Origin of the sequence: Psychrobacter sp. GP33, assembly GCF_014119005.1 — a bacterium.
Classification (GTDB): Bacteria; Pseudomonadota; Gammaproteobacteria; order Pseudomonadales; family Moraxellaceae; genus Psychrobacter.
The window spans coordinates 1-57,671 of sequence record NZ_JACGYX010000007.1; the positions used below are offsets into that span (position 1 = coordinate 1).

At 38.8% G+C, this 57,671-nt stretch carries 41 protein-coding genes and 3 pseudogenes; 33 read left to right on the forward strand and 11 right to left on the reverse strand.

All coding sequences use genetic code 11. The features are described 5' to 3' along the window. Window positions 1-116 precede the first annotated feature (116 nt). Window positions 117-1,262 carry a glycerate kinase gene (locus tag H2245_RS10040; protein WP_182407265.1) on the reverse strand — a complete coding sequence of 382 codons (1,146 nt, stop codon included), beginning with the start codon at window positions 1,260-1,262 and terminating at the stop codon, window positions 117-119. 105 nt (window positions 1,263-1,367) lie between these two features. Continuing rightward, the gene (locus H2245_RS10045) at window positions 1,368-2,564 is read right to left on the reverse strand and encodes an amino acid aminotransferase (RefSeq protein WP_182407266.1); all 1,197 of its coding nucleotides are present in this window, start codon (window positions 2,562-2,564) and stop codon (window positions 1,368-1,370) included. 658 nt (window positions 2,565-3,222) lie between these two features. On the opposite strand from H2245_RS10045, the gene H2245_RS10050 reads away from it, so the two are divergent. From H2245_RS10050 to H2245_RS10155, 25 genes are all read left to right on the forward strand, one after another. Continuing rightward, window positions 3,223-3,636, forward strand: coding sequence for a DUF1971 domain-containing protein (locus H2245_RS10050; protein ID WP_259365170.1), 414 nt, complete (start codon window positions 3,223-3,225; stop codon window positions 3,634-3,636). 668 nt (window positions 3,637-4,304) lie between these two features. Next, entirely contained in the window at window positions 4,305-4,856 is a 552-nt protein-coding gene (locus H2245_RS10055; protein WP_182407267.1) for a hypothetical protein, read from the forward strand. Beyond that, the gene (locus H2245_RS10060) at window positions 4,849-7,137 is read left to right on the forward strand and encodes a hypothetical protein (RefSeq protein ID WP_182407268.1); all 2,289 of its coding nucleotides are present in this window, start codon (window positions 4,849-4,851) and stop codon (window positions 7,135-7,137) included. Before H2245_RS10055 ends, H2245_RS10060 begins: the two co-directional genes overlap by 8 nt. Before the next feature lie 127 nt (window positions 7,138-7,264). Further along, window positions 7,265-10,483: a tyrosine-type recombinase/integrase gene (locus tag H2245_RS10065; RefSeq protein WP_182407269.1), complete on the forward strand. Its 3,219-nt coding sequence runs from the start codon at window positions 7,265-7,267 to the stop codon at window positions 10,481-10,483. 213 nt (window positions 10,484-10,696) lie between these two features. Continuing rightward, window positions 10,697-12,469, forward strand: coding sequence for a Card1-like endonuclease domain-containing protein (locus H2245_RS10070; protein WP_182407270.1), 1,773 nt, complete (start codon window positions 10,697-10,699; stop codon window positions 12,467-12,469). A gap of 316 nt (window positions 12,470-12,785) precedes the next feature. Continuing rightward, the gene (locus H2245_RS12120; RefSeq protein WP_259365171.1) at window positions 12,786-13,151 is read left to right on the forward strand and encodes a hypothetical protein; all 366 of its coding nucleotides are present in this window, start codon (window positions 12,786-12,788) and stop codon (window positions 13,149-13,151) included. Further along, window positions 13,130-13,432, forward strand: coding sequence for a protein phosphatase 2C domain-containing protein (locus tag H2245_RS10075; RefSeq protein WP_259365172.1), 303 nt, complete (start codon window positions 13,130-13,132; stop codon window positions 13,430-13,432). Before H2245_RS12120 ends, H2245_RS10075 begins: the two co-directional genes overlap by 22 nt. Window positions 13,433-13,726: 294 nt before the next feature. Further along, window positions 13,727-13,855 carry a hypothetical protein gene (locus tag H2245_RS12125; protein ID WP_259365173.1) on the forward strand — a complete coding sequence of 43 codons (129 nt, stop codon included), beginning with the start codon at window positions 13,727-13,729 and terminating at the stop codon, window positions 13,853-13,855. Beyond that, window positions 13,852-15,045, forward strand: coding sequence for a CRISPR-associated ring nuclease Csm6 (gene csm6 / locus H2245_RS10080; RefSeq protein WP_182407271.1), 1,194 nt, complete (start codon window positions 13,852-13,854; stop codon window positions 15,043-15,045). Before H2245_RS12125 ends, csm6 begins: the two co-directional genes overlap by 4 nt. A gap of 51 nt (window positions 15,046-15,096) precedes the next feature. Further along, window positions 15,097-15,261, forward strand: coding sequence for a hypothetical protein (locus tag H2245_RS10085; RefSeq protein ID WP_182407272.1), 165 nt, complete (start codon window positions 15,097-15,099; stop codon window positions 15,259-15,261). Window positions 15,262-15,491: 230 nt separating this feature from the next. Beyond that, window positions 15,492-15,836, forward strand: a complete 345-nt coding sequence (locus tag H2245_RS12000) for a hypothetical protein (protein ID WP_220464422.1) — start codon at window positions 15,492-15,494, stop codon at window positions 15,834-15,836. A 452-nt stretch (window positions 15,837-16,288) separates the two neighbouring features. Then, on the forward strand, window positions 16,289-16,492 hold the full coding sequence (locus tag H2245_RS12005) for a hypothetical protein (RefSeq protein WP_220464423.1): 204 nt from the start codon (window positions 16,289-16,291) through the stop codon (window positions 16,490-16,492). A gap of 184 nt (window positions 16,493-16,676) precedes the next feature. Next, window positions 16,677-17,387 (forward strand): VWA domain-containing protein, encoded by a 711-nt coding sequence (locus tag H2245_RS10095; RefSeq protein WP_182407273.1) that lies wholly within the window; start codon window positions 16,677-16,679, stop codon window positions 17,385-17,387. Window positions 17,388-17,439: 52 nt separating this feature from the next. Continuing rightward, complete coding sequence (locus H2245_RS10100; RefSeq protein WP_259365174.1) at window positions 17,440-17,910, forward strand: hypothetical protein; 471 nt, start codon at window positions 17,440-17,442, stop codon at window positions 17,908-17,910. Then, window positions 17,894-18,640 (forward strand): protein phosphatase 2C domain-containing protein, encoded by a 747-nt coding sequence (locus H2245_RS10105; protein WP_259365175.1) that lies wholly within the window; start codon window positions 17,894-17,896, stop codon window positions 18,638-18,640. The genes H2245_RS10100 and H2245_RS10105 overlap by 17 nt, the downstream gene beginning before the upstream one ends. Before the next feature lie 55 nt (window positions 18,641-18,695). Continuing rightward, complete coding sequence (locus tag H2245_RS10110) at window positions 18,696-20,201, forward strand: protein kinase domain-containing protein (RefSeq protein WP_182407274.1); 1,506 nt, start codon at window positions 18,696-18,698, stop codon at window positions 20,199-20,201. Further along, window positions 20,191-23,733 (forward strand): ATP-binding protein, encoded by a 3,543-nt coding sequence (locus tag H2245_RS10115; RefSeq protein ID WP_182407275.1) that lies wholly within the window; start codon window positions 20,191-20,193, stop codon window positions 23,731-23,733. The genes H2245_RS10110 and H2245_RS10115 overlap by 11 nt, the downstream gene beginning before the upstream one ends. After that, complete coding sequence (locus H2245_RS10120) at window positions 23,730-25,772, forward strand: hypothetical protein (protein ID WP_182407276.1); 2,043 nt, start codon at window positions 23,730-23,732, stop codon at window positions 25,770-25,772. The genes H2245_RS10115 and H2245_RS10120 overlap by 4 nt, the downstream gene beginning before the upstream one ends. Further along, the gene (locus H2245_RS10125; protein ID WP_220464424.1) at window positions 25,765-28,452 is read left to right on the forward strand and encodes a hypothetical protein; all 2,688 of its coding nucleotides are present in this window, start codon (window positions 25,765-25,767) and stop codon (window positions 28,450-28,452) included. Before H2245_RS10120 ends, H2245_RS10125 begins: the two co-directional genes overlap by 8 nt. Window positions 28,453-28,461: 9 nt before the next feature. Further along, a complete protein-coding gene (locus H2245_RS10130; protein ID WP_182407277.1) occupies window positions 28,462-32,199 on the forward strand; it encodes a DUF2357 domain-containing protein in 3,738 nt (1,245 codons plus the stop codon). 31 nt (window positions 32,200-32,230) lie between these two features. Further along, the gene (locus H2245_RS10135; protein WP_182407278.1) at window positions 32,231-35,215 is read left to right on the forward strand and encodes an ATP-binding protein; all 2,985 of its coding nucleotides are present in this window, start codon (window positions 32,231-32,233) and stop codon (window positions 35,213-35,215) included. Continuing rightward, entirely contained in the window at window positions 35,215-35,892 is a 678-nt protein-coding gene (locus H2245_RS10140; protein ID WP_182407279.1) for a hypothetical protein, read from the forward strand. Before H2245_RS10135 ends, H2245_RS10140 begins: the two co-directional genes overlap by 1 nt. Window positions 35,893-36,019: 127 nt before the next feature. After that, window positions 36,020-37,183: a hypothetical protein gene (locus H2245_RS10145; protein WP_182407280.1), complete on the forward strand. Its 1,164-nt coding sequence runs from the start codon at window positions 36,020-36,022 to the stop codon at window positions 37,181-37,183. A 120-nt stretch (window positions 37,184-37,303) separates the two neighbouring features. Beyond that, complete coding sequence (locus H2245_RS10150; RefSeq protein ID WP_182407281.1) at window positions 37,304-38,047, forward strand: SDR family NAD(P)-dependent oxidoreductase; 744 nt, start codon at window positions 37,304-37,306, stop codon at window positions 38,045-38,047. A 2-nt stretch (window positions 38,048-38,049) separates the two neighbouring features. Beyond that, complete coding sequence (locus H2245_RS10155; protein ID WP_182407282.1) at window positions 38,050-39,078, forward strand: Gfo/Idh/MocA family protein; 1,029 nt, start codon at window positions 38,050-38,052, stop codon at window positions 39,076-39,078. A gap of 78 nt (window positions 39,079-39,156) precedes the next feature. Here H2245_RS10155 and csx16 read toward each other — a convergent pair whose 3' ends face one another. Both csx16 and H2245_RS10165 read right to left on the reverse strand, forming a co-directional pair. Continuing rightward, complete coding sequence (csx16, locus tag H2245_RS10160) at window positions 39,157-39,465, reverse strand: CRISPR-associated protein Csx16 (RefSeq protein WP_182407283.1); 309 nt, start codon at window positions 39,463-39,465, stop codon at window positions 39,157-39,159. Between the two features lie 91 nt (window positions 39,466-39,556). After that, a pseudogene (locus H2245_RS10165) lies at window positions 39,557-40,225 on the reverse strand (IS3 family transposase); the annotation flags it as partial. A gap of 64 nt (window positions 40,226-40,289) precedes the next feature. On the opposite strand from H2245_RS10165, the gene H2245_RS10170 reads away from it, so the two are divergent. The 6 genes and pseudogenes from H2245_RS10170 to H2245_RS12130 all read left to right on the forward strand — a co-directional run. Beyond that, window positions 40,290-40,454 carry a transposase gene (locus H2245_RS10170; RefSeq protein WP_182407284.1) on the forward strand — a complete coding sequence of 55 codons (165 nt, stop codon included), beginning with the start codon at window positions 40,290-40,292 and terminating at the stop codon, window positions 40,452-40,454. 104 nt (window positions 40,455-40,558) lie between these two features. Continuing rightward, window positions 40,559-41,479, forward strand: a pseudogene (locus H2245_RS10175) (IS3 family transposase); the annotation flags it as partial. Window positions 41,480-41,887: 408 nt separating this feature from the next. Next, a complete protein-coding gene (locus H2245_RS10180; protein WP_182407285.1) occupies window positions 41,888-42,916 on the forward strand; it encodes a radical SAM protein in 1,029 nt (342 codons plus the stop codon). Then, window positions 42,913-43,722, forward strand: coding sequence for a histidinol-phosphatase (locus H2245_RS10185; protein WP_182407286.1), 810 nt, complete (start codon window positions 42,913-42,915; stop codon window positions 43,720-43,722). The genes H2245_RS10180 and H2245_RS10185 overlap by 4 nt, the downstream gene beginning before the upstream one ends. Before the next feature lie 40 nt (window positions 43,723-43,762). Then, window positions 43,763-44,896 (forward strand): hypothetical protein, encoded by a 1,134-nt coding sequence (locus tag H2245_RS10190; protein WP_182407287.1) that lies wholly within the window; start codon window positions 43,763-43,765, stop codon window positions 44,894-44,896. A gap of 389 nt (window positions 44,897-45,285) precedes the next feature. After that, a pseudogene (locus tag H2245_RS12130) lies at window positions 45,286-45,441 on the forward strand (IS3 family transposase); the annotation flags it as partial. Between the two features lie 263 nt (window positions 45,442-45,704). Here the strand turns inward: H2245_RS12130 and H2245_RS10200 are convergent. The 7 genes from H2245_RS10200 to H2245_RS10230 form a co-directional block, all read right to left on the reverse strand. After that, window positions 45,705-48,065, reverse strand: a complete 2,361-nt coding sequence (locus H2245_RS10200; RefSeq protein WP_182407288.1) for a M48 family metallopeptidase — start codon at window positions 48,063-48,065, stop codon at window positions 45,705-45,707. After that, window positions 48,058-51,096, reverse strand: a complete 3,039-nt coding sequence (locus H2245_RS10205) for an NERD domain-containing protein (RefSeq protein ID WP_182407289.1) — start codon at window positions 51,094-51,096, stop codon at window positions 48,058-48,060. Before H2245_RS10205 ends, H2245_RS10200 begins: the two co-directional genes overlap by 8 nt. Window positions 51,097-52,059: 963 nt before the next feature. Further along, window positions 52,060-52,377: a hypothetical protein gene (locus tag H2245_RS10210; protein ID WP_182407290.1), complete on the reverse strand. Its 318-nt coding sequence runs from the start codon at window positions 52,375-52,377 to the stop codon at window positions 52,060-52,062. A 172-nt stretch (window positions 52,378-52,549) separates the two neighbouring features. Then, entirely contained in the window at window positions 52,550-52,756 is a 207-nt protein-coding gene (locus H2245_RS12230; RefSeq protein ID WP_404944678.1) for a transposase, read from the reverse strand. A gap of 28 nt (window positions 52,757-52,784) precedes the next feature. Beyond that, window positions 52,785-53,201, reverse strand: a complete 417-nt coding sequence (locus H2245_RS10220; protein WP_182407291.1) for a transposase family protein — start codon at window positions 53,199-53,201, stop codon at window positions 52,785-52,787. 46 nt (window positions 53,202-53,247) lie between these two features. Beyond that, complete coding sequence (locus tag H2245_RS10225) at window positions 53,248-53,541, reverse strand: hypothetical protein (protein ID WP_182407292.1); 294 nt, start codon at window positions 53,539-53,541, stop codon at window positions 53,248-53,250. Next, on the reverse strand, window positions 53,538-53,708 hold the full coding sequence (locus tag H2245_RS10230) for a hypothetical protein (protein ID WP_182407293.1): 171 nt from the start codon (window positions 53,706-53,708) through the stop codon (window positions 53,538-53,540). Before H2245_RS10230 ends, H2245_RS10225 begins: the two co-directional genes overlap by 4 nt. A 575-nt stretch (window positions 53,709-54,283) precedes the next feature. On the opposite strand from H2245_RS10230, the gene H2245_RS10235 reads away from it, so the two are divergent. Together H2245_RS10235 and H2245_RS10240 are read left to right on the forward strand one after the other, a co-directional pair. Then, window positions 54,284-56,374, forward strand: coding sequence for a RecQ family ATP-dependent DNA helicase (locus tag H2245_RS10235; RefSeq protein WP_182407294.1), 2,091 nt, complete (start codon window positions 54,284-54,286; stop codon window positions 56,372-56,374). A gap of 2 nt (window positions 56,375-56,376) precedes the next feature. Beyond that, entirely contained in the window at window positions 56,377-57,654 is a 1,278-nt protein-coding gene (locus H2245_RS10240) for a DNA-processing protein DprA (protein WP_182407295.1), read from the forward strand. The last annotated feature ends 17 nt before the right edge of the window (window positions 57,655-57,671 follow it).

Below are 57,671 nucleotides of genomic sequence, written 5' to 3' on the forward strand. Positions count from 1 at the left end.
GAAGATTTTTGATATGGATTAGATAATTAATAAACTTTAAAACAAGAAATAAAAAAACGCCCAGTGTTAATGTTGGGCGTTTTTTTTAATAATTGAGATAGGTTATAACTTTAAGACTAAGAATGTGGTTTTATCGTTTGTCCTAACTTAATAGCAGCTGCAATATTAACGGCTGTTGTTTCAACATTATCATAAGCACCCTTCAACACATTATCGATGGTATCTATCTTTTGGATACTGGGCATAACGACTTCGAATTGAGAAGTTTGAGCAGGTTTTAGCCCATCGACGCTACCGCAAATCGCAATGACAGGTTTATGATGAGCGCGCGCAAGTTGGCTGACACCGCCAGCGACTTTGCCCATGGAGGTTTGCGCATCAAGTTTGCCTTCGCCCGTTATCACGAGGTCAGCATTAGCAATATACTGCGATAAATTCACCGCCTTTGCCACCGTATCAAAACCTGATTGCAATTGTGCATTGCAAAAGGTCATCAATGCAAATCCAAGACCACCAGCCGCACCAGCTCCTGCGACATGCTGATTATAGCTATAGCCGTGTCTCTGGCACATCATCGCAAAGTGATTTAATGCTTTCTCTAGTTGAGTTACTTGTTCAGGATTAGCCCCTTTTTGCGGTGCAAAAATAGCGCTGGCACCCAATACGCCGCATAAAGGGTTGGTCACATCGCAAGCAACTTCAAACGTCGTTGTTACTATATTTGGGTTAAATATTGAGTTGTCTATCTCCTGTAACTTATCAAGTTGACCACCACCTTGGGGGACCCAATTATCTTGGAAATCGTAAAAACGCATTCCTAAAGCCATCAACATACCTGCACCAGCATCATTGGTTGCACTACCACCGAGACCGATGATAATGCGTTTTGCCCCTTTATTTAACGCATCATTGATAAGTTCGCCAACGCCAAAGCTACTGGTCGCTAGCGGATTTCTCTCCTCTATCGTTAATAGATGCAGACCACAAGCTTCCGCAATTTCGATAACGGCAGTGCCATTATCCAATAGCAAATAGCGTGCGGTAATTGGGCGCATGAGAGGATCATTTACCACTACGCTTTGCCAGTCACCACCAAGCGCATAAGACAATACTTCAGACGTACCTTCGCCACCATCTGCCATTGGCAACAATGTATAGTCAGCATTTGGAAAAACCTGACTGAACCCTGATCGGATAGCTTGGCAAACATCGATAGCGGCTAGGCTTTCTTTGAACGAGTCTGGTGCGATTAAGATATTCATTTAAGGCTCTGTGGTAAAAGGCTTTTTTAGTCTCGAATTAAGAACGCCCATTAAAAATAATAGGCGTCATTATAAACAAGCGTTCTTAGGCGAATTAATAAATGCTTAGTCCTTTAATACTTCTACCATCGCATTAGCAACATAGTCAATATTGCTGGCATTTAAGCCCGCTACACACATGCGCGAATTGGATATCATATAAATACTAAATTCACTTTGTAAGCGCGCCACTTGCTCAGGCGTCAGTCCAGTAAAGCTAAACATACCATTTTGACGGGTAATATAATCAAAATTGCGCTCAGGTAACTTGGCTTCTAATACTGATTTAAGCGCTAGACGCATGGCTTTAATACGATCACGCATGCCATAAACCTCACCAACCCATTGTTGATGTAGGGCTTCATCATTCATAACAATATCGACCACATGTCCGCCATGAGAAGGTGGGCTTGAGTAGATAGAGCGTACGATAAAGTTCAACTGACCAAACACCCGTACGGCTTCATCAGGCGTTGGGCAAACGATTGATAGACCACCAACGCGCTCACCATATAAAGACAAGTTTTTAGAAAATGAATTACTGACAAACACGGGTAAGCCCATATCAACCGCTTTACGAATCGCATAAGCGTCGCTATCAATATCTTCACCAAAACCTTGGTAAGCAATATCCATAAACGGTATAAGTTCATGCTTTTGAATAACTTCTAGCACGGTGTTCCATTGGTCTTGAGTCAAATCCATACCAGTTGGATTATGGCAACATGGATGGAGTAATATCACGTCATTTTTATTCAAATCGCTAAGGAAGCTTAGCATCTCATCAAACTTTACACTATTAGTGGCGCTATCATAGTAAGGATAGGTGCCTACTTCAACGTCACTACCAGCAAAGATGGCAATATGATTGCCCCAAGTTGGGTCGCTGACATAGCACTTAGATTGCGGAAACCATTTGTTGATAAATTCTGCACCGACTTTTAAGGCACCAGAGCCACCAATTGTTGCGATGGTTGCAACACGATTTTCTTGTACTGCTTTAGCATCTTTACCAAATAATAAATCCTGACATGCTTGACGATGCCCTGGCAATCCTGCCATCGGTAAATAAGGACGAGGCGCAGTGGATGCAGCGAGGCGCTGTTCAGCCGTTTTTACACAGTCGAGTACCGGCATTTTGCCTGCTGCATTATAATAAATGCCAATACCTAAATTAACTTTAGTAGGACTAGTGTCAGCCAAAAATTCATCCATCAATCCTAAAATTGGATCACCTGCATAATATTCGATACGTTCAAACATATTGTTTTCCAGTTATTTAATTGCTTTATAAGAGATTTAAATCGAGGGTCTAAAGCATAAATCAGATTGCGGATTAACTCAACGTTAAATGAATGAATAACGTATTAAGAAATCAGGGTGCTTTGATATTTCTTTTATAGAATATCATCTTGATATGACTGCTATCACTTTATACGTTATATAAGTATGTGATGTCTCAAAATCCGTGGTTAAAAACAGGAACAATGCCTTCGATAATTGAAAAGAATTAGGATTGAATTATCGTATGCAATTTTTAGTTAACTATGACTGCGTTAACTCTGCGCGTTGCTCCTTAGTATAGAAAAGCATTGGTGCTAAGTGTGATTTCTGCAGAAGTAGTACGGCGCTGATAGTAGTAACCGAGTTGTTGCCGTTACTATATATAGTCCACTTGAATTACCACTTGATAGGGAATAAGGCGTTACCTTATATGGTTGATTGTCGTGCATAGTCGGGAACACAACTGAGTAGCAAAACGCTATAAAAAATGTTAAGTTATAAAGATGATAATTATTATCATTAATGGTTTTTCTTTTTATCTTTAGAGTTATCTCTTTTATAACAGGTTGAGATAAAAAGTACAGTTATAAATAAATCTAGTATCGGTAATTTTGATTAAATAAAATAAGGAGTTGTTATGAGTAATACTAATATGAACTCAACTGATAAAATCGCGGTTATCCCAAGCCACTGGAAAATAAAACGTTCCACCCATTTTTTCACCAAAGATAAAGTTCCTAATGCATTATTGACTCATCACAATACGGCAGAGGGTGTATACGGGCAAATTTGTGTCATGCAGGGTACGGTTATCTTTTATGGTTTTGCTGATGAAGCGGCTACTGAACCTGAAAAAACCATTGTCATTGAAGCAGGACAATTTGCTGTCAGTCCGCCTCAATACTGGCACCGTGTAGAGTTAAGTGATGACGCCCAATTCAATATCAATTTTTGGACAGAAGGTGACACTGGTAATAAATCGATGTTTAATAGCTCAAAAATCCATACCAAACCTATTGAAAAGTTATTTGATAAATCAGATGAGTCCTAATTTATTATGAGGTTCAAGCTAGAGTTTATTTACTGAACGTAGATTCCAGGGTTATTTGGATGATAGAGAGTGCAAGTGTATATATGAAAAATAAATATTAACATTTATATTAAACGAATATTAATATGTTTCCAGTTTAATGCTAAGTGTAAACACTTAATAAATAATTCCGCTAATTCGATTGTTAGTAGGAAATTAAATCTATTAACTTGATATAGATATTATGATCAACAGCGATACCTAAGAATTTCTTAAGCATTTAGCTTACTTAACAGATTGATACTAGTGGGTATAATTATTTTTATTTTGGAAAGTATTATTTTACCTTTAAACATTCATTTTAAATATATCTTTTAAAGATTTTTTAATCTATCTAGCCAATAGGAGCAAGATATGGGCGAGTACAAGAAACCCCAACCTTGGCAATGGTGTCGAACTATTTTACTAAAATGAATATAAACCTTAAGTATATGATATTAATTGATATAATAATAAGGTTATAATAAAAATAATGGAGATTTTAGGGTAATTAAAAGATATTTTTAATATTTTCGTCACGGTATAATTGCATATATTGATACCTAAATATTATTAATATATTATAAAGCTACTCCTACCGTATCGTCAACATCATGACACAGTATTGGTAAAAAGCTCAGAGGTGATAAATGTCAAAGCAACAATCTGCCCGCCTTCATTCTTTTACCCCCAGTCATACTACTTTGACTGTTCACCCTAAGGTTTTATCGGCCTACAAAACTTGGCTCAAGTATCGTCCTAAAACATCGCCTATACACCTCAATGGTATCGATAAATATCATAGACCACTTACAAGAATTATTTATCACAACAAAAATCATTATTTCTATTTTGATAATTTTGAACGTATGTCAAATGTGTTCCAGTATGAAATCAATATAAGCCAACCCTTCGTCATTATTACAGGTAATGATCAGCAGATTACTAAGGCGGCATGGGCTGAGGTATTGAAACTGTGTTTTTATAAAAATGTCGACCACGTTTCCTTATGGGAACAATTACAAGAGCATTGTTCCGCAACAACACTAAAAGAATTGATGGGCTGTGACAGTCTTTACAACGAGGACTATTGCAGCTTTGCAGGCATCAAGATGGATCAGTATTCTTACGCGCAGAAATCTTTAAAGCAAAATAAAGAAACGTTTGATTTGGCTCAGAATACGGATTGGATCGATGGATAGTGTGAAAGAATGGATCCCTAGGGTCTTAGAGGTCGAAGAGGTGCATCGTCTAATCGGGCTAATTGTGCCATACGATTCACCATTGTCAGTCCAAATACATATATTAGTATTTGATCTAATAAGGCTGTCACCAAACTACTTAATCAATACGGATGTTGAGAGTGCAGATTCAAGTTTAACTAAACTGACCGATGAGCAATGCATTGTCATCATAAAAGCAGTCAACTCTAATAAAAACACTAAAGCTTGGTCTGTTCCTTTTATGTTAGCTATCTTTACTAACTATTATAGGAAAAAGCCATTTACTGATAAAACTTGGCTCTTTATGAGCAAGTATCTCCAACTCATACTTCTAATAGCAGAGCGTGAGGATAAGCATTTCAATAAGATTAATGCGCTTGGTGTTCGTATAAGAATGGCGCTCACAAAGAACTCTTCTCAGACTGAAATTATCGATGAGCTTATACGTATACATGACTCATCTGCTAATGTTATTGAGAACTTTGCTGACATAAAAACCTATGAGCAAAATATGGATCATAGGGAGCAGACAGGCATAGTTAAAACCAAAAGCACAGCTACGAAAATAGGCAAAATAAGGCTTGCCTATGAAGTTATTATTAAAGATAAGGATTATATCGATAGAAAACGAAAATCTAATGCTCAGGCTGCCGTTTTAAAAACACCGAGAGATGAGCAGGTTTTGCCTTTTGTTACTGAAAGAACGCGTCGAATTCGCTATCCTAAGTTGTCTTTAGATAATAACGTCGTCAAATCAGAAAACCTAGCGGATGATGATCCGCCAGCGTTATTGGATAATCAATTTAACCCCACTAAGACAACTGCTAAATCCTCACAATTACAACAGTATCAGGTCAAAACCAACTACTTGCATAGTAAGCGTAATCGATTTATGTTTCCTAGTAACACTACGCTATTAACATTATCAGATTATCAGTTAGTTTTTTTTAAACTCTGGGATATGTTGTCTAACGAAGCGCAACTTAATAGGCGGATTGCTACTATTTTTTTGTTATCAATGTTAACCGGTAGATCAACTCAAACCGTAATTCATGAGGTAGCAAGCAATAAAAGCCAAAGACAGTTTCTGGTGGAAGAGGAGAGCGGTATAGCCGTTATTCGAAACCGTATTAACGTGACAGTTAACCAGCGTGATGCAATAAAGCAAGTGGTCAAAAGCGATAGCAATCATTTTAGTTTGGCGCTACCAGAAACATTGCAAGGTATATTACAGTTTAAGTTTGCAGTAGAGCCAAACGAAGTCAACCAAACTCTTAAACTACTTAAAGAAGATTTATCTTTACCTTTATTATCAAGTCAACATATAGAATCAGCGCTAGCCTTTATTATTACTCATCAAATCGGTGAACCACTACACTCAGACATTCTTACAGGTGTGGAAGTGGAGCATTCATCACCACTTTACTATACCAGCATCAAAACCTCCTCTTTATTGCATACTTACCAAATCGCAATCAATATGCTTAGTGCTCGATGCTTTAAAGATTTTAGGAGTAACCTGTACTCTAAAGTCGGTGATTCTCAAAAGTCTTCCATCTATTCAGACCCAAAACATCATCAAATGTGGCAAACGCATAAGTATACATATTTTTCCAATGTATCATCTGTTGCTAGTAATGAAAATAAAATCTTTGTCGGTAGTAATATGGCATTGACTGATAATGTTTGTGGTAATTTTTTCGCTCTGCTTGCCGATAATGTACGAGGTGATAGTCGACAATTAAACCGGGGCAAAAACGATCGAGAGGATGAATATATCAAGCAATTTAATGCTTATAGCCTATGGCTATGGCATGTTATTCAAATCCAGACCGGTATAAGACCCGTTAATGATGTACCTGGATTTTTAAATCAGTTCAACTTTAGCCATGACATGTATTGGATGTCAGATAAATCTATACGCCAAGGTAAAGATTATGGTCGCCTCATTCCTATCAGTCATTTTTTGAAAACGGCATTGAAAAATTATATTAGCTATATCAAGCATTTTGCTAGTGAGCATAATCCTTTGTATCCAGAACACAGGCTTGAAATTGATAAGATGCTGCAATCAGAAATCTCTCTTTTACAAATTTTTAGCTTTAACCCGAAAAAGTTTATGCCTATCACACCAAGACGTATTAGAAGCGCTGTCGGCAATGCGCTTCCTCATCAAGATAATTGGCTGCGACATCAACTACGCTCCATGCTGACCAACGAAGTCGACGAGTTATACATCTGTGCCTTATTCGGTCATTAACATGCGGATCAAGAGATATTTCATCCGATGTCCTCTATATCTATAAATCAATATAGGGAAGAGCTATTGCCCCAGTTAGATCGTGTGGTACAAAAGCTTGATCTTAAGCAAGTGGAGGTCAGACGTTATGGCTGAGCCAACAGAGTTATTTTCACACGAGCGCAGAGCCGCTAATTTACAGCATCAGAAGTTACTCTTAGTCGGGAAAGCTGAAGTTATCGTTACTGATTATTTATACAAACATAAGCCCTTTAATGATTCCGATATGGTAGAACATTACCGTATTATCGATAATGAGTTATCGATAAAGTTTACTACATTCAATCAATACCGCTGTGCAAGGCAAGGGTTTCTACAAGCAGTTAGGAATTACAATAAAATTAACAACTGCTCGTTAGATGAGCCAGTCGTTCCTATTGTGGCTGAACGAGATAAACTCACCATTAGCTATGAGTGGTTTGTTGAAGGTTCAAAGGTTTCGAGTGCTTGGGAGACGATGCAGTTATCTTGGCAAAATAAGAGTAAGTTTAGTGCCAATGATTACGTAGCTTACTTTTTATATAGCAGTGTTATATTCGGCGGCCTAAATGATTTATCTGCATTAAAGGCGTTGTATCAGTGGGTCTTTAGCGATCGACAACTATATCTTGTGAATCTAAAAAAACAGGCTGAAGATAATAAGAAGTTAAATGCTAATAGAATTTTGCTCGTGATCCCTTTAGAGATCAGAGATGACAAATATGGTTGCAGAGTTGATGGCAACGATGATTCATTGACTCGCTATGTTTCTTATGTTCCTGATGACCTAAGTCTTATGTTTCTATACGCTTTAGGTGATACTAGTATAAATAAGCGGGAAATACAGGAGTTTGAGACGATTATCAAAGGATTGAACAATAAGTTTGAACTTACTTGCCGAGATCCAAAAAAAATCCATTTATCACATCTTATCAAATACGCTAATTTTCATTGGCGGCAGTGGCTTGGTAGTGCTATCGATGGCGCTGGCAGTCTAGTCATGCAAGGACAACTTAAAAGTACGTCACTACCTACTGAGCAATTAGTTAGTTATAACCAAGAAGTTATTCAAAGTACCCAACCAGCTATTACTTGGCAACAGCTGTTTATTCAAAGCACATCATCGAACGATACCTCTAAGCCCAGTAAAAGCTATCCCGCTTTTAGCAAGAATATCATTCAGCTCATTCAAGAGGCATTGAAAGGAACTCGATTATCTGCCAAAGATACTATTAACAACATAAAAGATGAATTTCCTCAGCCCAACGCCATACGTCTGCTAGGCTGGGTACTATTTTTACTAGAAGGTAATCAAACCAACCTAAACTCAGTCAGTAAATATGTAGGTTGTATTGGACGTGAATGGCTTATGTTGACCATGGATGAAGAATTAGAGGAATGGGGTACCAATGATTATGAAGAAATATATGAGCAAATTATCTTAAGTAAAGTCAAAGATGCTCGTAAAAAAGATGTTTTGCAGAAAGACCCGATCGATGATAGAGATGATATTGAGCTTGATGATGACGATGTCAAGAATAGTGGAGGTGACGATTTAGAGGAACCAATATCTGATTTAACGCAGGTGCTAGACGAAAATAAAGAGTCAAAGAATGAGAGTCAACAATCCACTAGCTTAGATGAGCTTAAAGACACCCAGTCTTATACTTACGGACGATTACGCGCTTTTCACCGATACCAGATGCAGTATTTCGAAGCTCCTGACGTGATTTTTGCATGGGGAGAAAACAAACAGGTCGTCAAAGCGAGCATGGTCTCACCTCGGGTGTATAAGGCTATGTATGAAACGCTACAAGCATCTGAATTAAACAAGAGTCAAACGCTTTTATGCCAGACGATATTAATTTTAGCGTATCGTACTGGCATGCGCATTAATGAGCTTGAAGGTATAAAACTCAAGAATGTAAAAGCCCTTTTGGATATTAGCATTGTACTGACGCCAAACCCTTATCTACGTCTTAAAAGTAGCAGTGCTAAAAGAAGAGTATTATTGGCGGCGTTTTTAAAGGAAGATGAGTTAAAAATAGTTACGTTGTTTATTGCTCAGCAACAAAGAATGGGTGCGTCCTATTTATTTTCACAAGGGGCTAGTAGGCAGCCACTCCCAACGTATTTTTTTAGCAATTTGATGAGAATACTATGGGATAAAGTACTTGGACAAGATAATCATAATTATACTTTTCATAGCCTTAGGCATACGGCAATCAGTCAATTAGCGCTAGCTATTAACGGTTCGGCATTAGCAGAGGTGATGACCGACTATACCTTGGATAAATGCCAGAACATCGCTGATAGCTTGGCAGGTTATCATCAAAATCAAGGTGCTTGGTTTGGATTAGCAAGTTTCGTAGGTCATCTCACTTGTGACACTACCTTTGAGCATTATATCCATACCGCACATTTATTAGCAGGATGGCAGCTGAGGAAAGCTAAAATCGAAATACCTTTTACTGTGCTGAAAAGTATAACTGGTATAGATTACCAAACCGTCAATTATCACGATAAAACGGCTTATAATAAATCTACTAAGACAGTAGTGTTAAAGAAATTAAGACCTTATTTTGCAAAAAAGCTAAAAGCACATCACACTCCTTTATTTACAGCACCCGATATGAGTTCTCAACTTATCCAGCATAATAATGAAGGTGAGGGGATACAGTACTCTGTTTTTATTGATGCAAGGTACGATGCTGTTATTAGCTTTATAAGAGAAATAGATAGAATCAGACCTGAGGTGCGCGAAAAAGAGTTGGAAAATATAGCGATAAAACACGGTATTCATTTACTCAATGCACGAGAGCTATATAAAAACGCGAGTAGCTTAAATAATAACGATAAGCTCATCACTCAAGTCAAAGGTCAAACTGCTCAAGCCATTATTACTACGGCATTGGATAACGCTTATAACCTGTCCGTACAGAAACCTGATCAATTACGAGAGTTCGTCAGTATTTATAAGCAAAAGCACATTACCTCTAGATCTTACTTAAAATTTGGCATTAAAAAATCTCAACATGAGCTGTTGGCTGAATTTTTGAAGATAGGGTGTGAAATTATTGCTCCTCACCATTGGCAACTGACTTCTAGTAGCGTAAAAGAGGTTAGGGAGTTCAAGAAAAAACATAAACTTGATATCACCATTAGGGTAGAAGCTAACCAAAACTGTGTAGGCTTTGAAGCTAGAGTTGTCAGAAAAATGAAATCCAAATCTGAAAAACAAGCTACTTATGAATCTTCCGGTGTCTTGAAGTTTTTGGGAGAGGTGTTAGTAATACTGATTGACTGTAGCAATAATGAAAAGGGCTAGTGCATACTAGCTTCTACCGTCAGGTTGTGTAACTAAAAACTCCCAAGTTTACTTGTACAGTTTCTTAAGCATAGCTCAAGACGATGCAGGCTTATTTATTAGCAGATCAATTGGAAAGATTAAAAGACTGGAAACAGGCAATCGTGCTATTTTTGCCGAATGCTTGAAAAATCAGGTTTCTTGGTTCCGCCCATACGTAAATGGAGATGGTTTATGAAAAAATATTTAATGACTTGGTATGGAATTACTGATCTTAAAGCTTCACTTGAATTAGAACAGTCAACGGGGCCTGTTTTAGGAGCTTTGCTTACTGAGGATTATGACGAAGTAGTAATTCTTGGTTTTACTCAAGTTGGTAAGTCCAATGAAGATAATCTATCTAACACCCAAGCATCTGAGATAAAAGATGCTGACCTGATTGTCGTAAGACGGTTTATTAATCAATTTTCTAATACAGAAGAGGCACATACTCACTTTTTAGTCTGGCTTAAAAAACAACTAAAAGACATGGGGAAAAATATTAAAGTGAGTTTTAACTCTGTTAAATTGATACATCTGAATGATACTGAAGGAATCTATGAAGCAGCAACACAGTCTTTAGATTTGGTTGCTCATAAAGAAGGTGAGAAGCTCGTCACACTTTATTTAAGTCCAGGAACGCCAGTTATGGCTTTCGTATGGGCATTTGCTGCGCTGACACATCCAAATCTTAAAAAGCGACTTATAGCAGCTTCTCAATATGGTAAACCACCAGAAGAAATTGTATTACCGAATAATTGGATGGAATGGCATGGTAAACAAATTAAAGCTTGTGAGGTAAACTCATCGCGTTACGATGTTATTTTTCATTTATTTGGTGATCAACGCATTCCTAGCTTGCTTGGAATTAATCAATTCCACAGCAAGAAACACATTTTTCTTAATTCAAAGAAGTTTCCTGCTGACATTATGAAACAGTTCATTACTAAGGCTGACTTTGACCAAATTTCAGTCGATCCTTACGATCCTGAAGAGGTTCGTTCTACTATTTTAAATATTACTAGCAAAATGGCAGGTAACTCGAAAGTTGGTTTCAATTTAACAGGAGGAACTAAGTTGATGTATGCAGGAGCGCTTGCTGCTTGTCGTAAGATTAACGCAACTCCATTTTATTTTGACAGCCGAAGCCATCAGGTTGTTAACTTGAATGACTTTACTAGAGAAGACACGAAGTTAATAGAGTCTGTAGAAACCTTTTTCATGCTTAATGGAGATGAGTTATTTATTTCAAAACCTGGTTATTGGGATGATATAGCAGACATAAGGAACCCAGATAGAGAACGTTTGACAAATGAATTATGGAAAATACGCTCTAAATTAACTGGTCTCTATAGGAGTCTAGTTAAATATAACGATAGCTTTCAACCGTTTCAACTAAATCATAAAGATATATTTGTCGAACTTTCACGTGATAGAAGCGTCAAAATTAGTATTGGTGCTAAGTTTTTTGAATTTCAAGAATGGGAGGACTTTGCTAAATATCTCTCAGGAGGATGGTTTGAAGAATACGTCTTTATGAAGTTACAGCCACTGATTGCTTCGAGCTTAATAATGGATATGCGGATGGGCTTAGAAGTTGCGTTTAAAAGTAGCTCACAGCCAGGTAATAAAGCGGTTTCCTTTGAGCAGTTAAAGCTACAAGTGCGCAAACAAACCGAAGGAGAGAAGTATCAGGAGCTTGACATTGTTTTTACTGATGGCCGTCGGCTTTATATTGTAGAGTGTAAATCCGGCAATATAAAAACAGATCAAATAATGCAGCTACAAAATATTGTTAGGTTCTATGGAGGAGTGGAAGGTGAGGGTATTCTAGCTTCATGCTTTTTGTCTTCTAATAAAGTGGTTGATAAGAAAATTAAAGATTCAACAAATATTAAAAAAGCTTCAGGTGAAAATTTAATATATGAGTTAAATCAGATTATAAAGTCTGGAGTTCTCAGTCGATGAAAACATCTATTTATCTGTTTTTTGATGTTTCCAGTAGCATGAATTAGTTAGGGGAAATTCATCTTCAGCGAAACTTGTGATGTTATATTGCTCAACTGCAGCTTATAGATCAGGGAAAATATGCAAATATAGATATTAATTTTATGAATGGGCTCAAAATATTTCCGAGATCGCTGTGCAAAGCGATGGGGCTATAACTAACCTAAACACTCGATGTTCGTCGAGCCTGAATATATCATGTGATTTTCTATTTCAGAATCTAAACAGTACTGAGAGATCGAAGGTTCTCATTCTCTCTGATGGTAACTTTTCTAATTTGAACATATTAAGTTTTCATAGCCAATCGAGTTCAATTTCTGATTTGATTATTTGGACTGTTGCAGCAGGCGCTGATGTTTATCTTATGAAGTTGAAGAAAGTTTCAACAAATAATAGTGTTTATCTTTTGGAGGATATTGCCTCAGCGTTTGATTGTATTTTTTTTGAAAGTGATGATCAGCTAGCTGTTCCAGTATCTACAGATCAGATTCTTAGGTCCGAACTGGCTGAGCCAATAGAATTAGAGGAAGATTGGGATGCATTATCAAAACTGGAGCAGCTGGCGAGTCTCAGTAACTGGGCCTTTGCATGTAAAAAAATATACCTAACCAAGATTCATAGATGGTACGAAAATACAAATTAGGTAATATCATCGTATCAGATGGTTTAGGTAGTAAATCGCATTCCGATCACGGCTCAAAAATAGCTTGTCTTGCTGTTTTTGAAGCTGCCAAAAGTTATCATAATAATCCTGATGCAAACATCATTGGCATTCTTAGGCTCATCAATGCCAACTGGATTGTAAAAATTGCTCCGTTTACTTATTCAGAATGTTCGGCTACACGCCTCTTTGCTATGCAGCATGGAATAGTCGTCACACTGGGTCGTCGCCTTGGAGATGGAATGATTGCTATTTTTGTGTAAGTCGAAGGAAAGCCATTATTCTTGGTGATAATAAGAAATGTAGTGGGTGGCTTAGGTTGTTGTACTGACGTCTTGGGTCAGAGATGTCTTTTGAGTAGGTTATGGGGTTGTCTAAGATAATCTGCTCCCAAATTATGTACTATCGCATCTCTTTGTAGTGTGATTGGTATGATCGATTTATTTATTTATTCTATCAAATAAGCTTCCGTGATATAGTCGGGACGGTTTACCCAACAGGAAGTAATGCTAAGCAACGGCTTGGGCATATTTTGATAAAGGCAGTAAGGAGTAAATATGTCAGATCTAGGTATTCATGCTTGCGGTAATAATAACGTGCTCGTTAATATTATTGATGTAGAAAGCTACAAGTTTCAGTATTCAGATTTGGTCGCTTTAATAGTATTCAGTGGGTTCAAGAAGTGAAAACTATTCTGCTGTCCGTTATGGGAACAAGTCCTCAAGTACTAACTGAAACTCTCTATGCTATTTACAAGCAGGGTAAGCCTTTTCCTGACGAGGTTTACTTAATCACTTCAGAAAATGCCAAGGCAAAAGCAGTTGAATGGTTGTTTGAAAAAGAACAGATAGAGCATTTAAAAGCTCACCATAGACTGCCAGACTTTAAGTTTGAGTTAGATCATATCTTGCTTATGGAGCATGATAATGGTGAGTTAGTATTTGACGGCAGTGAAGAGCAGGATCAGCAAAGTATTGCAGACTCTATTACTCGTATTGTGGCTAAGTTCACCTCTGATGAAAACTGTCGGATTCATGCATCTATAGCAGGCGGTCGTAAGACCATGGCATTTTATATGGGTTATGCTATGTCAATTTTTGGTCGTGAGCAAGATGTCCTTAGCCATGTTTTTGTTAGCAAAGATTTTGAATTTTCTGATCAGTTTTTTTTCCCAACCTTGGACGATAATTATATTGCCAAGAACGATAAGGTTTTGAATACCAAAGCTGCAAAAGTAAACCTTTTGGAGATTCCATTTGTACGTATGCGAAATATGGTGGATCAAAGCTTTATAAATCAGATTGAGAGTAACTCCTTTAGTAAAACCATTGCATTATTAAATACTTATAAAAATAAAAGAGTAAAAGTTAAAATTATATCTAAGAAGAAATATATTTTAGTAAATGGCATTAAGATTAAACTCCCGCCAAAAGAGCTTGCATTTTATTTTTGGTTGAGCCAGTTACCTAGTAGAAAAATTGATATGGATCGTCAGTTTTGTGATGATCTAGTGCATAGCGCGTCTTATTTAAAAACCTATTCAATGATTGCTGGTGATAGTCGAGTATTTGCTTCTTTCAATGTTGATAGAGAAGTAGTTGAGGAGAATACGGTAGAGTCTCTATCAAAGCTGCCAGGCCTAAAACCATTAGAAAAATATTGGCTTCAGCAAGCTCGCTCTAAGATTAACAGTCAATTTAAGCAATGGCTTGAAGCAGCTGTGTGTAGCGAGGTTGAGATTGGTAGTAACGAGTACAACACACAGCTACATGAGGTTTGTTACTTTATTCCTGAAACATTAGTCGTTGAGCATGATTTAAGTGTAAATAAATTTACTCATGAAGCTAATAGTATCGATCTTGTATCAAAACTTTAGCTATATAAATTGGCACAGCTCTAATTTAATATCTAGGGACAATGTAAGCATATGCAAAAAGATAAATGTTTGATTTGTAATATCGGCGCTTCCATTAGTAATGGTTGTGAATTGCAACATGAATACTTTAAGTTAGGCCATGAATGGGAAGAAGATACTAAAGCCTTTGAGCAGCAAATAAGCATGTGTGTAGCAGAACTTAAAAAACGTTTATAAAGTTTCTGCCGAGATTAACTCGCTTGAACGCTTAGGTTTGAAAAAACCAGTAAAGTAGTTTTGTTGTCAACAGATAATGTCGCCAGTAAAGCTTGTGCTAACGAAATAAAAAAGCATCAAAAGAACAGAGCTTCCGCGAGTTGGTCAAAAAGGTTTTGGCCTATTTAAACAATGATGACCTAAATTAACAACATGGTGTGGTATTAAACCTAACTCAAGACTACAAGAAAGTGATTCAGTTTTTAACTTTGTTAGACATGCTGTATGGCAAACACAGTGTATGTATTTTTAAACGCGCTGAGCAATTGATTAGTCTACTACCGCTACCATTTACTTTTGATATTTACAATCGTGTTGTGCCAGCGCTAAAAAGCATTGATGAGCAAACAGCTATTAGTAAGCAAGAGTACTACTCCTTTATTATGGATTATACCGAGCAGGAAAAGCTCTTGCCTACTTCATTTATAGAGCCTATTGGCGACAATATGATAACTATCTCATCTTTTGCCGAAGTACTGTTATCAATAGAAAAGCTCAATGCTACCCCTGTTGCTAGTCAAAGTATTTTAGAATAGCTTTAAGATGATATTGAACAATCAGCGTTAGCTCTGAAGCACTTAATCAAAAACAGTGTGAATCCACTATGACGCAAATAGCATAGCAAAAAATGGCAAAAAAAGGACTTAATCATTATTAAACAAAATACTACTACTGAGCGTCTAGCGGGATTTATAAAAGATGACACTTTTTATGTGGCTTATGCATTTCTTACCCAAGAAAGCTATGAGCGCGACTTACCCAAATATAATGAACAAGGTGCCAAAAAACTCAATTATAAACAATTTTAAATAACTGAAAATATAGGGCAAGTACAAAGCAATAATAGTGCAGACTTGTTAAAAGAACGTGATCAACTGCTAACCAAAAACCGGCAGTTAATCAAAAAACAAAAGTTCTAGAAGAAAAAATAGACAATAACGACTTCGTTAAACTAGAGGAAAAAGAGCAGGTTGAAGGTCTACAGTAAATGATAGTCAAATTAGAAAAGCAAATGATATATGCTAAAGCTGAATTAGAACAGCAAAAAATACAAGCTAAAATAACTCAGCAGAAATTAGAAAGACACGAATTAGGGCAAGAGCTTAACGCACAGCAGCAACAAACCGCTCAAAAATTATTATCAAAAGAATTTTGGTCAAGGTTTGCTCATATTTTTGAAGGTGGTAAATAATAATTATTATATAGAATATAAGAATGGACTAGTATCTACTATTTAGCATTAAGTTTGTGTATAGAACCTTGCAGTTAGTAAGCTTGTAAACTCCTTATTTTTTTTAAAAGTGTTACTGTAACTCAACGTATCAAATTATTTGCTGATTTAATAATTAAGATAACTAAACTAAAAGGACAATATTATGACTGGATTTAATCCTGCTGATTTTACTGTAGCTAAAGCGAAACCTTTGCCGGTAGTACTGCTGCTTGATGTAAGTACTAGCATGAATGGTGATAAAATTAATCAACTTAATGCGGCAGTAAAAGAAATGATTTTAGACTTCGCTGCCGCGGAAAAAAATGAAACTGAGATTCTAGTTTCAATCATCACTTTTGGTGCTGAGGTATTGCTGCACACCCCCTATACTTCTGCTAAAGATATTGAATGGCAAGACATGCAAGTCAGCGGTGCCACTCCTATGGGAACCGCTTTTTCGATGGCAAAAGCAATGATTGAAGATAAGGAAGTGACACCGTCGCGTGCTTATCGTCCAACTATTGTTTTAGTCTCAGATGGTGAGCCAAGTGACTCTTGGCAGCAGCCGTTACGCGCTCTAGTTAATGAAGGACGCTCACAAAAATGTGATCGTATGGCAATGGCTATAGGTGGTGAAGCCTCTAATACTGTGCTAAATGAGTTTATTTCGGGTACAGAAAATAAAGTAATTACCGCTCAAGATGCTTCACAAATTCAAGAGTGCTTTAAATTCGTAACCATGTCAGTGACTACTCGTACTAATAGCCAAAATGCAAATATTATACCCAAATCAGAAGAGATTGATAAGTTAATCGAGGAAGAACTGAGCCAGCAATCAGAAGAATTTGAGGATAATGATGATCCTTTCTCATAAGCTGCACTGCATAATAGACTGCTCCGGAAGTATGACGGAATATGGCAAACCAATGTTGTTGATTAACCTGCTGCGTTATATCCGTCAATTTACTGCACAAGATATTAAGAACACACATTACTTCAGTTGGCGAGAGGATATTGCAGAAATCGACTGGCTAACTGAAGCAGATATAGAGCTGCCAGTCACTAAAGGTGGTAGTGATATTGCTAGGCTTTGCGATTGGGGTGAAGCAAATCCTGAGGTAACACTTTTAGTGCTAACAGATGGCTACTTTAAACTAAACGTACAGCAACGGCACCAGCTTAGCCAGTTTGACAATCTATATCTGGTTGGTGTTGGCGGTGATGCTGATTTAGTACAGCTAAATACACTATCGAATCATAGCTTTCGTGCTGATGGGTTAGATCGTGCTCTGCATACAATCTACCGACCAAAAGCTGTTGGGGTTGCCCCATCACACCGATTTGATTTAACTAAAATTATTATTGAAAACGAATCAGAGAATGATGATGAGTGGTAACACGCTAGCATGGCGAGGCTTCGGTGACAGTGAAATAGGTCCACTTCATCAACGTCTTGGTTTACCTAATCAGGATGCCTACTATCTAGAGCTTGAAAGCAATCCAATATTAATTACTTTGTCTGATGGCTTAGGAAGCAAGTCTCTATCACACTTAGGTGCTCAAGCCGTAACTCGGGCTGTGCAAAGATTAGCTCAGCACTCTGTAAACGGATCAGTAGTTCAGCCACTGTCGTTGATTGAGTTATTCTATAACTTCTGGCTAGAAGAACTTAATGGCGTAGATATTGAGCAATGTCGCTGCACGGCACTCTTTGCAATTGTATGGCAGGAGCAGACTTTAATCGCCCAGCTTGGGGACGGTGATTGTTGTATTGTTACTTCAAATCAGGATGGCAATGAGAAAAAGGTTCGGTTTTTAACGGAGAAAAATGACGACCTATTTGCAAATCAAACATATTCTTTAGGTCAAGAGTTACAAGCCAGCCAGTGGCAGTTTTGTTTGCAGCCAACTGTAGAGCTTGATGCTTGCTTCTTGGTAACAGACGGTATTGCTGATGACCTAGCATTAGAGCATAAGACTAGCTTTTACCTTGAGTTGTTGAGTCAATATCAGATATTAGCAGACGAGCAAGTTATGTCTGACGTACGGCGCTGGATTAGCCAGTGGCCGGTTGCCGGTCATAGTGACGATAAGACCATTGTTGCTCTATTTCGCCAATATCCATAGCAAAGTTCACCTTCTGGATTACGCTAACTCTCATGGGCAGTATAGGAGTTTTTATATGACACAACAGAAAAAATCCGAATCAAGATTGGTTAAAGATCAGTTATCCCAATGGCATGAGCTCACTAAAGAGTTAGGGAAAGGCGGGCAAGGAGTCGTATATCGAACTTCAGATCCTGAAATATTGGTTAAGATGCCGCTTAAAAACCACAAGGAAATTACAGATAAAGCAGAGGTGAAACAGTTTCAAGAGCAAATTGAGAGCCTATACTTGTTGCCACTAAATAATGATATGCACATTACCAGGCCTCTTTATCTGCTTGAAGAGCGAGCTGGCTATGTGATGCAGATGATGCAAGATATGCAGCCAATAGGTGACTGGTTGCCACAAAAAATTAGCAATCTAGCTAAAAAGGAACAAAGCAAGTATAAGCCACCAGTTTGGCTTAATAAAGATGTTGCTTTAGAAACGGCCTATCCGCTAGCTATGTATGCCAAAAATGGCGGTACTAAGCGAAGGCTGGAACTACTGGCTCAGGCGACTATCGAGTTATTAAGGTTGCACAGTGTCGGGGTGGTATTTATGGATGTGTCTCCAGATAATATTTACTGCTCAATGGCACCAGAACACAGTGAAGTGTGGATGATTGATGCCGATAATCTGCGCTTTGAGGTGGTAAATGCTAAGTCAGGTGTCATAACACCACAATATGGTGCACCAGAAGTCGTTAAAGGTGAAGATGGCGCTAGGGTTGTGAGTGATGCTTATTCGTTGTCGCTTTTAGCATTTAAAATGTTAACTATGTCAGGTGCTTTTGATGGGCAGCGCTTTGTTGATGCCCAAGATGATGAAGACGACTGGGCAGCGGATGATTCTGAAAATGAAGATGCAAGTCTAGAGGTTCAAGCAGAGCAAGGTAGGCTTCCGTTTATATTTGATGCTGAAGATGATAGTAATCGCAAAGCTGCTAACGGGCTTCCCTCTCATTTGGTTTTAACACCTTCACTACTAGGTTTCTTTCAAAAAATGTTTGGTGAAGGACGCACCGCGCCTTGGCAGCGTCCTAGTCTTCATTCACTGCCACGTTTGTTAGCCAGTGCAGCTGATAGTTCTATCCAGTGTCGCTGCGGGATGAGCTATTATTACCAGCATTCAAACCCTGAACAGTCCTGCCCTTATTGTAATCATCAATACCAAAAGCTTTTAGTGGTCAATAGTTATTTTTGCACATCTGAGGGTGCAAGCGAAATGGCATGGACTTGGGTTTCACCTTTTATTGATGGTCAAGACCTACGACTACCAAGACGATTATCAGGCTGTTTTGATATTGATAATCATAATGCTCCAATGCTTGAAATTAATCAGGTTGAGCAAGATTGGTTTATGTATGTATCAGCAGAAGATATACGAGTAGATGTGACAGATAATAGTGGGCATTTTCGTCCCTTAATCAGTCAGTGGTTACTTGAGAGGCAACAGCTTGAGGAAGGTGTGCAGTTATACTTGCATGCTCCTTACTCCATAGTTATCGAGATTAAGGTTTATAAAAACAATGCGATTTAAACAACTGAATATTGAAATAAGCCATACTTTCTGGATAGAGCCACTCGATAGTAAAGGACTGATTTTTAAACAGGGGAACTTAGGTCAGCTACGTTTGAGTTCACGTACGGGTAAATTACAGCTAATTATTAATGGCAAGCTGTTTACTATTACCTTGCGTGAGCCTGCAATATTTAATGATATAGCACTTGGGTTTGACCGCGCTAATGCAAACCTTGTTGAAATAACCCGTGTGCATGAGCAAAGGGATTGGCCGCAAGATAATATACAGCTTGAGTTGGCGCTTGCCTCGTTTAATGGTCCTGAAATTGAACTAGGTCCAATTGATATTGCTCTAGATCCGAGAACATTGGAGCAGGCACAAGCTGCAAATCTAGGTAAGAACTTCGATGCCATCAAAGTGGCACTTGAGCATAGTTGTAGTTTAAGTTTGTCTGACGAGCCAGATCAACAGTATGCAATTGCCATATTGGGAGAAGGAGCGCTAGATCAGCTTAAACGTATAGAGCAAAATGAAAGTGATACCACTTCAGTTAATGAAGCTATGCAGCGAAAGATTAAAAATGGCTTGGTTTTGCTGGGTGATAACTTGCAATTAGCCATACAGCAATATTCTGCAGTTGAGTTTGATTACCTAGGGATACGTAAGCTAGTAACTCGCTCTCATACTGCGCCCACTCGTACGCTTCGTTTAGTTAAATTGCAGCTAAGTTTTAGCGAACAGCAACAAAAAATAGCTTCCTTAGCTTCTCAGCAGCTGAAAAATATTATTGCAGATCAAAAAGGTTATTTATCTACATGGGATCGTTATGGTCAATCAGAAGGTGAGCAACTGCTAAAGCGTGCCAGAGCAATTGGTCGTATTGAGGTAGCTCCTGAAGAGTGTGAGATTTACGGTGAGTCTGGTAGTCAGCTGGCTATCTACGTTAAAAAGGATTTACGCGAGTTACTAACAACACAAGATTCATTATTAATGGTTAGCCCTGAAATGCTAATTCCCCACCTTGAAGATAATGAGATGGATTGGCAGGCGTTTAGCACTCAGATGCTGGAAGATTATAAGACAAAAAAGGGCTTTGATAGCGGTCTTTCAAGTTGGGAGCAACAGCCTAGCTTAGAGAATGAAGACGCTAATCTTCAAGAAAAATCAGCACCAGTAGGTAATGATCTTACTCAGATTTTAAAAATAATTAAGGTCGAGCAGCATCGAATTTTAGTTGAGGGAGCTGATTTACCTTCGGATAATATGGTAATTGTACAGTCTATTATGGGGGATCAAGTACAAATTGAGCGACGAATGGCTGCCCGCAATGCGATTATTGAAGGTAAAAGTGCGATGCCTCATCTTGGGTTGCTGATAGAGGAGAGTGCTGTATTACCTAGTGGGCGTACTCAGCGTCCCGATATAAAGCCATTATCAAGCTTTGTTGAAGCAAAAATATTCCCTGAAAATCCGCCAACCGACATTCAAAAAAAAGCGATTAAGATTGCCTTAAATACTCCTGATATCACTATCATTCAAGGACCTCCAGGAACGGGGAAAACGACCGTGATCACCGCCATTATTGAGCGCCTTAATCAGGAGCAGGATAAGAGTAAATCAGTGCAGGGTGATATTTTAGTTTCTGGTTATCAACATGATGCGGTACAAAACTTGATAGACCGCTTATCCGTTAATGATTTACCAGCGATAAAGTTTGGGCGGCGCTCAGGTGAAGAAGATCAAAGTAGCTCAACTGACATCAAACTAGATGAATGGCGCCAGGAAACAGTAAAAAAAGTTTACCAGCATGCACCAGACTTAAAAGAGAGTATTGCTTATTTACAGCTCGAACGTGATGCCATAGCATATGCAGCAATGCCAAGCGATAGTGGAGCCTTACGTCTAGTTAACAAAGCAAAAGCGCTGTTAACAGGTATACCAAGTAGCGATGAGATAATAGTCTTGCTACAGGTTCTGAGGAGTGATTTAGGTAATCAGCAATTGGGTGAGCACGACGGTATACTTCTTTTGCGCTCATTACGCCTATCAAAAGCTGCATTTATGGATGATGGTGTCAATAGAGCTGCAGCGTTGATGGCTTGGCTTGAAGCGCAAGATATATTTATAGAAGATGTGTATTCAAAGACATTACAACAAGCGATGACTTGGCGCTTAGGAAAGGAGTTAGATTTCTTATCACAGTTAAAACAAGTAAAACAGCAACTATTAAAGCAGTTCACGCCACGTCCTCAGCTCAAACGAGCCTTAGCGAGAGAGGACATCAAGCTAGCAATACAAAAATCAATCACTTTATTGCAAGATAGTAGTCGCCATGCTACTAAAGATAGAGTGCTAATTGAGTATCTTGGTGATTTAGAAGGTAACTCGCACTTAGTGCAAGAAGCTTTAGCAGAATACAATTTAGTATATGGTGCTACAACAGGGCAATCTGAAGGTAAAATAATTCGCCGTTTCAAATCAAGAAGTGGTGATGGTAAAGGCTATTTGCAGTATAGCACCGTGATTGTTGATGAAGCTGCTCGAGCTAGCCCACGAGATTTAATGATTCCTATGGTACAAGCAAAAGATCGTATCATCTTAGTTGGCGACCACCGTCAACTGCCTCATATTGTTGACGAATCATTGTTAGAGCAAATGGAACAAGATTTTGAGGATGTAGAATGGCAAGGTGGGAGAGAGCAGTTTGATCAGCATATTAAAGAAAGCATGTTCCAATATTTGTTCAATCGTGCTAAACAGTTGGAGCAACAAGATGGCAAGCCTAGAACTATCACGTTAGATGCACAATATCGTAGCCACCCTTTATTAGGACAGTTTGCCAGCGATCAATTTTACGAGCCTTATGGAGAAGGGTATAAATCGCCTTTGCCGGCAAGTCATTTCTCACAAAAGCTTGAAGGAATTGAAGATAAAGCAGCTGTGTGGATAGATGTACCATCAATGCTTGGAGATGAAGCTCGTAGCGATACAAAAAGCCGATTTAGAAAAGCAGAGGCGGAGCTAATTGCAAAACAGTTGAAGCAATGGATAGATAGTGAACAAGGAGCGAATCTCAGTTTTGGTATAATTTCTTTTTATAAAGAACAGGTTAACAAGGTTATGGAAGCACTTGCTAAATACCAAATTACTGAACAAGACGAGCAAGGAAACTATGTTATTGCAAGGAGTTATCAAATGCTCTTTGACAGTAAAGGGAAGGCTGTAGAGGAGCGCATTCGTATTGGTACCGTTGATTCATTTCAAGGTATGGAATTCGATGTGGTGTTTTTATCGATGGTGCGTTCTCAACCACAAAGTTCAAGATTTTTCCAAGAGCGTAATTTCTTAGCTAAGGAACAGCAGCAAGTATTTGGTCACCTCATGTCCAAGAATCGCCTATGTGTATCTGTGACGCGCCAAAAAAAGGTGTTGGTTCTTGTAGGCGATAGTCAGCTTATTCAAGCTTCTATTGCAAAACAGGCGGTGCCTGAATTACAAGCGTTTTATGAACTGTGCAAAGGGGATTCTCAGGGGATATTAATTACATGAGCTTACGTCAATCTAAAGTATTTAAAGTGCTGCACCAACCACATTCTATTGTTCGATATCATCCTAAAGTAACCCAAGATATCTTATGGCCGTGTTTACGCTTTGCGATCTCTTTACAGGCTAAAGCAGACCAAGACTTAAATATTTTTGAGAACACACTGTTGCGCTTATTAGGTGAGGGAGGAAGTAATCTTGAGCAACTAAGCAAGCAGATGGGACTTACAAATGAGGAAGGCGAACGTTCCAGCCTTGCAGAGTTCTTGATTCTTAAATTACAGCAACTAGATTTGATCACTGATAGACTCAGATTAACCCATGAAGGTGAGCAAGTGCTTGATAAAATAAATAGCACTCAAACGCAGGTAATAGGCGCCACCGTGTACTTTGATTTAATCAATGATTGCTGGTTACCAGTGATTAGCCGTGGCGAGCTAAAGCCAATTAATGCTGAACAAACACCTGATGGATTTATTGAGTTTTTTCAAGGAAGTGTCGGTAATGCTAAACAGATAAAAGCATTACCATTGTTGAGTGAAAGAGATTCTAAAAAGGTACCAGATGAACGTGATGTCATTAATATTATTAAGCGTTCCCGACAGCAAAATAAAAAGCTAAAAACCTATTCAGATAGTAGCAGTAACGATGGTCTTGTAACCAGCAGCGGGACTATTTCAATTAATCCAGATGCTGAATTAGTCTATCTACATTGCTATGCGTTTATGGTTGCAGGTGTAGATAAATTTTATGTAAGTGATGGTTTCTACTCAACCACCCAAGAGCGATTTACCAGAGGGTTTAATAATCGGAGAAACCGTGATAGTAATTCATCAGTAAAGGCAGCATATGAAAGCTTGGATCGAAAAGGCCGAAGAAATCATCAGCTTCAAGGTATGCAAGAATCAAAATCATTGAGTAGCCTTTACCGAGCATTGACAGAGAAAAAAGTAAAAAATGCTATCGAGCAATCTGAATACGAGAACAATCTTTCATCCTTTATTAGCAAAAGTTATCACGAAATCGAACAGATATTGGCTGAATGTTATGCATTTTCTAAACTTAATAGTTGTATTGATGAGCTAGCCGCTGATCAGCAGCGTAATGCTGACTTGGCATTAAAAATAGCATCAAAATTAGGATTTGAGGTTGAAGGTGGCAAGCTTGTTAATAACCTACTTAAGGTAAATAAGGGTAGTATTGTTCACCTTAAGGCAGAGCAGCCTGTCATGTCGCCATTGTTACTTTGTCATTTAGTTGCCGCACGAAGTGATGACCAGCAGCCGATGGCTAAGTTAGCTATGGAATACCCTGAACTGCTAAGTGATATTGCTAAATTGCGTCGTTGGCGAAACCCTATCGATCATGGCGATGTTGCTAGTATTAGCAATGAGATCGGCTTTAAACAAGTTGAATTTATCAATCTATTAGTAGAGCGAGTGCGTGAAATTTTGTCTGTTTGGTTAAAGCATAATAAAAATCGGATACCAGAGAAAAATGTTCCCAACTGGTATAAAGATGATATCCGTAGAGAAGCTAGCCATAAGCTAGATAGCTATTTTGGGTTAATGCGCAGTCGAATGAGCGAGCATGTCTATCAGGGATTGTTTAATGCATTACTATTTGCCAGTTTAGACGATGCTAGAGACAGAACCAATGCGCTTGCCGGTGCATTGCAACATGCACTTTATCAGGCCTGTCAGTCACTTGATGCATATGAAGCAAAAGACATTGAGCATGCAAAACGCCAGTTAGCGAGCTTAGGCGCAGAACAGATTATCAAGAGTAACTTGCACAAAGTTCAGCAAGCGATTAATGGCATAAATGCGAGCCTTGGAGCAAACTTCATTGCTTTTTGGGTGCAAATTACTGATCAACAGCAAAAAGAGTTTTGGCCTGCTGAAGAATTTGTTAAAGCAGTTGATAGGCTAGATAAGATAAGAGGCCATTCTGGACCAATACTAGATCAGCATGAAAGCTTGAACGAAATCGAGAAAACGGTATTTAAACTAATTAAGCGTTTGATGGAGCAATATTGTGGATAATAAGCAACAAGATGAAGAATTTAAAATGGAAAATACTGAACTCCAATTTCGGGAGCAGAGCCTTCTAAAGCAAGCGAATGCGTTGAAAAAAGAAGAGTTTGAGTTAAAAGAAAAACAGCAGCAACTAAATAACCAACAGCAGTTTTTGCAGCAGCGTGAACAGAGTTTGGCTAAAGATAGAGAGTCTCTTAATGCCTATAGCCTTGAACTTGAAACTCGCCAACAGAAGCAAGAGCGTCGGCAGCTAGAAATAGAACAAGGCTTACCAGCTTTGCGAGATGAGATGTTTGCAGAGCGTGAACAGCTTCTTGTAGAAGACCGCCAAAAGCTTAAAGCACAGCGTGCTGAACTCGTTAATCAAGAGCATAAACTGCAAGTTGAGCGTGAACTGCTTTATCAAGTACAAGAAACTGCTGATGGTGATTTTGTAGAGCAGCGAGCTGATTTACAGCGAGAGCTACAGCAGAGACGTTCAGAAGCTAACAATAAGTTAAACCAAGAAATTCAACAACAGCGCGAAAAATACTTCGAAGAGCTTGAAGCAGAAGTACGGCAGCACCGAGATGATCTTAAAAAACGTGAGCAGGAGTTAAAGCAGGAGAAGGTTACATTAACAAGCGATCAGAATAATGTTATGTTTCAGCAGAGTGAGAACAAACAATTGCAGGCTTCACTAGAACAGATAATAGCTGAACGCATTAAAACAAAAGAAGAAGAGTTCGAACAGACTCATCAACAGTTTAAAGAGGATAAACAACGTCTTTTAGATCGTATCAAGCATCAGGATAAGTTGAACAGCTCATACGATGAACTTGAAAAAATGCTGGGTAACCGTTTGCCAGAAGAAGTATTACGCGATCTTACGGCTAAGAACGAAGAGCTTATAGTATTGCGTGAAGAACTTAAGCGCCCAAGTCAAGAGTTAGAAGAGTATTACGATAATCACCGTGCTGAAATCACAAAACTAGAGCAAGATAATCAGCAATTACAAGGTGAAAAACGTGAGCTTCAAAGTAAGTTGGATACTCAAGAGCAACTGGAGTATGACCAAGAGCGTCTGCAAAGTAAGCTTAATAGTCTTGATGTTAATTATAAGGCAGTTTTAGCTGATAATAATAAACTACAAGAAACCCTAGAGCGGTTAAGACCAGCTTATAACACCCCTGAAAGTCTTGAAAAACGTATTAAAAATATTAAACGTCCTTACATTCAAGAGTTTGTGCCACGCCGACAGGAAGTAACTATAAATGAGCTAGATTGGCTTGAAGCTATACGTTCAGGTATTGACAACCATGGCCTGCAATTCTCTCATCGTATTTTGTGTGCTTTCCATACGGCATTAAAAATTGCTGAATGGTCTCCTTTAACCGTATTAGCAGGTGTGAGTGGCACAGGGAAATCTGAGCTACCCAAACTTTATAGCCGTTTTGGTGGTATTAACTTCATCAACGTACCCGTACAGCCAAACTGGGACTCTCAAGACTCCATGCTGGGTTACTTTAACTCAATCAGTAATAGTTATGAAGCGCAACCAATGCTTAATTTTCTTGTGCAGAGTCGTGAGAAACTAGTAACGGATAGTGAGAATCCTAAAGATAATTATAACGGTCTGGATGATACCGTGAGCTTAGTATTGCTTGATGAAATGAACCTTGCTCATGTAGAGCTTTACTTTGCAGACTTCTTGAGTAAGCTAGAGCAGCGTCGTGGTGCTAAAAATAGTGAGCTACCTCACATAGATATTAACTTGGGTTCTGATATTGACCCTTATAAATTATCACTAGGGCGTAACTTACTGTTTGCTGGCACTATGAACCAAGATGAAACGACTAAGTCCTTGTCAGACAAGGTAATTGATCGTGGCACATCAATATTCTTCCCGCGCCCAGAATCTTTGCATCGTCGAGAAAAACTTAAAGCATTACCACAGCAGGCACATTTGTTAAAAATGACTACTTGGTGGCAATGGGTTAATACGCAAAGTAGTTTATCAGTTGATATTATAAAACCTTATAAGCAATTAATTGAAGATATTAATGAATGTTTAGGTGCTGATGGTAAAGCGCTAGGACACCGTGTTTGGCAGTCCATTGAATACTATATGGTTAATCATCCGTTAGTGATGGGTCTAGATGCAGATAATTCTCCTGATGAGTATAAAGAGGCGCTTAAGTTTGCCTTTGAAGATCAGCTAGTACAGAAAGTAATGCCTAAGCTGCGTGGAATCGAGACACGCGGGTATGCCAAAGAGCATTGCTTGGACCCTATTCGTGCGCTTTTAACTAAAGAGAAGCTAGATATCCTTGATGATTTTGATAAAGCAATGCGTATTGGTCATGGTCAGTTTAGTTGGGTAAGTGCTGATTACTTGAATAATAAACAAAGTAATGAGCGCTATGAGAATTTATTTAAGCTAGCCTCGGTTAAAAAATCCGACATAAATCCTGAGTCATCAACAGTGTTAGACCAAGCAGCTGCTTCAGAAGAAAATTTACTGGCGAAACCTGAGGCTGTATCGCAGTCGATTATAAATCCTGAGTCATCAGCAGTGTTAAACCAAGCAGCTGCTTCAGAAGAGAATTTACTGGAGAAACCTGAGGCTGTATCGCAGCCTACTCAGTCCAATGTGACATCGTCCAGATTAGAAGGCCTGATTTCGATGTTCGGAACGCGTAGGTAGGGAATCAAAATGATTGATGTTGCAAATGAGCAGTTGAACTATTTTGGACAGCTTTATCGCCGCTATCAGGATGCAGAACCCATAGCGCAGCAGCTATTGCAATTGCAGCACTGCTACCTAATTAATCTAGACTTTGATCCGCTCACAGGTGAGGCACTACCACAACGAATGAGCCATTGGTTAGGTCAAGATATTAGAGAGTCTGAAAAAGATAACTTACAAGACCGTTTTACCTATCTTATTGATCACTGTGCTAATGCTATTAGTAGTATTTTGATAATGCCTCGGCAAACTATCATTCGGGTTCATGAGATGACCCCGGTTTACCTAGCCCAGCGTTTGGATAGTCGCTCGGTACAGTGGCTTAGTCGCAAACCAGGTAATAATCTGCGAGAAAAATTGGCGGCTAATCCGCATATTTTGGCTGCTACGCGCAAGATGAGCTTCGATACTCTTGAAAATCGCTTATTAAAGGCTTTCTTAATCCGCGTTCAAGGCCTTCTTTTAGATCGCCAAGAAGCTAGTATAAAATTAACTGAGCGGCAAGAAGGTCTCATTGACTCAATACAAAAAACTTTACGACAAGAAGAGTTTGTTGCAATTAAGCCATGGCAGCACATGCCACCCAATAATGTGTTATTGCAAGATAAACAATATCGCAAAGTTTGGCGGGCATGGCAGCTACTAAATCGCTTGGAAGATGATTGTGAGCATCAACAAAAAAACGGCGTTGCTTCTGGGTTTGCTATCTTTGGTGAGATTCTTAAACAGCTAGCAGCCACAGAGCGCTGTTTACTGTTAGACCAAGCTTGGCAATTCAAGCTCGATTATTTGTCAGTGAGCTCTGCTATTGAAAATACTGAGGAGCTCGTTCCAGTTGAAGTCATAGCTATTGATCTTGGTAATGGCGAAAAAAGTGGTAAAGCACAAATAACCCCACAGGCTAAATTGCTATTATCACTATCGGCCGAAGGCAATATTAGAATCCAACGGCAAGTATCGTCAGGACAAATACAAGACTGGCAGCTTGATTTTCAGCAGACAGATGGTCTTATTGAGGTAAAACTAGGCTCTAGCTCTAAGAGTTGTGATCAAGATGAAAATTGGTATCGAGCGATGCCAGAAGGTTTTTCCGACTTAGCCGAATGGCTTGTTAGCGAATTGCTACCCGGTAATAATAGACTAAGACGACCGGCAGAACCGCTGGTTAAGACGTCTGATGACTTTGTATCACTAATATTTGAGGGAGCTAGTTGTAAGTTACAAACGAATGAAGCAGCTGCGTGCTGGATAGAGCCTAAGTTTCTTGATGCATCAGGGTTAGATTTTAGTCAGAGCCACTCTTTGTCAACTGATGAAAGAATATTTAGTATTAGAGAGCTTGCTCAGGTAACGGGCGATAGCCACACTCGGCGCTTAGGTGGCTTTGTAGAGTTATTAGCGAGTCATGTGCGAGCAGCTCAGGGAATGCACTATTTGGTGAGTGATCACCATAGTGATTTTGAAACCAGTGATTTACGTCGAGAAATGAACCGCAGCTTTAATAATGCCGTGCCGCTACCGAAAAGTATTGCAGCAGTCTATGCCACACTGGAGAAAAAACAGTTTAAGCGTAATGATCTTATTATGGTTGTTAGCTCAGATCTTGACGGTATTTATTCAACACCTGTTTATTACTGTTGGGGTGAAAATCCAGGTGAAGAGTATCTTGAAAGGCATCCGTCAATCAAGCTTTCTGATCAAGGAGAGGAGCAATTATTACAGCAAGCCCTAGTTAATTCAGGGTTACCCGATGATATAGCGAAGCGATTTATTGAGCTCTACAGCTATAGTGAAATAGTATCAAGTAAGGCGCAGTTAGTGCTACATGATGGTGAGCACTGGTATCGTGTACCTACTGGACTCAAAGTTGCGAATGTTGATATTAGTGATGCATTGTTTAAAGAAACCTACGCATTACAGAATAAAGAGGAAAAAACTTATTTCCTTTCGGTTTCAGCAGCAGTCAAACAACAAAAGGGTGTTAAGCCTACACAGTGGCTGGCTAGTGACCCGCTTTCAGGGTCACAAAGTTTATTAGAGAAGCAGTATAAGCAACCACATAAGGTTTTTTGGAAGGATCATTTACCACAGTTGATGACTCGTTTACCGATTCAAGGTATTGAAAAGGCTTTATATTTTGTTAATAGACAAACTTCAGTAAAGCCTGAACGTGGAATTCCAGTAGATATACCTATTAGTACACGTTTTACCTTGCCAAGTGAGCAAGAGGAAATACGCTTTACTATTTACCAAGGTAAAGATAGTCATCAACAAGTATTCTCACTGTTGTTGTCGCTAAGGAAACCGCTTAAAACTGACTGTACTTGCAAACTGACGTTGACCTATACCTACGGTGATGAACAACCTTATAAGTTGCGCTTTGAACCTGCTGATATAGACAATCAACCTTTCAATTATCTTTATGCGCAATGGGGTAAAAAACAGGATGATATTGCTAATCGAATCGTTGCAATTCCTGCATTTCCTGAGCGTTTAGTATTCGAAAAGTTACGTGAATATCCGGGGGTTAAAGGCCCAACCAATATTATTGAATGGGTTGAGCGTAATTTAGATCAGCTCGATGACATTTATCATTTTATAATGTTCGGTCGTAGTGATAAACGCTTTAATTTTACTTATGAAGATATCGAGTGGGCTAATAATAGAAATTTTGGTTATTATTCTTCGCATCCTAGCTATGAGAGCATCAAGGTATATCTTAGTGATTTTAATGGATTTGATATTGTAAATGAAAATTATTTTTCAGGCAATCTTCGTAAAAATAAGAATGATGAGTTCGTTTTAACAAATATTGGCGTTCAGGGAGAACTTACAGAGCTCGAGCTTAAAAGTGTGACTAAGAGCTGGCGTTTCCCAATGCTTACTTTTAGTGATCAAGGCCGGTGCTTTATTGATGAGGATATACCAACATACTTCGCGAAAAAAGGTAAACAAGCCATAAAGCAGGCACAAGAGTTACTAACACTTCAAGGTATCAATAAAACGCTTGAAAGAGAGCTTAAGCTATTTTTAAATTATTGCCATAAGCTAATGCCCAAACCTGCAGCAGATAATCTATTGCAAGCGTCAACTGATAAACAGTTGCTTCGTTATGAGGATACAAGATTTAAGTACGCTTTGGGTGATGTAAGTCAGCCATGGCAGCAACAATTACTTCTACAGATATTAGAGCCTATTGATGACTCTGGTGGTACACGAGCTGTTACTCTCGAGATTCTCTCAGTAGCTATGTGGCGTGATCAGTTAGTTATTCATCAACTAACAGTAGATCAAGTAACAGCTCTTACTAAACGCCTCAATGAGCATTTGTTAGATGAGATTAAAGGGCTCAAAAAAGAAGATAAGTTCTTTAAATGGAACTCGTTTATCTTACGCTTAGAACTACTGCTTGCGCTATTACGTACACGTGAAAGTTTAGACCCAGCAATCAGTTCACTTTTTGCTCTTGATAGCAGTTTAACCAAACAGTTATTAGGTACGGTAGAGAAAATCACAGACGAACAAGGTAAAGCACTTGCTCATCAGCTCCAACAATCAAGAGTAGTAGCCCGGGTTAAGTTAGCTGTAAATAAGCCAGACAGTTACTACCGAACTCCTGATTTGCTTTATGCATTGAAATTATACCTTTCTGGGGACGATGGGGCAGATCAAATCACTATTACCGAGTTGGTTAATAATGCTTAATGCTTGTTAATCATAATTTTAAGGGATTGCTATGAGCACCATTGTAGAAAGCAAGCAGCTAGATAAGTTACTGGCAGCACTTGATAGCCCCGCCGACCAAATGGCTATAGCAAAACGATTGCAGTCAGGTGATGCTTTACAGGCCAACGATTATCATTTTTTTCAGATCAATAGCTTAAGTCATATTACGGACGAGTCTAGCCGTGAAGTCTTGGAAAATGTCTACAGTTGTATCCGTTATCCTGGAGCAAGCGTGGTTTATATGCTTAAAGGAGATATAAATGGTGTTGAGCTTTATTTAGGGGTGGCGCGTAACTATTTATATCCTAAGCCTGATATTACTATATCAGATATTTCAAAAAATATACTAAAACCTAGCTTTGAAGGTAACTTTCGAGGGAGTGATGTAAGTCAGCCTGCAGTCAATGGTGGTGAGCTAATTAATCAGCTACAGGGCTACCGACATGTAGGTGTATTACAGGGAACTGTAGGTGATCAAGTTCAAGGAGAAAATGCTTTTTTTCAGGGGGTTGATCGGCTGGTCAATGTAATGACTGGCGGTGAATTTTGTCTTGTGATTACGGCTGCCTGTGTTGCATCGCAAGATATAATGACGCTGGAGCAATGGCTGCATCGCGGCTATGAATTGCTTGCTCCCCTTGCTCGTATTTCACTTCAGCATGGGAAAACTACTGGAAGCGCTCAATCATGGGGTAGTAATAAAGGGCAAAGTAGAGGAACAAGCGTTTCTGAGAATACAGGTTCTTCCAATGGTAAAAATGTAGGTACAACAAGATCAACCAGTAAACGAGACAGCTCAGATACTGGAACCGAAGGCACTTCAACCTCAACATCTAAAGGCAGATCAGACGGCGAAAGTGAGTCGACTAGCTATGGGACTAACTATGGTGCTTCACTAAATCAGGGCGAAACTCTGAATATTTCTGCAGAACATCATAATCGGCAAGCACAACAATGGTTGAGCTACTTAGACGAGGTGTTGCTACCCAGAGTTGATTACGGTCGCAGCCGTGGTGGCTTTATATGTACTATTACGTTATTGGCAAATAGCCAGCATACGCTACTAAGGCTTGGTGATGTGACCCGCTCAATATTTAGCGGCAATGTAGGTAATCAATATCCGTTGCAGATGCTAAATATATCGTCATTACCAGAATGGGTTCGAAGTGTTAAAAATCTACAGATCCCAGTTATTACACGACAGTCTAATAATGAGCAAGTTTTGAATATCTTTGATAGCCTGAAGTCACGGGTTAATCTAAACGGAAAAGTGCTGATGGGCGCTTATGTCACTCCTAAGGAGTTAAGCTTAGTAGCAGGACTACCTCAGGAAGAGGTGGTTGGCATAGAGCTTAATGAGCAGTTGACCTTTGGCTTAAACCCACCAAAAGTATCTGTAGTTGATAGCTTACCATTAGGTAGTCTAGTTCAGGATGGTCGGGTGCTAAAGCACAAAAAGGTTAATCTTAATCGTCGTGATCTAAACATGCATGTATTTGTTACTGGTGTTACAGGTAGTGGTAAAACGACAACCTGTCATCATCTGCTACATGAAAGTATGCTGCCTTTTCTGGTTATTGAGCCAGCAAAGACTGAATATCGTATGCTGCTCGATAAATATGATGATTTATTGATATTAACACCAGGTCGTGACGATTTAGCACCACTAAAATTAAACCCGTTAGAAATGATGCCAGGTGAGAGTATTTCAAGTCGTGTAGATATAATCAAGGCGAGCTTCTTAGCATCATTTGATATGGAGGCAGCTATTCCACAAGTGTTGGAAGCTGCCGTTTATCGTTGCTATGAGAAAATGGGTTGGGATATTAATACTTCAACGCATCCATTGTATGATAATCCGTTCGCTCCTGGCTGCTATCCATTTCCAATCCTACGAGATTTGCTTGAAGCCACAGAACTTGTTGTAAAAGAACAAGGGTTTGATGAGCGTTTGCGTCAGGATTACATCGGATCCATTAAAGCTCGTTTACAGGGATTGTTAGTGGGTGCCAAAGGGCAAATATTTAATACATTACGTTCTATCGATTTTAGAGAATTGATAAAGCGGCCAGTGGTGATTGAGCTTGAAGAGATTCGTAATGGTGCGGAAAAATCATTGTTGATCGCTTTCATTATGACCAACGTTATACAAGCACTAAAGAATGAGCACCGTAAAAACCCTGGTTTCCGTCACCTAACACTTATCGAGGAAGCTCACCACCTACTCACTAAAGCCGATCCGTCAACAAGTAATAATCGTAGGCAAGCGATTGAAATGTTTAGCGATATGCTGGCAGAAGTACGAAAGTATGGTGAAGGTTTAATCATTGTAGATCAAATACCTAATAAGTTGACTCCTGAAGTACTTAAGAATACAAATACTAAAATCGTTCATAAGTTGTTCGCTGAAGACGATAAGGTAGCCATAGGTAATACTATGGCGTTGGAATCAGTGCAGCAGCAGCATTTATCCAGATTAGCAACAGGACAGGCCGTAGTCTTTAGTCAAGGCTGGAAAAAATCGTTGCTTATTAAGGTGGAGACTAACCGCCAAACACAGTCCGATATCCCACTAGATATTATTGAACCCAAAATTCGCGAACGTGCATGGCAGTTTTATCAATTACCAAGTAATCTTCACTTGCTACCATTACAGGCTCAACAATTAACAACATCGATAGAGCAGTGGCAAGAAAGACTGTCTTTTAGTTCAGATACTAGGCTTTTGAGTGCTTACTCCAAATATATGGATGAGCGAAGTGATGCCAACCAACGTGATTTGATATCATTATTAAAGAAAGCTGTTGATCGTGTAGGCGCTACGTCAATAGTAATTGAACATCTTGTTCATCACTTATATTTGCCTTCTCAAGATGAGCCGCTAACTCTGTGGCGGGAGAAGTTACAAGCTTGCTATCAGTCATTATATGAAAAGGATCATGCTAAAATTGTCTGTAAAGAAAACCTTCATACCATTACAAGGAGAAAATATTAATGTTGGGATTTATAGGTGCTGGTATTTCAGCTTTATCTGGCGGATTAGGAGCTATAGGGGCAGCTGTAGGTTCTATTTGTGCTGCAGTAGGTGGGGCTGTTATACCTACTGGCCGAATTATGATCGATGCTATAAGCCGTGGTTTTCCAATGGCTTTAAAAGTTTGTGATATTGCTTTTACAGTTGGCAAGGCGCTTGGTTTATTTGCTCCAGACCAAAATGAGTGTGATATGTATGAGCTAGGTATGCGCACTGAGCACGCAGTTGAAGAAGGTATAACGTCGGAGCAATTTGATAGCAATCAGGCGTATATAGATCACTTACGTGAGAAAATAACACTCAGCAAAGAAACTATTGAAAAACTGGATAATCTTTCAGATATTGATAAGCTGAAGTATGCAAGTATCGGTAGTGCTATGACTATCGCAACCATTAAAGAAAAGTATGAAATAGATATTCCAGAGTCATTCTGGCTGGCAGGCGCTGATCTTAGTATTGAGCCACGACACTTTAAGCCAATGCTTGATATATTTGAACGCGCGCAACTAAATCCTGACCTTGATGGTTTTCAAAAAGGAGAGTTAACTTCTGAGTTGCAGCGGAAGATTTATGATTTGATTGATGATAATCTAAGTGACTTGCTTAGCAAAGAAACGCTTGATAAGCTTCTTTCTTAATGGTTGATTGAGTAAAACAATAATATAAATAGTTCTGTATAACCCTGTAGTGGTCAACTAATTTAGGACACCTACAACCTAAACGTACTTTGTCTAACATCTTTCCGACTACTTAGGACAACTCAAATTGAACGCTATTCGCCCCATGAATCACTATCACTCCTTTGATGCAATCGCTCACGCCACCAGACTACATCAAGCAGGACTGAATGACGAACTGCGAGTATATGTTGATAAGCTATTAGATAAAGGCATTGATGACATCAAGCCTTGGCTTAGTCAACTGTTACTGAGGTCGGCGGACTACGATGAGGATAGCCTACCTGCTAGTGTGTATAAGCGCTCTGAAGGGTGGCTTGCCTATTTTCAAGGAAAGTATGTAGAGGCGCACACGCATTTTCAAAACAGTATTAACACCTTAGACTGGCAGCACTATGCTTACGATGCCGCACTAGGAATAGTAAAAGTCTACACTCGTAGTGGACATTGGCAAGCAGCTCAGCAGTGGGCGCTATATTATCTTTCAGTAGCACGCGCATTACGTGATGACTTTGGATTGACCAAAGGCTATGGCGCTTTAGCAGAAATCTACTTGCGTGGTAATCAGCCGCAGGCAGCACTGGCTTGCTTTCAATTATCCAATCAGCTTATGCCACTAGGTCAAGGTCAGCTAGACAAGCAATATAATTTCATCGCATCAGCACTTATGCGTAATGGTGAGGGAATGCGTGCTGAAACGTTACTGCGTAATAGCATCAAGATGTCGACAGATAAGCTGGGTATTAATCCTGAAGATCTATCTGCCAAAATCAGCTATCTACACAGCTGGTCACGACTCAGCTACTTATATCTTGAGCGCGAGCAGGACTTGCAGCTACCAGAGACAGCTAAAGTATTATTGAACGAGCTGTCACATCCTGCGCTTTGTGTGCCCGTTGGATTTATACTATCGGCGCTTGCTATTCAAGCGATAAAAGCCGGACAAGATGATAGCGCAGCAGATTACTTGTCATCGTCACTATCAGTATTTAGCCATTCATCTGCTATGGAGTATCAGTGGGTCTCACGACTCATCGATGGCTTAGCAGGTTGTATAAGCTCAGATTTTACACGTCATTTAAATTGTCAAGTACTACTAGATATTCAACCGCTAAACGCACCTGTTATAGATATTGTGGTCGATAAAATGTGGGCGAATATTGCCTTGAGCAATGTAGGGTATCAACCACTAGAAACCTCTCAAGAGTCACTTGAAGCACTAACCCAAATGTGGAAGCTGTTTTTTATATAAAACGTACTAACAAATGTTAAAATCAATCAAAAAATTGAGATAAAAATAATCTAAATAATAAGTGGTTTAAGTAACAAGTAAGCTAAATAATAACTAACTAATAATAAGATGAGTGGCATTATGCAAATGATTAAATCGAATGATGAAGCACGCACAGTGATTGTTACTGGTGCCGCAGGCGGCATGGGTCGAGAGTGCTGTCGTTACTTTTGTCAGCTTGGCTGGCATGTATTGGCAGTTGATCATAACAAACAGCGACTCGAGAGCTTATCTATTTTTACAGATATCAAAGTATTGTGCATAGAATTAGAGGATATCAAACTAGTTGCTGCTGTAAATGAGATATTAGATGGTATGCCCCCATTGTGGGGTCTTGTCAATTTGGCAGGTATCTCTAAAGGCGACAGTATCGAGAATTTAAGTGAAGCAGACTGGCAGATGTCCTTTGATGTCAATGTCACCGCACCGTTTCGACTGATCCAAGGCGTCTATAATCGGATGCATCAAGACTCGCAAGGCGGTAGCATAATCAACGTCTCGTCTCCAGTTGGTTATATTGGCGCGAGAAAACCAAGTTATTCGGCGAGCAAAGCAGCAATGCATGGCTTAACTACCAGCTGCGCAAGAAATTTAGGTCAATACAATATTCGAGTCAATCTACTACTACCCGGTACTACCATCACAGAAATGACTTCTGACTGGAGCGCCGAGCGTCAACAGTCTATTGCCGATCAGAGCTTGCTTAAGCGCTTATGTACGCCTCAAGAGATAGCAGAGGGTATTGCGTTTTTACTCAGTGAACATAGTCGCTACATGACTGGAAGTATCTTAGACATGACTTGTGGCAGCATGTGGGGACATTAATTATGACGCAGACTGCTATCAGTTCTACTACTCTAAAGATACGCTGTGTACTATTTGGACTTGGCAATCAAGCTCATGAACATCTTGATGCCTCTCTAGATCATCCAGATATTGAAATCATCGCTGGCATTGATTCTGATATTGAACAGTGGTACAAAATTCAGGCAGATTATCCGACAGCACAACTACAATTATTTGAAACCTTACCTAATTTGCTTGCGTCTGATATAGCGTTCGATGCTTTTATTTTGGCGTTACCGCATCATGCTTATGAGTTTATCTGGACAGATATATTGCGCTGTAATAAGCCTATTTTAAAAGAAAAGCCACTTGGTCGTAATTATCAAGAGGCGAGAGCTTTTATGCAGCAGGCAAGCACAGTAAAATGCGGACTGATGACTGCCATACAGCGTCGTACGCATCCAAGCTATGTGCATCTTGCCCAATATCTAAACGATCATAAGCTAATTCCTGATGAAGTTCATACCCATCTGCATTTGGGCAAAGGGCGGGTCGATCATGCAGAGTCTTTCAATTTAGGTTGGCGTGGTGACCGTATTATATCAGGTGGTGGCGCATTGCTAGATGCTGGCTACCATATGATTGACTTGCTGATGTATCTGATTGGCGACTTTGATGTGGTCGCTGCTACTATGTGGCATGATGATAGAGTCGATGATGGGATAGAAAATGAAGATCGTAGCTGGCTGATGGCACGCTCACAGCATACGTGGATAGGTGTAGATATTTGGGTAAAAGGTGAGTTAGATAATCAGGGCGGCTATCAAAAGTCTGAACGTATAGTACTGAAGTGTGGCAATCAGCAAATCTGCGCCAATAGAGAAGGGGTTTGGGTAGATGATAAGCAGGTATATGACACCTCTCGCGAATGGCAGCAAGCAATGGTGCAGCAGTTGACCGACTTCGCCTTACGCATACGTATTAACCGTTGGGATGATAATGTCATATGGGATCAGCTGCCTATTATGCTCAAGATAGAGCAGGCATACGCATTATCTATTCGTTATTAATAGTGCTCGAGGTAGGTTCTAAATTAAAATGTGCTTAGTGCTAAATAACTAGGATAGTAATAATCAGCAAAGTAAAGTTTATAAGCTGGTCTTGACCACTCGCCTTATTTCATATTCTTCAAGCCTCGCATCAAGACTAGACAGCTGCTCCGCTGTCAGCTCAATCCCTCGTAGATGTTCTGGAATATATAGGCTCAGATGCAGATAGCTTACGCCATACTGAGCCAAGTCCGCTACTATATTGATCGGTAATGACCCCACAACGACATCGCCTGCCGACAGATCATTGTAATTCTCTAAATGCGTTAGATGCTGATCGTAGTGATGTCCCATATGTTGCATCCACTCAACCGCACCTTGATGACGACTCACCAAATACACTCTCATATCCTCTCCTACCCATTTATCAATAAAACTAATCCTGACAGGCGCTGACCTATGCTGTCAAATCTGTAGACATTAACTTGGGAGGTTTTAGTTATGCAGTCTGACGATAAAAGTCAAACCACATCTGTCTTGGCGTTCTATGGCCTAAACCCTTTCGAATCCTAGTCTGGTTGTAATTTAGTTCAATATATTTAGTGATATCGCTAATAGCTTTGAATCTTGTTTTATAGTCTTGGTGATACACTAGCTCATTCTTTAAGACGCCCCAGAAGCTCTCTATGGGAGCGTTATCAAAGCAGTTGCCATGCTTAGACATTGAACCTTTCAATTTATGCTTCTTAATGATTTTTCGATACTCATAACTACAGTACTGACTACCTCTGTCAGAATGTAAAATCAACCCTTGGCTAGGTCGTTTATTCTTGATGGCCATATTGAGTGCACAGCAAAATAAATCTGCGGTCATACGCTTGCCTGTGGCGTAGCCGACCGGCTCTTTAGTGTAGATGTCTTTAACATCTGCCAAGTATAGCCAACCCTCGTTTGTCCATATATAACTAATATCACTGACCCAAGCTTCGTTAGGACGATTGGCATCAAATTTCTGATAGAGCAAGTTCGAATAAATCAGCTTATTATGTTTGGAGTTGATGGTGACTTTAAAGCGCTTATGACGACGGCATTTGATGCCATACTCTTCTTTGATACGTCTAACCATATATTTACTGATGGCATAACCTTGACCTGTAAGATAAGCATACTGTAGTGGCATAATTAAATTGGACAGCTTATAAGGTTATACTAACCCAAAGAAGGAAAATAGTATGACCAACAAACGCAATCAATATACCCGAGAGTTCAAATTAGAAGCCATCAGTTTAGTCGTTGATCACAAACGTAAAATACCTGATGTGGCAAGCTCATTAGGTATTGGCAAATCTACCCTGCAGAAATGGCTGAGTCAGTATCGACAAGAAATAGAGGGTTAAGCACCTAAAACTGGCAATGCCTTAACCGATGAACAGCGCGAGCTTCAAGAGCTGCGTAAACAGGTTAAGCGGCTGGCTATGGAGCGCGACATCTTAAAAAAGGCTTCTGCTCTGCTGGCCTTGGACAGTCTGAACGGCTATCGTTGATCAGCCAGCTTGCAGAGCAAGACAAGCGTGTCAGTAAAAGTAAGCTGTGCAAGCTATTTGGCGTGATGAAAAGCAGTTACTACTATGGACTAAAGCCCGAGTCAATTAGCCTTGACACTGTCAAAACCAAAGCCTTAATCCGCCAAATATTTAACGACTCGAAGCGCTCAGCAGGGGCTCGTAGCATTGCCGCTATATTAATGAATGAGCATGGCATCAAGCTGACACGCTATATGGTAGGTAAGCTTATGAGCAGCATGGGGCTTAAAAGCTGTCAATTGAAGACGCATAAATACAAGCACGCTGATGAAGAACACAAAGCTCATAACAACATACTGAACCGTAACTTTAGCCGCCCATCGCCCAACCAAGTCTGGACGGGCGATGTCACCTATATTCGTATTAAAGGCGGTTGGTGCTATTTAGCGGTGGTGTTAGATTTGTATGCTCGGCGTATAGTGGGCTTTGCCGTGTCAGATTCGCCTGACAGTATGCTGACAACCAAAGCGCTGCAGATGGCATATCAGACGCGCTTACAGCCAATTGGAGTGCTGTTTCACTCCGCTCAAGGAACCCATTACACCAGTAAGACATTCACTGAATCCTTAGCAAGTTGTAATGGCATGATACAAAGTATGAGCCGTCGCGGAAACTGTTGGGATAATGCTCCAACCGAACGATTCTTTAGAAGCTTTAAAACAGAATGGATGCCAAAGGGCGGTTATGAGGATATCACTGAGGCTAAAAGCGCCATTATTGATTATATCTGGGGCTATTATCAAACCGTGAGACCGCATACTTTCAACAATTATTTAACACCAGCTGAAAAAGAGAGACGTTACTTTAATAAAAACCTCTTACTAATTGTCCTAAATTAGTTGACCACTACACTACGGTTTCTTAAGCATAGCTCAGTTTTGTTAAAGCCTCGTTTCTCTTTTTCAGCTGTCGATAAATAGGCATCAGCTAACTGACGTTACTATGTGTATCTGAAGTAATCATTTGGACTATAATATATAATCAGCTGACTATTTATTAGTCATGATATCTTCCTTATGTAGTCGCTAAGTTACTGAGTTTATCACTACGGTCTTTTTAGCATAGTTTATATAAAGTGAAGATACTAAATTGCTACTAGATGATTTAAGTAATGATTTATGAGATAAATACTTGAATGCCGTAGCTAAGTTATTTAATGATTAGCAAAGCATATTTCTTTAGAGTATTACATTAAATATAGTTAAATTTTAGTAAAAATTTTTATAATTGATAAGGAAGGTTAATATATGAAACTTACTGGGCATCTACTCTACCTTGATATTACACAGATATGTGGAATAGGATGCGCATTTTGCATGTATGCAGATAAGCATAAAAACGGTAAAAATATGGAGCTAACCGATAATGCGAAAAATAATTTACGAGTTTTAATTAACTCACCAGATGTCAAGCGAATCTCAATAAGTGGTGAAGGAGAGCCATTGAATAACGTAAGTGTATTTCATGAGATTCTCAAGCTATCAGAAGGTGGTAAATCATTTGAATTTATTACAAGTGGATTTTTTCCTCATAAATTACTTGAGGAATTTTATATTAAAACAAACGATATTGTGAAGAATAATGGAGATACATGTAATATCCGTCTGAGTTCAGATTATTATCATATAGAAAAAATTGTACATAAGCCGCATGCATTTAGTCTTGAGTACTGGTTAAAAAACAACCCTAGCAATTTGACACTATCATTTAGGTCAATTGATATAGATCGAGGTTTTACTAGAGGATATTTGTTAGATGGATTGAAGAACCTATCGATTAAAAGTGAGATAAAGGAACAAGGGATATTAGAAGATCAGTTAATTATTGATAATAAATATTTTGGAATTGATTATAAAAATCTGGTAAAGCCAACCCACGTGGCAACATCTGAATATTTAAATATTTATGGTTATATTGATGCTATTGAGGAAAAGACAGGTAAGAAATTTACACTTGGAAGCATAAATAAGTATCCTCTTAATAATGGAATGGATATTACAGTAAAGCCGAGTGGCGATGTGCATTTTTATGGAATAGAAAATATTGAGATAGGAAATATTAATCACGATATAATCTCATGGAAGCACTTACAAAAATTTGCTGATGATACGCCGTTAATAAAAACTTTGTATACTATGCCATTTTTAGACTTGATCGAAAAAATTAAAGATAATGACTTTGCAATGAAGCTAATTGAGCAAGCTAATAATCCTTACTGGGTTGTCAAAGAGATTGCACAGCATGATGACTTTATAGAACGGATGATTGCATCTTGATAGACTCACACGCACATACACATTATTCTAAACATGCGGTTGGGAGTGTCAATGAATTAGTGGAAGCAGCAATAGTTAAGGGAGTGAAAATATTAACTATTACGGATCACGCACCATTTTATGTTGACTCAAAAAATCGCTTACTTGAAACTGAGCTTAATCAATATTTTGAAGATATAAATAGAGCTAAAGAGATATATGATGATGACATAATGATTTTGACTGGACTTGAATTAGACTTCATGCCTGAATCTTATTCTTATTTAGAGAAAATGCTTTCTCAGCTTGAATTAGATTTTATAATAGGTTCTATCCACTATATTCCTATAAAAAATGAAACAGTAAGAGTTTGGGATCTTCCTCATTTAAACGAAACTAAGGTTTTGAACAGTTATTTCTCAGCATTAAGACAGCTTATTGAAAGTAAATTATTTGATGTAGTTGGCCATCCAGATACTATTCTGAGGAGTGTTTCAGAAGATGTTTATTGGAGATACATAGAACCTCTGTTACCACTTTTTAAGAAAAATAACATAGGGTATGAGTTAAATACATCAGGGCTTAGAAAATCTTCTTTTGATATAGAGTTAGGTCAAAAAACTTATGATAAGTGGTCTTACCCTTCAAAATTAGTTGTAGCTGAGCTCATTAAACTCAGTACTACATTTACAATTGGCTCTGATGCCCATGATCCTGTTGATGTAGGAAAAGGTTTACAAGAAATAATAAGTGAGCTTATACCTATTGGTCTAAAAAATATTAGTTATTTCAAGTCTAGACAACGCATAGATGTTGAGGTCGCTTAAGTAGTTAATAGTTTAATTTGAATATTAAGAGGCTTAAACAGTGGATTTCTTAGAAAATAAAAATTTCTCTACATTAAATGGAGAAATACTATCCAAGACAACTGATAGAGAAAAACTTAAATACTTTAAAACAGTTGTAGCTCGCTCTGATTATAATGACGCAAAAAGAGGTGTACGTGCCTTCGCTTCATATTTATTAGGGAAAAAACTGATAAGCATGGATGAATATGTCTCTCTTTTTGGAGGCCATGCAGTTAATTACATCTCTTTAGACAATGACGGTAATTTTTACGATTTAAAATTAAATACTCCAATAGGTAAGTTGTTAGAAACTTACAGTAAAGCTAAATATGGAAGTATAGAAGACATTAGACTACTGGCGGGAATTGTAATTTCAAATCTTAGTCAAGCACTTAATTATCCCAATAGCCATTGGCGAAAAATGTTCGAAGAGGCGAGGTTAGATGGTGGAAATGTAGTGATGATGACAACAGGGTGGCGTAATGTTCCTTCTACAGCAAATATCATTTATGAAATAGTAGTTGAAAATATTAATCTAAAGCTAGCTAATCTGGGATTGCCTACAATAATTAATATCAAATTGCCTCGACTTGCTCCTGCTTGTGAGAACTATGCAAGCTTAAGCAGTGAGGAAAGAGAAATTGTTAACGTAAAACAAGATCATGTTATTCCTGCAGAAAATTTCTATAAATGGTCAAGTACGCACGTTATTTTTGGTGATGATGTTTTAGTTACAGGAGCTACTGCAGATAAAGTATTTTTTGAGTCTATGCGCAACGGAGCTAAATCTTTTCAATCAATTTATCCAATAGCTATAGATCCTATTAAAGCTATTAGGGATGCGTCAGCTGAAGAAAAGTTGAATATGAGTTTAGTAAAGGAGATTTTAGATGATGAGGTGATCAAGTTTTTATCACATCCTGACTTTACACCTGTCCTTAGAACATTAAGATTGGTTCTCTCTGAGAATAATATTTTAGCTTTTGAGCGTTACTTACCAAAAATACCTTCGAAAAACTGTCTGAAACTTTATGTAGCAGCTTTAGGAAGCGATCTATTAGAAGATAATAGAAGCAAAGCTTCCTTGAGTATGCTGCAAGGATATTTAAAAAACCTCAATATTCTAGATGAAAGTGGCATGGTAAGGCAATGAGGATAATAACAAACCAATCAGTCATCTTGATCGTCAAGAGCCTCGGAACGACCAGCAAGCACCCAACAATAAAATAAGTCAAAACAATGTTAGTCATGGTCTTCCACCTGGCCCAGCAGATGACGATATTCCCTTCGCTCCCCACTTTGACGGTCAGTTTTAAAGTTTTTGAAATAACTATCAAAATGTTTGTACGGCTTTTATCAGCTAGTTGATCATGTAATTCCTCAAAAAGGGAATATCTGAGTTTAGGTGCTCCATGGCAATGGAGTTATGTTAAAGAAACCATAGAAATAAACTTGGTAAACTAACGACTCGATGAGGAGTTTATTATAACTAAGAAATAGCAGAGCTATAGTAAGGGGTTCAAAGTAGAAGCGGTCAAAAAAATAGTAGACAACAACATTAATCTGAGTGCAACTGTTCGGCAGTTAGGAATAGCGATGTAAACGTTATCCAATTGGCATAACAAAAGCAATCAAAGCAAGCTTGTCGATACAGATAAATATGCTCCTGAGCTTATGACAGTTCTTGAAAAAATTAAGTAACTCAAACGGCAATTAAAAATAGCTGAAGAGGAACGAGAGATGCTAAAAAAGGCCACAGTGTACTTCGCGAAAAATAGTTAGTGAAATATGACTATTCAGTTCTAGTAAGATGGCTTTTAGCCTAGTCCAGTATTCATCTTTGAGTATGGTCCGGGGCATAGCGAACGTCTAATCTTTTGGTGTGAGAACCTAAAGATTAGACGTTCGCTATTTTTTGTCATCATTTTATTCTCAATGTTCAACACGCTCTACTGATTTGTCTAAACTTTCTCTATCTCAATGGTGTTCCATTTACCTTCTTTTAGCAGCACTAGAATTTTAACGTCTTGGTCGTGCGTAATACCTGCTTCTTTGATTACCCTGCTTGGGATATGATAATCTTCTAAAAAAGCAAAGTTTGGATTAGTGATATCCACATCTGTTCCTTGGGCTTGATCGTAGCTTAGTGTCCTGCCATCTTTTTTATACTTAAGCCTAACCTCACCGTAAACACTCTTAACGATAGCGTTGTTGGTTTTATCTGTATCAGTCGCATCAAGTACTTTTGCCATCTTTTTCTTGAACTTAGTGTTGTAGTGCATGAAATACTTAATGGCGATACACTTACCAACTTTCGGCTCAATTTTGGAATTAGCAAATAGGATATTACCGTTTATAGCCTCACTGTGATGATAGTGGAATAGCTCTCTATTCTGATTAACACCGTCAATGACTGCGATAGCTTCCATCGCATTACCAATAATGTCTTTATAGGTAGTATCTGACTTTTCAACCAAGACTGCAGTATGACGTTCTTTGGCTTTATCGTAGTAAACCTTGCATTTGATTACATCGTTAATCTTGGTGTTTCTTAGTGCTTTAAATCGACGACTTTTAGTGACTATCTCAATATCTTGTAAGTTACTCACCGCAATCATTTCATCGCTCTTGTCGTTCTTGGTACTTGTCCAAGCCTGAAACACTAGGAAGTCTTGCCACGCAATATCTTTGTAGATATAACTCTCAGCAAGCTCAGTATTTTTTCTATAGTAATTTCTGTCGTAATCCAAAGCGGTTACTTCGGACAAGCCAGCCATCAATTTATTAAATTCTTGCGATATTTTCCATTCTTTGAATTTTCGATGACTCTCATAAGTTTCCAGCTCTCTTTTTGCTTCCCGTAAACTCTGCTGATTAATTAACAGCGTCGCCAAGTTGAGTCTAATATCACCTAAAAAATCTTCTGCAGGCTGTTTGCTGATCGCCATGCAAAGCATAGATATGGCAATTTTTGGTTCACTTGCCTGTAATAATTTAGCGAGTTCATGCCAAGCATAAGCTTGATCGTTAAGACTTAGCAGTACATCTTTATATAAGGTAATTGCTTTATCAGGCTCACCAACCTTGATTAAGACCCGTGCATAGTTCCTGAGTGCCCAAACATCCTTATTATAATGGGTGGCTGCTTTTTCAAAGAGCGGTTGCATCCACCGTACTTCATCTGGATTTTGATTTTGATTGTCTTTAATAGAGTCGATTAACTTACTGAGTGCTTTTTCAACTAATGACTTAGTAGGCTTGTCGTTATAGACACCTCTAACCCAATCTTCTCTCTGGAAGTTTTGTACGCCCCAACGCTGTAGGAAGCTAGGGAATCGCCATGTTTGAGTCTCAATCATCGTTCTCTCTGCTACCACAAGTATTTCCGAATGCCATTTACCTGCGCCATAGCCTGAATAGTTATTTACATACCTATCTAAGATATTCCACAGGTCATGCAACCGATTTTCTTTATTAGCATTCATCGCCAACCAAAAAATACTTTCACAGTAACTGTCTATCAGCGATATGTTGTGCGGTATCTTTATTCGCTTATCAAGATCGTTGAAGTCAATAACAGAGGGTGAGTTGACCAATTCCTTACCAAGCCGCTCTAAGAGAGCTGCCGTCACTTTTCCTTGGTACTCACTTGGTCTTACATCCTCTGGACTAAGATAAGCAGGATTCCAACTTAAGAAATATTTGTAAATATCAATACCTTGATTTGAGCGACTGTAGTACATCACAAACGCTAGTATCTGAGAATGCAACATGCTCGGCTTCTCAACGTTCAGGTTGTTGTATTCAACTAGCATTCTTTTTACCGCAAGCACAGGCATCTGCTCAGCCTCGGCTTTAAGGCATCTGTAAATTGCCCAGCCATACTTTTCAGCCTGCGAAACAGGTAGGTTGCCATACTGACTGCTTATAGCTCTAAATTCATTCAATGCCTGTTGATGCTGGTGTGCCTTACTTAACCTGTTGGCGTTTTCAACAGCGTGATTTGTCGGACTCATTTGCACTCTAAGTCGCTCAATGCCCTCATTGATGTATTGGTCGTTCAGGCGCATGTTTACCAGCTGATTGAACCAATTGTTAGCGTTACTAGGGTTGTTCTTTAACTCAGCCTTAACTATGTCGTGTAATACCCACGCCAATGCTCTTTGTACCCACTCGTCATTCCTATCCGCGTTATAAAGCGTCATAGCTAACTGATGGGCTTGTTGTAAGTTACCTTGCTTACGAAGTGCTGTGACTTGATTAGTGCCACTATCAGCGTATTTATTCTGATAGGAAGTGTTGTTACTGATTAATCTAGCCATTATCGTCGCTCCCTTTAGGCATGAATGATTCTAATACGTCAACGAAAGTGCTTTTGATAGCCTCGTCTGAGTATGCTGTCATAACGACTTTAGAGAATGTGCCGATATTGTTATAATTCAGCTCAACCAACAAGTACGAGCCAGCCCCTGATATTTTCATTGTGTCCTTGTATTTGTCTTCGTTTATCCACTGAATAGAGTAGCCCTTGCCATTTAATGCGTCATTAATACTCTCGTAGCAACCTGCTTTCCATTCAGGCGTGACGAACTCAAAATTCTCAAGACCCTTGGCACTGGCAAACATGCCAACCACCTTACTATTGAGATCATTGTTACTGCCTGACGCTGGCTTGACTTGCACATTACCATTCTTCTTGTATGAAAAATTGACGAGTGTGCTACTTGCGCCATCGGTTAGCTCGTATGCCTCTTGGTAGTTGTTATGGCGTATGGATTTAACCGTCAAGCCGTGAGTGCCAATCAATGTATTCACATGGTCAAAAATTTGAACGGTGATTGAGGTAAATTCGTTTTGCTCAAAACCATGCTGGCTAGGTAGCCCTTTGTCTATAGTGCTATCTAGCACCAGATAAGATGGGATTTTATTATTAGGCTTGTCCTCAATAACAATTTTGTCAAATGGTGAGATATTTTCAATGTTTACGATGTTGACCTTACGGTTGGCTCTAGTGATGCCTGAGTACAACCAACGAAAGTAAGCGTCATTCATCGTACCTCTGTTGGCTGGCTTCGCATCAAGCAAGATACTATCCCATCTGTACGACATGGCTTTATTGACAGTGATGCACCACCCATAACGCAAATGAAGGCTATTGGATAGTTTGAAGTAATCACTTGATGTGTCGTGTCTTACCATTCGCATAGAGTCGCGTTTATGGTACTTAGCTGCCTTTTTAACAATGCGCTTCAACGTCGCTTCTTCTTGCTTAAGTTTAGTAATGACTTTTTCGCCATTCTCTAATCTAACCTTGAGAGTTTCGATAATACCTAGTTGATCTTGGTATGCTTTTGATGCCATGACCTCCATTTCAGCTTGCGAACCCTCAAAAGGGTAGGACTTAAGCAGTATGTTTAGCTTCTGATTGATTAGAATCTTAATGGCTAGTTTTTCATCTTCCGATAAGTCTTCGGCAAGATAGTTTTCTAAGTAGCAGGTTTCTACTGTTTCTCCTGAGTCGCACAATTTAAGAGTCAGGTCTTTGAAGAATAACGTAATAGGCTCTTTGTTTTTTCTTTCGACAACATGGGTTGTTGATTCGCCAGTATCAACAACCCATGCAAAGTCGCCATTAAATATTCGCTTGGCAGGATTGATGGTGTCATCCACTGAGAGCGCATTTACATTATTATTGATTAGGACGAGATCGTCTGTCGTAAGGATAATGCCATTCTTGAGCAGCGTTTTCTTAATCCACAGATTGACCGCACTACAGGATTTATTGGTGTAGTTTAGAATTTTGAAATCGTTTTTTAGATTGTCTGCAATCAGTTTGGGTGTATCGCTTCTATCTAGCAGTGTGAAGTTATCGCCATAGTCAAAACTAAGATTGTTGAAGCGTTTTTTGTCGATATCATCAACTAAATAACGAGCCTGCGCGGTTATGTCATTACCCTGTTTAGGGGTTAGTGAGAAAACCTTGGATTCATTCTTTAGTTTAAGGTGTGAGGTATAGAACAATGTATTAAGCGCATTTTCATCTTTTTTACCCATAATCATGTGGTATTGATCGCCAATAAATATGACCTTACGTTTACTTTCGCCCAAATTCATGAATGTCAGGAAGTCGGCAAGCACTCTGCCTGTACCGAACTGCTTTATGAGTGGCTGAACAAATGAATTGGAAAGCAGATGTGCTTCATCGACGATGTAAAGGGTTTTATCTTCATCGTCGCAACTCTTTATAGGGATAATCTCTATAAACCCATCCAAACCTGAGTCATCTTCTACCACATCAATCACATCGGACTTATCGCCTTTTTTGCCGTCGTATTCCTCAACAAATTGACTGCTACCGCCATAAATATAGCCGTACATACTACTAAAATCGCTATTATCATGTAAAAGGTTCTTTATCACTTTGTATGAGGTCGCTAATAACTCAACTTGAAGAAACCCATGTCTGAAAGCCATATCTTTAATATGAGGTATTAAATAGGACTTGCCGCTTTGTGATGCAGCTTGAAGTATAAACACCTTTTCATCATCGTCTTCTAGGAACTGCTTGATGTACTGCAAAGCTGCTTCTTGGTCGGCATAAAGGCTATTACTACCAATTCTCTCAGCCACGCCAAAATCAATATCAAATTTAGGCCTGGTAGTAATCTTAGGTTCATTCACAACATCAGGCGTTGTATCAACCACCACAACATCTTCACTATATGCTTCATTTAACTGAAAGCTATCAGCCTTAAACACATCTTTAAATATCTCAAATGATTTACCACTAAGATTGACTTCATCGTCGGTTACATCAAGGATGTCCTTAATGACCTCTAAGTAGCCATTTTTATCTGTTATGAAAAAATCTAGTTCGTCTTTTCGAGGGATTGAGCCAATTAACTCAATAGGGTGTTGGAAGCAGACTATTCGCTTGGCGTGAGAGGGGTTGAGTAGGTCGCCATGAGCTTGTATGGCTTCTTTGAGTGGGCTGTTATGATGAACCCATATCATTGCTCTCTTTTGCTGAGTGAGCTGCTTGTAGGGGTTTATATGGCTGCCACCCTTGATTAAATCACCACTTTCATTCGTCCACACTGAATCTGCAAAGTCTTTATGGTTAGGTAGGGTGATTGCACCACCAAAATTCTTGAAGTCGATTATACATACCGTGTTATTTGCAACGAGCAAGCCATCAATCTGTAGGTTCTCAGACTGAACGCATATAGAGTTACCAATAAGTATGCCCTCTAAGCCGTATCTATCAAATAACATAGATAGGTTCTGCGCGAACTCTCTAAAAAAGGTGTTCTCATAACTCCTGACTGACAAACCCCTACGAATTTCTAGCATTTCTCTTCCTTAAAAACAACGACTTCACATATAGAAACTATAATGACAACTTAGAACTCTCTCCTGTAGCAAAACCAATGAAGAAGTATTTTTAGGTCGTTTTATCAGACTTGCCATTTGACCTAGATATATTAATAAAGACCTGTAGTAGAGCAAAGAGAACAACAATAGTAGATATCTTGTGAAGAGATATCTACTATTGTTACTTCTTAGATCGTATGGCTTTAGCTATGATAGTTTGTTCCATAGTCAGACCATTACTGAGGATATCTTCATTTTCAATATCAGGAACAGATAAGTTTTTAAGTGTACAATCCGTACCCACTGGAGTACTAGCAATTACTAACTCGAAGGTACGTGGGTATTCACCCTTCTTATTATGATACCTGAGTGTCAAACCGTTCTGACTGGCCATATCACGTATGTAGCCCCAATCACGTTTGATATCACCGTCGGTATATCGTCTATTCATTATTGTTAGCCTTTAAAATCCCGTAGAATTAGGTTTGTGGAAGTTAATAGAGTGATTGTATTTTAGTTTGCTTAATTCTATGCTTAAAAACCCCCGTTAAATTGCTGACAGTCTTTGAGTGCGCGACAGCGACGTCTGCTATCCTGACATATATAGACTATTTCATCAAATATATAGGTATCGTCGATTGAATGTAAAAACGATAAGGTACTAATATTATGAATTTTTCGCAGCCTTTGTCATGCATTCTGCATCAAGAAAAATCTATACCATTAGTAAGTTAATATACATGACTCTTTTTTATTTAGACCTAACTATATCTCTAGTTTTATTATTTTCAGTTGATAGCTATCTAGATAATATTCCAGTGTAAACGTAGTAATCGCATAGAGGCCACTGCTGGTAAAGCTATATAAGAGCTAATATAAGGAAATAGGAGCTGTTCCATATACTGTCGCACTTTTTGACGCTTTTTTGCGTGACTTTCGGCTTCATATTGACTGCGTATTGTTAAAATATAAAAACTGATCCATCTTTTTTCTGTCTGAAGCATAAAGAATATATACCATCTTGGAAAAGACGTTTTTTTGTATGCTGTTATCGATTTTCTCATATAGCATAGGGTCTTTAAGCAGCTCTTTTATGCTTTTTTCAAAATCATCTATGTAATAATCTACTGACATTTTAAAAAGCGTCGCACGTTTAGCCATCAAAAATTCGCTAATATATAATGCTTGAACCCATATTTTGTATGTGCGTGGAGTTGCACTAATTGTGCGATACTTAACTAGACCTCTTGCAAAAGTCATAGACCAAGCTCGAAATTAACGACACTGGCGAATAGCTTCACCCTAAGATCATAGCGCTGTCGACGGTTGCGATATTTATGGGCGACGATTTTGAACAATTTAATTAAGCCTATCTTATGTTCAACCATGATGCGAAACTTAGCCAAATAGTGATTGGCTTGTTTGCAAAGGTCTAACAACTGACCGCCACGAGGCTTTTAAAGGGAATGAAGCTTTGTTTATGTAACTTTGCAATGCCCTGATAGCCACTATCTGCTAATAACTTAGCGTCATTGGGAAGCCAATCAGGACAAGTTTCCTTGTAAAGCTTAAAATCGTGGATAGACCCTTCACAAGTTTGAACGTCAAGTATCAAACCGGTTTGCCAATGAACGATAATCTGAGCTTTTAAGGTGTGCTGTTTTTTCTTACCGCTGTAGTAGTCTCTTTGGTTTTTTTTGGACGCTCAATTGGGGTTTCAGTCGCATCGACAATGACGACTGACCAATTAATATCGTCATCAACTCTACTAGGAAGCTTTTTAGGCAATTCAAAGCTACCCGAATCAATATATCTTCTACTTTACGAATGATACGGCTGGCAGAAGACTCATGAATACCAAAGTCCATACTGATGTGGTACAGCGTCCGGTATTCACGCCAATAAGTAAGAGCCAGTAATATCTGTTCCTCAAGACTAAGCGCGCTTGGTCGTCCTGATTTAGTCTTTTGTGCTTCATGCTGCTGCATAGCATCCAGCATTTCATGGAAGGTCGCTTTATGAATGCCCGTATAGCGTTTAAAGCCAGCATTATCTTGTGCGAGAAGCTTATGTATATTTGGCATGGTTCCTAGCCAGTTGTAAATGTATGAGTTATTGTAAAATACTCTGCTACTTTTGCAAGAGGTCTACTAACTTATGACTTTTCTGAAATTGTTTAATTATATTTTTTGTAGATTGTGTGGCTGCTGTAACGGCTTTAGTATATGATTCGTGACGTTTTTTAGCTAATTGGCATTGTTCAGCATTGATTCGCCAAGCTAAATTCCTATGATATGCTGGAGGTAATACAGTAATGATTTTGCCATAGCGTTCATCTTGGATAGCTACATAGCAAAACTTATCTTTAGGACTAAAAAATAATAAATGACGGCGATAAGAACCTGCATATTGACCAATATTCACACATGCCCCACCCCATTATCAAGCAAAATCATTAGCTCTAAAATATTCATAGATGTACGTTGAGCGATGCGTTTAGCAGCATGAGATGATGGGTAGGCAAAACGCTGTTGACGAATTTGGTATGAGTTTTCTATTGAGAAGGATTCTTCCAGTTCTTTTTGGTTCATAAAATCATACGCCTAGTCATGTTTTAGCTATTATTGTGTAGCGTTGATAAGCCTACACTTCATCCTCTCTAATATTATAATTTTAGTCAACAAATATAGATAAAATATTGACTTGGACTTAATAAAATAAATTAAAAAAAGATATCTATTAATTGTAGGTATTATAAATCAAGCTAGATAAACAGTTTCTGTAGGAGTTGTACGGTCATAGTAAGGCATGACTTTTGGATCTAATTGTTTAGAGTTAGGATATAAATATCTACAGATTACAATAGAAGAGGTAAGGGCGAGGTCTGATCTTGTTCCAACAGATAGTTTATTAGAGTTAACAGCTATACCTGTTACAATATTATGTAACACCAACATTCAGTTTTATCAGAAGAGTTAATGGTTAATGCAAAAAGCTGTTTTTGTAGATTAGATTTTTATTCACCAGAAATAAAGTAAGACTTAGAGCTTATTTTTTTTGTATTGAAAAATGCGGTAAGTTTATAAAAGTAAATCAGATTCGCCTAACTTGCCATGTTTTTTACTTAATAATCATTTTAAGTGATAAATAAAATTGGAATCAAGGTATGAGCATTAAGCAACAAGCAGAAAGTTATTTGAAGCTAGCATTAGATGACCCTAGTGCTTTTTTCCATGATGGACAGTGGGAAAGTATATCAGAGCTATTAGATGGAAATAGAGCTCTCGTTATTCAGCGTACGGGTTGGGGAAAAAGTATGGTTTACTTTCTCACAACGAAGCTATTGCGTGAGAAAGGTTCTGGCCCGACACTGCTGATCTCTCCTTTATTGTCACTGATGCGAAACCAACTTGAAGCTGCTGAAAGAATTGGTCTAACCGCTCGAACTATTAATGGCACAAATACAGAATACTGGGAGCATATTGAAACTGAGCTAAAAAAAGATCAAGTTGATATTTTACTTATTTCACCAGAACGATTAGCAAATGATCGGTTTCGCCAAAATGTTTTAGCCAGTCTAACCAATAATATTGGACTGTTTGTTATTGATGAGGCTCATTGTATTTCAGATTGGGGGCATGACTTTAGACCAGACTATCGTCGTATTGTACGTGTACTTCAACTTATGCCTTCCAATGTTCCAGTTTTAGCAACGACAGCAACAGCTAATGATCGTGTAGTGGAGGATATAGAAACTCAGCTAGGTCATGACCTTGTCTTACTAAGAGGGTCATTGGTTCGTAAGAGTTTAAAACTTCAGAATATCGTCATACCTAGTCAAGCCGCTAGAATGGCTTGGTTAGCAGAAGTTATTCCGACGTTAAGTGGTAGTGGAATTGTTTATACCCTTACCCAGCGTGATGCTGACCGTGTTTCTGAATGGCTTCAAATTAATGATATTACAGCTGAGGCATATCACTCAGATGTAATAGATAGAGAAAGACTAGAGCAGAAACTCTTAGGGAATAAGATTAAGGTATTGGTGGCTACAGTAGCGTTAGGAATGGGCTTCGATAAGCCTGATCTTGGATTCGTTATACATTTTCAACGTCCATCATCTGTTGTACATTACTATCAACAAGTTGGTAGGGCGGGGCGGGCTGTGGATGAGGCTTATGGTGTTCTGCTTTGTGGCGAAGAAGATGATATGATCGCTAATTTTTTTATAAACAATGCCTTCCCTCCTCAACAACATATTCTGGATATTCTTGAAGCTTTAGATAAGTCCGATTCTGGATTAAGTGTTCCTGAACTACAGCGTGTTTTAAATTTAAAGAAAAGTCAAATCGAAAAAACAATAAAGTTTCTAACTATCGAATCACCATCACCTATTCAAAAAATGAAAAGTAAGTGGTTAGCGACTGCGGCTGCAGTGAATTACCAGATAGACCAGGCAAACATAGATGGAATCAAGGATATACGAAAAGCTGAACAACAACAAATGCGTACATATATGCATAGCCCAGACTGCCTGATGGCATTTTTACAAAGTGCTTTAGACGATCCATTATCAACAAACTGTGGGCAGTGTAGAAATTGTGCACCAGAATTGCTATTGAAAGAAAGCTATAATGAAGATATAGCTAACCGAGCAGGTATATTTTTAAAGCAAAACTATCAACCTATCTTGCCAAGGAAAAAATGGCCAGCGTCTAATCTGTTCACTATATCCCCATTAGCTGGCTCTAATATCCATGCTAATCAACTTGCTGAAGAGGGACGTGCATTAAGTTTGTGGCGTGATTCTGGCTGGGGACAGCTTGTTGCAAATGGAAAGTATCAGACTCATAGGTTTGAAGATGAGCTGGTGATAGCCTGTGTAGAGATGCTTAAAAAATGGGCTCCAAACCCAGCTCCCAAATGGATAACCTGTATTCCATCATTCAATCAACCTACGCTTTTAGCAGACTTCTCATCTAGATTAGCAGATGCTCTTGATTTACCATTTGTACCATGTATAGAAAAGTCATCTTCTAATATTCAGCAAAAACAGATGCAAAATAGCTATCAGCAAGCTAAGAATCTTGATGGTGCTTTTACTATTAATGACGCGTGTTTAACTGGAGAATGTTTGTTAATTGACGATATGGTTGATTCTAGATGGACTTTTACTGTGGCTTCAGCTTTACTTAGACAAGCAGGTTGTACTGCTGTATATCCAATGGCATTAGCCTTAAATTCTCCAAGAGCAGACTAGTAATGAGTAATAGTTTAACAGAAGATACAAAAGCGACTATTCTATTATTTGGAGTATTCGGTAAAGCACGTTCAGAAAAGCCATTATCTTTGAGGGAGTATACTTCTCTGGTTCGTTGGCTGGTGAAAGTCGACCTACGACCTAAAGATTTATTATATAAAGACAATGTTAGTGAAGCTTCTATAGGTGCAAATATTGATCACCAGCGTTTAGTTTCATTATTAGGAAGAGGTGTACAGCTTGGGTTTGCTGTCGAAGAATGGCAACAAGCTGGAATTTGGATTATTAGTAGAAGTGATTCAGATTATCCTACGCGTTACAAAAAACATCTCAAAGATAAGTCGCCTCCACTGCTATTTGGTATAGGAAATCGATCCCTATTAAATGAAGGTGGACTTAGTATTGTGGGCTCTCGAAACGTAGATAAAGTAGGTGAGTCATTTACGAGGCATGTTGCGCAGATATGTGCTGACAATCGATTACCAGTTATATCAGGAGGAGCTCGAGGGGTAGATCAAACTTCTATGGATGCGGTGCTTGAGGCTGGTGGTAAGTCTGTGGGCGTTCTTGCAGATAGTCTACTGAAAAAAAGTTTAGAACGTAGTACTCGGCATGCAATTTCTGACGAACGGCTTTTGCTGATTTCGCCTTATAACCCTAGTGCTGGTTTTAACGTGGGGAATGCTATGGGCAGGAATAAGTTGATTTATGCCTTGTCTGATTATTGCCTTGTAGTGAGTGCTGATCATAAAAAGGGTGGGACTTGGGCTGGAGCTGAGGAAGAGCTTAAGCGAGAAAATGCATTACCTGTTTTTGTAAGAATAGGAGGCAATGTGCCACTTGGGAATACTAAGCTGATAGAAATGGGTGCAATAATTTGGCCATCCCATATTGAAAGCAGTAATTTTAAACAAAAGCTTCATGACTCAATAAGTGAGTGTGGAGAGAAACCTTTGCAGCAAAACCTAAGTCTTTTTGAGAGTAATGTTAGTGAAGGTATTACTAATGTAGAAATGTCTTTTTTAGCGAACGAATCTATAGAAGTTGAAACATTAGTTGCTGATAAGAAATTTGATAGACAGCATGAATCTGTTTCTATATATGAATTAGTTATGCCAGTAATCTTAAATGAGTTAGATAGCCCTTTGACATCGAGTCAGTTAGCAGAAGTTTTAGATATAAATACGACTCAACTCAATATATGGTTAAAGCAAGCCGTTGAAGATCAGAAAGTAGTAAAGCTATTTAAGCCAGTACGATATCAAAAAGCGAAACCATAGACATGAATACTTCATAA

Coding starts and splice junctions, on each gene's coding strand:
- H2245_RS10040 (WP_182407265.1), bottom strand. CDS start 1,262: ATGAATATCTTAATCGCACCAGACTCGTTCAAAGAAAGCCTAGCCGCT.
- H2245_RS10045 (WP_182407266.1), bottom strand. CDS start 2,564: ATGTTTGAACGTATCGAATATTATGCAGGTGATCCAATTTTAGGATTG.
- H2245_RS10050 (WP_259365170.1), top strand. CDS start 3,223: ATGAGTAATACTAATATGAACTCAACTGATAAAATCGCGGTTATCCCA.
- H2245_RS10055 (WP_182407267.1), top strand. CDS start 4,305: ATGTCAAAGCAACAATCTGCCCGCCTTCATTCTTTTACCCCCAGTCAT.
- H2245_RS10060 (WP_182407268.1), top strand. CDS start 4,849: ATGGATAGTGTGAAAGAATGGATCCCTAGGGTCTTAGAGGTCGAAGAG.
- H2245_RS10065 (WP_182407269.1), top strand. CDS start 7,265: ATGGCTGAGCCAACAGAGTTATTTTCACACGAGCGCAGAGCCGCTAAT.
- H2245_RS10070 (WP_182407270.1), top strand. CDS start 10,697: ATGAAAAAATATTTAATGACTTGGTATGGAATTACTGATCTTAAAGCT.
- H2245_RS10075 (WP_259365172.1), top strand. CDS start 13,130: ATGGTACGAAAATACAAATTAGGTAATATCATCGTATCAGATGGTTTA.
- H2245_RS12125 (WP_259365173.1), top strand. CDS start 13,727: ATGTCAGATCTAGGTATTCATGCTTGCGGTAATAATAACGTGCTCGTT.
- H2245_RS10085 (WP_182407272.1), top strand. CDS start 15,097: ATGCAAAAAGATAAATGTTTGATTTGTAATATCGGCGCTTCCATTAGT.
- H2245_RS12005 (WP_220464423.1), top strand. CDS start 16,289: ATGATAGTCAAATTAGAAAAGCAAATGATATATGCTAAAGCTGAATTA.
- H2245_RS10095 (WP_182407273.1), top strand. CDS start 16,677: ATGACTGGATTTAATCCTGCTGATTTTACTGTAGCTAAAGCGAAACCT.
- H2245_RS10100 (WP_259365174.1), top strand. CDS start 17,440: ATGTTGTTGATTAACCTGCTGCGTTATATCCGTCAATTTACTGCACAA.
- H2245_RS10105 (WP_259365175.1), top strand. CDS start 17,894: ATGATGATGAGTGGTAACACGCTAGCATGGCGAGGCTTCGGTGACAGT.
- H2245_RS10110 (WP_182407274.1), top strand. CDS start 18,696: ATGACACAACAGAAAAAATCCGAATCAAGATTGGTTAAAGATCAGTTA.
- H2245_RS10115 (WP_182407275.1), top strand. CDS start 20,191: ATGCGATTTAAACAACTGAATATTGAAATAAGCCATACTTTCTGGATA.
- H2245_RS10120 (WP_182407276.1), top strand. CDS start 23,730: ATGAGCTTACGTCAATCTAAAGTATTTAAAGTGCTGCACCAACCACAT.
- H2245_RS10130 (WP_182407277.1), top strand. CDS start 28,462: ATGATTGATGTTGCAAATGAGCAGTTGAACTATTTTGGACAGCTTTAT.
- H2245_RS10135 (WP_182407278.1), top strand. CDS start 32,231: ATGAGCACCATTGTAGAAAGCAAGCAGCTAGATAAGTTACTGGCAGCA.
- H2245_RS10140 (WP_182407279.1), top strand. CDS start 35,215: ATGTTGGGATTTATAGGTGCTGGTATTTCAGCTTTATCTGGCGGATTA.
- H2245_RS10150 (WP_182407281.1), top strand. CDS start 37,304: ATGCAAATGATTAAATCGAATGATGAAGCACGCACAGTGATTGTTACT.
- H2245_RS10155 (WP_182407282.1), top strand. CDS start 38,050: ATGACGCAGACTGCTATCAGTTCTACTACTCTAAAGATACGCTGTGTA.
- csx16 (WP_182407283.1), bottom strand. CDS start 39,465: ATGAGAGTGTATTTGGTGAGTCGTCATCAAGGTGCGGTTGAGTGGATG.
- H2245_RS10170 (WP_182407284.1), top strand. CDS start 40,290: ATGACCAACAAACGCAATCAATATACCCGAGAGTTCAAATTAGAAGCC.
- H2245_RS10180 (WP_182407285.1), top strand. CDS start 41,888: ATGAAACTTACTGGGCATCTACTCTACCTTGATATTACACAGATATGT.
- H2245_RS10200 (WP_182407288.1), bottom strand. CDS start 48,065: ATGGCTAGATTAATCAGTAACAACACTTCCTATCAGAATAAATACGCT.
- H2245_RS10205 (WP_182407289.1), bottom strand. CDS start 51,096: ATGCTAGAAATTCGTAGGGGTTTGTCAGTCAGGAGTTATGAGAACACC.
- H2245_RS10210 (WP_182407290.1), bottom strand. CDS start 52,377: ATGACTTTTGCAAGAGGTCTAGTTAAGTATCGCACAATTAGTGCAACT.
- H2245_RS10220 (WP_182407291.1), bottom strand. CDS start 53,201: ATGCCAAATATACATAAGCTTCTCGCACAAGATAATGCTGGCTTTAAA.
- H2245_RS10230 (WP_182407293.1), bottom strand. CDS start 53,708: ATGAACCAAAAAGAACTGGAAGAATCCTTCTCAATAGAAAACTCATAC.
- H2245_RS10235 (WP_182407294.1), top strand. CDS start 54,284: ATGAGCATTAAGCAACAAGCAGAAAGTTATTTGAAGCTAGCATTAGAT.
- H2245_RS10240 (WP_182407295.1), top strand. CDS start 56,377: ATGAGTAATAGTTTAACAGAAGATACAAAAGCGACTATTCTATTATTT.